The 55,029-nt window shown below is 63.9% G+C and carries 54 protein-coding genes (2 of these 54 running past the window's edge); 26 read left to right on the plus strand and 28 right to left on the minus strand.

Annotated elements, in window-relative coordinates:
• Nucleotides 1-242, minus strand: the 5' portion of a protein-coding gene (locus G8E10_RS11500) for a choline ABC transporter substrate-binding protein (RefSeq protein ID WP_132447673.1). 715 nt of this gene lie to the left of the window's left edge; the window shows 242 of its 957 coding nt (coding positions 1-242); it begins with the start codon at nt 240-242; its stop codon lies off the left edge, out of view.
• Nucleotides 243-640: 398 nt separating this feature from the next.
• Here G8E10_RS11500 and G8E10_RS11505 point away from each other — a divergent pair, with 398 nt between their 5' ends.
• From G8E10_RS11505 to G8E10_RS11515, 3 genes are all read left to right on the plus strand, one after another.
• The gene (locus G8E10_RS11505) at nt 641-1,222 is read left to right on the plus strand and encodes a thymidine kinase (protein ID WP_110799363.1); all 582 of its coding nucleotides are present in this window, start codon (nt 641-643) and stop codon (nt 1,220-1,222) included.
• Nucleotides 1,223-1,255: 33 nt separating this feature from the next.
• A complete protein-coding gene (locus tag G8E10_RS11510; protein ID WP_132447672.1) occupies nt 1,256-1,648 on the plus strand; it encodes a c-type cytochrome in 393 nt (130 codons plus the stop codon).
• 121 nt (nt 1,649-1,769) lie between these two features.
• On the plus strand, nt 1,770-2,903 hold the full coding sequence (locus tag G8E10_RS11515) for a DUF2333 family protein (protein WP_167128997.1): 1,134 nt from the start codon (nt 1,770-1,772) through the stop codon (nt 2,901-2,903).
• Between the two features lie 9 nt (nt 2,904-2,912).
• Here the strand turns inward: G8E10_RS11515 and G8E10_RS11520 are convergent, their stop codons facing one another.
• Entirely contained in the window at nt 2,913-3,908 is a 996-nt protein-coding gene (locus G8E10_RS11520; protein WP_167128999.1) for an extensin family protein, read from the minus strand.
• A 352-nt stretch (nt 3,909-4,260) separates the two neighbouring features.
• Here G8E10_RS11520 and G8E10_RS11525 point away from each other — a divergent pair, with 352 nt between their 5' ends.
• The 3 genes from G8E10_RS11525 to queF all read left to right on the plus strand — a co-directional run bounded on the left by G8E10_RS11525 (nt 4,261) and on the right by queF (nt 8,139).
• Nucleotides 4,261-6,450, plus strand: coding sequence for an anthranilate synthase (locus G8E10_RS11525; protein WP_167129001.1), 2,190 nt, complete (start codon nt 4,261-4,263; stop codon nt 6,448-6,450).
• A gap of 259 nt (nt 6,451-6,709) precedes the next feature.
• The gene (locus G8E10_RS11530; protein ID WP_167129003.1) at nt 6,710-7,678 is read left to right on the plus strand and encodes a cation diffusion facilitator family transporter; all 969 of its coding nucleotides are present in this window, start codon (nt 6,710-6,712) and stop codon (nt 7,676-7,678) included.
• Nucleotides 7,675-8,139, plus strand: coding sequence for a preQ(1) synthase (queF, locus tag G8E10_RS11535; protein ID WP_167129005.1), 465 nt, complete (start codon nt 7,675-7,677; stop codon nt 8,137-8,139). The genes G8E10_RS11530 and queF overlap by 4 nt, the downstream gene beginning before the upstream one ends.
• Before the next feature lie 21 nt (nt 8,140-8,160).
• On the opposite strand, the gene G8E10_RS11540 is transcribed toward queF, so the two are convergent.
• The gene (locus tag G8E10_RS11540) at nt 8,161-8,991 is read right to left on the minus strand and encodes a DUF2076 domain-containing protein (protein ID WP_167129007.1); all 831 of its coding nucleotides are present in this window, start codon (nt 8,989-8,991) and stop codon (nt 8,161-8,163) included.
• A 205-nt stretch (nt 8,992-9,196) separates the two neighbouring features.
• Nucleotides 9,197-9,781 (minus strand): HupE/UreJ family protein, encoded by a 585-nt coding sequence (locus tag G8E10_RS11545; protein ID WP_167129009.1) that lies wholly within the window; start codon nt 9,779-9,781, stop codon nt 9,197-9,199.
• A gap of 274 nt (nt 9,782-10,055) precedes the next feature.
• On the opposite strand from G8E10_RS11545, the gene G8E10_RS11550 reads away from it, so the two are divergent.
• Entirely contained in the window at nt 10,056-10,637 is a 582-nt protein-coding gene (locus tag G8E10_RS11550; RefSeq protein WP_110799354.1) for an ATP-dependent Clp protease proteolytic subunit, read from the plus strand.
• 56 nt (nt 10,638-10,693) lie between these two features.
• Here the strand turns inward: G8E10_RS11550 and G8E10_RS11555 are convergent, their stop codons facing one another.
• Nucleotides 10,694-11,080: a type II toxin-antitoxin system VapC family toxin gene (locus tag G8E10_RS11555; protein WP_110799353.1), complete on the minus strand. Its 387-nt coding sequence runs from the start codon at nt 11,078-11,080 to the stop codon at nt 10,694-10,696.
• On the minus strand, nt 11,077-11,355 hold the full coding sequence (locus tag G8E10_RS11560; RefSeq protein WP_110799352.1) for a type II toxin-antitoxin system Phd/YefM family antitoxin: 279 nt from the start codon (nt 11,353-11,355) through the stop codon (nt 11,077-11,079). Before G8E10_RS11560 ends, G8E10_RS11555 begins: the two co-directional genes overlap by 4 nt.
• Before the next feature lie 166 nt (nt 11,356-11,521).
• Between G8E10_RS11560 and G8E10_RS25935 the strand changes: the two genes are divergently transcribed.
• Together G8E10_RS25935 and leuA are read left to right on the plus strand one after the other, a co-directional pair.
• Nucleotides 11,522-11,647 (plus strand): hypothetical protein, encoded by a 126-nt coding sequence (locus G8E10_RS25935; RefSeq protein ID WP_274533663.1) that lies wholly within the window; start codon nt 11,522-11,524, stop codon nt 11,645-11,647.
• A gap of 215 nt (nt 11,648-11,862) precedes the next feature.
• Complete coding sequence (leuA, locus tag G8E10_RS11565) at nt 11,863-13,572, plus strand: 2-isopropylmalate synthase (protein WP_132447665.1); 1,710 nt, start codon at nt 11,863-11,865, stop codon at nt 13,570-13,572.
• A 70-nt stretch (nt 13,573-13,642) separates the two neighbouring features.
• On the opposite strand, the gene G8E10_RS11570 is transcribed toward leuA, so the two are convergent.
• The 4 genes from G8E10_RS11570 to G8E10_RS11585 all read right to left on the minus strand — a co-directional run bounded on the left by G8E10_RS11570 (nt 13,643) and on the right by G8E10_RS11585 (nt 17,135).
• Nucleotides 13,643-14,470 (minus strand): anti-sigma factor family protein, encoded by an 828-nt coding sequence (locus G8E10_RS11570; RefSeq protein ID WP_167129026.1) that lies wholly within the window; start codon nt 14,468-14,470, stop codon nt 13,643-13,645.
• 2 nt (nt 14,471-14,472) lie between these two features.
• Entirely contained in the window at nt 14,473-14,961 is a 489-nt protein-coding gene (locus G8E10_RS11575) for an RNA polymerase sigma factor (protein WP_167129028.1), read from the minus strand.
• A 199-nt stretch (nt 14,962-15,160) separates the two neighbouring features.
• Nucleotides 15,161-16,069: a metallophosphoesterase family protein gene (locus tag G8E10_RS11580; protein WP_167129030.1), complete on the minus strand. Its 909-nt coding sequence runs from the start codon at nt 16,067-16,069 to the stop codon at nt 15,161-15,163.
• Between the two features lie 79 nt (nt 16,070-16,148).
• The gene (locus tag G8E10_RS11585) at nt 16,149-17,135 is read right to left on the minus strand and encodes a glutathione S-transferase family protein (protein WP_167129032.1); all 987 of its coding nucleotides are present in this window, start codon (nt 17,133-17,135) and stop codon (nt 16,149-16,151) included.
• A 273-nt stretch (nt 17,136-17,408) separates the two neighbouring features.
• Here G8E10_RS11585 and G8E10_RS11590 point away from each other — a divergent pair, with 273 nt between their 5' ends.
• Together G8E10_RS11590 and G8E10_RS11595 are read left to right on the plus strand one after the other, a co-directional pair.
• Nucleotides 17,409-17,909 (plus strand): GNAT family N-acetyltransferase, encoded by a 501-nt coding sequence (locus tag G8E10_RS11590; protein WP_110728586.1) that lies wholly within the window; start codon nt 17,409-17,411, stop codon nt 17,907-17,909.
• 101 nt (nt 17,910-18,010) lie between these two features.
• Entirely contained in the window at nt 18,011-18,877 is an 867-nt protein-coding gene (locus tag G8E10_RS11595) for an alpha/beta fold hydrolase (RefSeq protein WP_167129034.1), read from the plus strand.
• Here G8E10_RS11595 and G8E10_RS11600 read toward each other — a convergent pair.
• Genes G8E10_RS11600 through G8E10_RS11615 form a run of 4 tightly spaced genes read right to left on the minus strand, consistent with a single transcriptional unit; the run spans nt 18,874 to nt 25,771 of the window.
• The gene (locus G8E10_RS11600; protein ID WP_167129036.1) at nt 18,874-20,955 is read right to left on the minus strand and encodes a hypothetical protein; all 2,082 of its coding nucleotides are present in this window, start codon (nt 20,953-20,955) and stop codon (nt 18,874-18,876) included. The two genes, G8E10_RS11595 and G8E10_RS11600, sit on opposite strands and share 4 nt — an antisense overlap.
• A 10-nt stretch (nt 20,956-20,965) precedes the next feature.
• The gene (locus tag G8E10_RS11605) at nt 20,966-23,833 is read right to left on the minus strand and encodes a DUF4159 domain-containing protein (RefSeq protein WP_167129038.1); all 2,868 of its coding nucleotides are present in this window, start codon (nt 23,831-23,833) and stop codon (nt 20,966-20,968) included.
• Nucleotides 23,830-24,753, minus strand: a complete 924-nt coding sequence (locus tag G8E10_RS11610; protein ID WP_165910537.1) for a DUF58 domain-containing protein — start codon at nt 24,751-24,753, stop codon at nt 23,830-23,832. The genes G8E10_RS11605 and G8E10_RS11610 overlap by 4 nt, the downstream gene beginning before the upstream one ends.
• A gap of 4 nt (nt 24,754-24,757) precedes the next feature.
• Entirely contained in the window at nt 24,758-25,771 is a 1,014-nt protein-coding gene (locus G8E10_RS11615; protein ID WP_167129040.1) for an AAA family ATPase, read from the minus strand.
• 209 nt (nt 25,772-25,980) lie between these two features.
• Between G8E10_RS11615 and G8E10_RS11620 the strand changes: the two genes are divergently transcribed.
• Genes G8E10_RS11620 through G8E10_RS11630 form a run of 3 tightly spaced genes read left to right on the plus strand, consistent with a single transcriptional unit; the run spans nt 25,981 to nt 28,551 of the window.
• On the plus strand, nt 25,981-26,616 hold the full coding sequence (locus G8E10_RS11620; RefSeq protein ID WP_167129042.1) for a DUF1285 domain-containing protein: 636 nt from the start codon (nt 25,981-25,983) through the stop codon (nt 26,614-26,616).
• Between the two features lie 25 nt (nt 26,617-26,641).
• On the plus strand, nt 26,642-27,283 hold the full coding sequence (locus G8E10_RS11625; RefSeq protein WP_167129044.1) for a CoA pyrophosphatase: 642 nt from the start codon (nt 26,642-26,644) through the stop codon (nt 27,281-27,283).
• Complete coding sequence (locus tag G8E10_RS11630; protein WP_167129047.1) at nt 27,280-28,551, plus strand: CCA tRNA nucleotidyltransferase; 1,272 nt, start codon at nt 27,280-27,282, stop codon at nt 28,549-28,551. Before G8E10_RS11625 ends, G8E10_RS11630 begins: the two co-directional genes overlap by 4 nt.
• A 56-nt stretch (nt 28,552-28,607) precedes the next feature.
• On the opposite strand, the gene G8E10_RS11635 is transcribed toward G8E10_RS11630, so the two are convergent.
• Nucleotides 28,608-28,793 carry a DUF1059 domain-containing protein gene (locus G8E10_RS11635; protein WP_092934694.1) on the minus strand — a complete coding sequence of 62 codons (186 nt, stop codon included), beginning with the start codon at nt 28,791-28,793 and terminating at the stop codon, nt 28,608-28,610.
• 190 nt (nt 28,794-28,983) lie between these two features.
• Between G8E10_RS11635 and G8E10_RS11640 the strand changes: the two genes are divergently transcribed.
• Both G8E10_RS11640 and G8E10_RS11645 read left to right on the plus strand, forming a co-directional pair.
• The gene (locus tag G8E10_RS11640) at nt 28,984-29,463 is read left to right on the plus strand and encodes a DUF4168 domain-containing protein (RefSeq protein ID WP_167129049.1); all 480 of its coding nucleotides are present in this window, start codon (nt 28,984-28,986) and stop codon (nt 29,461-29,463) included.
• 139 nt (nt 29,464-29,602) lie between these two features.
• Nucleotides 29,603-30,148 (plus strand): adenine phosphoribosyltransferase, encoded by a 546-nt coding sequence (locus G8E10_RS11645; protein ID WP_092934691.1) that lies wholly within the window; start codon nt 29,603-29,605, stop codon nt 30,146-30,148.
• A 73-nt stretch (nt 30,149-30,221) separates the two neighbouring features.
• Here G8E10_RS11645 and ychF read toward each other — a convergent pair whose 3' ends face one another.
• Nucleotides 30,222-31,325 carry a redox-regulated ATPase YchF gene (gene ychF / locus G8E10_RS11650; protein ID WP_167129051.1) on the minus strand — a complete coding sequence of 368 codons (1,104 nt, stop codon included), beginning with the start codon at nt 31,323-31,325 and terminating at the stop codon, nt 30,222-30,224.
• 160 nt (nt 31,326-31,485) lie between these two features.
• Between ychF and G8E10_RS11655 the strand changes: the two genes are divergently transcribed.
• The 3 genes from G8E10_RS11655 to clpS all read left to right on the plus strand — a co-directional run bounded on the left by G8E10_RS11655 (nt 31,486) and on the right by clpS (nt 32,519).
• Nucleotides 31,486-31,743, plus strand: a complete 258-nt coding sequence (locus tag G8E10_RS11655; RefSeq protein ID WP_167129053.1) for an AbrB/MazE/SpoVT family DNA-binding domain-containing protein — start codon at nt 31,486-31,488, stop codon at nt 31,741-31,743.
• Between the two features lie 31 nt (nt 31,744-31,774).
• Nucleotides 31,775-32,140, plus strand: a complete 366-nt coding sequence (locus tag G8E10_RS11660; protein ID WP_167129055.1) for a type II toxin-antitoxin system VapC family toxin — start codon at nt 31,775-31,777, stop codon at nt 32,138-32,140.
• Nucleotides 32,141-32,210: 70 nt separating this feature from the next.
• On the plus strand, nt 32,211-32,519 hold the full coding sequence (gene clpS, locus G8E10_RS11665) for an ATP-dependent Clp protease adapter ClpS (protein WP_167129057.1): 309 nt from the start codon (nt 32,211-32,213) through the stop codon (nt 32,517-32,519).
• Between the two features lie 37 nt (nt 32,520-32,556).
• On the opposite strand, the gene pth is transcribed toward clpS, so the two are convergent.
• The 4 genes from pth to G8E10_RS11685 all read right to left on the minus strand — a co-directional run bounded on the left by pth (nt 32,557) and on the right by G8E10_RS11685 (nt 37,480).
• The gene (pth, locus tag G8E10_RS11670) at nt 32,557-33,273 is read right to left on the minus strand and encodes an aminoacyl-tRNA hydrolase (protein ID WP_167129059.1); all 717 of its coding nucleotides are present in this window, start codon (nt 33,271-33,273) and stop codon (nt 32,557-32,559) included.
• Nucleotides 33,274-33,406: 133 nt separating this feature from the next.
• Entirely contained in the window at nt 33,407-34,177 is a 771-nt protein-coding gene (locus tag G8E10_RS11675) for a substrate-binding periplasmic protein (RefSeq protein WP_167129062.1), read from the minus strand.
• A 64-nt stretch (nt 34,178-34,241) separates the two neighbouring features.
• On the minus strand, nt 34,242-36,614 hold the full coding sequence (locus G8E10_RS11680) for a putative bifunctional diguanylate cyclase/phosphodiesterase (protein ID WP_167129065.1): 2,373 nt from the start codon (nt 36,612-36,614) through the stop codon (nt 34,242-34,244).
• A gap of 215 nt (nt 36,615-36,829) precedes the next feature.
• Nucleotides 36,830-37,480: a 50S ribosomal protein L25/general stress protein Ctc gene (locus G8E10_RS11685; RefSeq protein WP_167129067.1), complete on the minus strand. Its 651-nt coding sequence runs from the start codon at nt 37,478-37,480 to the stop codon at nt 36,830-36,832.
• Between the two features lie 256 nt (nt 37,481-37,736).
• Here G8E10_RS11685 and G8E10_RS11690 point away from each other — a divergent pair, with 256 nt between their 5' ends.
• Nucleotides 37,737-39,821 carry a putative bifunctional diguanylate cyclase/phosphodiesterase gene (locus G8E10_RS11690; protein WP_167129070.1) on the plus strand — a complete coding sequence of 695 codons (2,085 nt, stop codon included), beginning with the start codon at nt 37,737-37,739 and terminating at the stop codon, nt 39,819-39,821.
• Between the two features lie 24 nt (nt 39,822-39,845).
• On the opposite strand, the gene G8E10_RS11695 is transcribed toward G8E10_RS11690, so the two are convergent.
• A complete protein-coding gene (locus G8E10_RS11695) occupies nt 39,846-41,045 on the minus strand; it encodes a benzoate/H(+) symporter BenE family transporter (protein ID WP_110799333.1) in 1,200 nt (399 codons plus the stop codon).
• Nucleotides 41,046-41,258: 213 nt separating this feature from the next.
• Between G8E10_RS11695 and G8E10_RS11700 the strand changes: the two genes are divergently transcribed.
• From G8E10_RS11700 to G8E10_RS11710, 3 genes are all read left to right on the plus strand, one after another.
• Nucleotides 41,259-42,206, plus strand: a complete 948-nt coding sequence (locus tag G8E10_RS11700; RefSeq protein WP_110799332.1) for a helix-turn-helix domain-containing protein — start codon at nt 41,259-41,261, stop codon at nt 42,204-42,206.
• A 161-nt stretch (nt 42,207-42,367) separates the two neighbouring features.
• Nucleotides 42,368-43,876, plus strand: a complete 1,509-nt coding sequence (gene adh / locus G8E10_RS11705) for an aldehyde dehydrogenase (RefSeq protein WP_110728326.1) — start codon at nt 42,368-42,370, stop codon at nt 43,874-43,876.
• Between the two features lie 257 nt (nt 43,877-44,133).
• Nucleotides 44,134-44,529 carry a DUF779 domain-containing protein gene (locus G8E10_RS11710; RefSeq protein WP_425530833.1) on the plus strand — a complete coding sequence of 132 codons (396 nt, stop codon included), beginning with the start codon at nt 44,134-44,136 and terminating at the stop codon, nt 44,527-44,529.
• 12 nt (nt 44,530-44,541) lie between these two features.
• Here G8E10_RS11710 and G8E10_RS11715 read toward each other — a convergent pair whose 3' ends face one another.
• Nucleotides 44,542-46,374: a hypothetical protein gene (locus G8E10_RS11715; protein WP_167129073.1), complete on the minus strand. Its 1,833-nt coding sequence runs from the start codon at nt 46,372-46,374 to the stop codon at nt 44,542-44,544.
• Nucleotides 46,375-46,562: 188 nt separating this feature from the next.
• Between G8E10_RS11715 and G8E10_RS11720 the strand changes: the two genes are divergently transcribed.
• From G8E10_RS11720 to G8E10_RS11730, 3 genes are read left to right on the plus strand one after another with little or no spacing between them, the layout of a single operon-like run.
• Nucleotides 46,563-47,573, plus strand: coding sequence for a glycosyltransferase (locus G8E10_RS11720; RefSeq protein WP_167129075.1), 1,011 nt, complete (start codon nt 46,563-46,565; stop codon nt 47,571-47,573).
• 16 nt (nt 47,574-47,589) lie between these two features.
• On the plus strand, nt 47,590-48,327 hold the full coding sequence (locus tag G8E10_RS11725) for a class I SAM-dependent methyltransferase (protein WP_167129077.1): 738 nt from the start codon (nt 47,590-47,592) through the stop codon (nt 48,325-48,327).
• Entirely contained in the window at nt 48,324-48,689 is a 366-nt protein-coding gene (locus tag G8E10_RS11730; RefSeq protein ID WP_245507033.1) for an EamA family transporter, read from the plus strand. The genes G8E10_RS11725 and G8E10_RS11730 overlap by 4 nt, the downstream gene beginning before the upstream one ends.
• A 30-nt stretch (nt 48,690-48,719) precedes the next feature.
• Here the strand turns inward: G8E10_RS11730 and G8E10_RS11735 are convergent, their stop codons facing one another.
• From G8E10_RS11735 to lgt, 6 genes are all read right to left on the minus strand, one after another.
• Nucleotides 48,720-49,652: a ribose-phosphate pyrophosphokinase gene (locus tag G8E10_RS11735; protein WP_110799329.1), complete on the minus strand. Its 933-nt coding sequence runs from the start codon at nt 49,650-49,652 to the stop codon at nt 48,720-48,722.
• A 265-nt stretch (nt 49,653-49,917) separates the two neighbouring features.
• On the minus strand, nt 49,918-50,916 hold the full coding sequence (locus tag G8E10_RS11740) for a hypothetical protein (protein WP_343289731.1): 999 nt from the start codon (nt 50,914-50,916) through the stop codon (nt 49,918-49,920).
• 259 nt (nt 50,917-51,175) lie between these two features.
• On the minus strand, nt 51,176-52,327 hold the full coding sequence (locus G8E10_RS11745) for a M24 family metallopeptidase (RefSeq protein WP_167129079.1): 1,152 nt from the start codon (nt 52,325-52,327) through the stop codon (nt 51,176-51,178).
• A gap of 1 nt (nt 52,328) precedes the next feature.
• The gene (gene pgeF, locus G8E10_RS11750; RefSeq protein WP_167129081.1) at nt 52,329-53,114 is read right to left on the minus strand and encodes a peptidoglycan editing factor PgeF; all 786 of its coding nucleotides are present in this window, start codon (nt 53,112-53,114) and stop codon (nt 52,329-52,331) included.
• A gap of 191 nt (nt 53,115-53,305) precedes the next feature.
• Complete coding sequence (locus G8E10_RS11755; protein WP_132710030.1) at nt 53,306-54,397, minus strand: class I SAM-dependent methyltransferase; 1,092 nt, start codon at nt 54,395-54,397, stop codon at nt 53,306-53,308.
• Nucleotides 54,394-55,029: the 3' portion of a prolipoprotein diacylglyceryl transferase gene (gene lgt / locus G8E10_RS11760; RefSeq protein WP_425530834.1), read on the minus strand. It continues 255 nt past the right edge of the window; only the last 636 of its 891 coding nucleotides appear in the window; its start codon lies off the right edge, out of view; its stop codon occupies nt 54,394-54,396. Before lgt ends, G8E10_RS11755 begins: the two co-directional genes overlap by 4 nt.

A 55,029-nucleotide genomic window follows, 5' to 3' on the forward strand; every position in this document is an offset into this window, starting at 1 on the left:
TTGTTCTTCAGCGACTGGTAGGTGACGGGAACCGAGAGCACCTTGATGTCGGGCGTGTAGCCGAGGCCTTCGACAACAGCCGCAACCGTTGCGGTCGTGGCCGTGATGTCCGTCCAGCCGACATCGGAGAAGCGGACGGTGGCACAGCTTGCCGGGTCGGCGGCGAAGGCGGTTCCGGCGCTCAGCGCGCTCAAAGAAACGGCGGCGGACAGCGTGAGCAGGCGGGCGAAACTTCTGGTCATTGGTTTTTTGTTCCCCTGTTATGACGTCAGAAAGAGTATCGGATCCTCGGCATGTCCAGATCCGACGGTCAGGTCAGTGTATTGCGCTTGCGAACTCACACGGCCCGTAATGCGACAGCAGGTGTCGCAATGGCGCATTCCATGATCACGATCGAATTTAGTGGACCGTCGATCCGGAGTGCGATGTCGGACCGGCGCGAGGACGGTCGAGCGTTCACGATCGTGAACATAGGGCATCGATTTACCGAGGCATAGGTGCAAGCGCGAGAATGACCGAAGCCGACCGTCCGAACACGGCTCTGGCCAAATGGCGTTTGGTCAGGCATGAAGCCGCCGGCCGGGGCGCCATGCTCAGCTCCATCCCGCGGTGCGCTTGAAAACCCGAAAGGATCGTCGGCATGGCCAAGCTCTATTTTCACTACGCCACGATGAACGCCGGCAAATCGACCCTGCTGCTGCAATCCTCCTACAATTACGAAGAGCGCGGCATGCGCACGGTGGTGCTGATCGCTGCCTTCGACGACCGTGCGGGCGAGGGGCGCGTTTCCTCGCGCATCGGCCTGTCGTCGGACGCGATCGCGTTCCGCGTGACGGACGACCTCTATGCGCTGGTCAAGGATGCGATCTCGCAGACGGATGCCGCTTGCGTGTTCGTGGACGAGGCGCAGTTTCTGAGCGAGGTGCAGGTGTGGCAGCTTGCCCGGGTGGCCGACCGGCTCGGCGTTCCGGTCATGGCCTATGGTCTGCGCACCGATTTCCGTGGACAGCTGTTTCCCGGATCGGCGGCGCTTCTGGCGATCGCGGACGAACTGCGCGAGGTGCGGACCATCTGCCATTGCGGCCGCAAGGCGACCATGGTGGTGCGCCTCGACGGGCAGGGGCGTGTGATGCATGAGGGCGCGCAGGTCGAGATCGGCGGCAACGAGAAATATGTGTCCTACTGCCGCCGGCACTGGGACGACCGGATGCATGAGGCATAAGCTGTGTTTCCACCTTATCTAAGGGAGCGCGACATGCGCATCGGTCTCTGTCTTCTGATCTCCTTCATTGCAGCCACAGGTGCGGCGCGCGCCGGAGATGCCCCAACTGGAGATGCAGGAGCGGGCGAACGGGTGTTTCGCAAATGCGGCGCCTGCCACACGGCGACAGGGCCGGAGAACCGCGTCGGCCCGAGCCTGCAAGGCGTCGTCGGCCGGCCCGTCGCGCATGTCGCGAGCTATGGCTATTCGGATGCGATGACGGCGTTCGCCAGCGACGGCAAGGTGTGGGACGAGGCGAGGCTTTCGGCCTATCTGCTGGCGCCGCGCGCCATGGTTCCCGGTACGCGCATGAGCTTTGCCGGCCTGAAAACCGACAAGGATATCGCCGACGTGATCGCCTATCTGAAGAGCACGTCTGTGCAATAAAGCGCGAGGCGGGATGAAGCCGGTTGTGGCGGGTGGCGGCTATGCCTATGTCAGGCTGGGCAGCAAGCATCATGTCCCAAGTCCTGTGTCACCAGCCCCATCCCACAAGGAACACGCCTCCATGTTCGAACCGGTCGTCGCGTTCTTCCAGCGCCTTTTTTCAGCCATCGGCCGGGGGCTGGGCGTTGCCATCTCCTGGCTGCTGTTTCCCTTCGTCAAGTTTGCCGGCTGGTTTCGGGCAAGCGGCGGCTGGATCATCAAGGGGCCGGTGGCCGCCGTCGTCATCCTGTTCGTCGGTCTCTATGGCTATTTTCTCTATACCACGCAGGCCTGGACGAACTTCGATCCCGACTACGTCAACCGTTACAATTTCGCGGCACGCAAGACGGATGCCGGCCTGCCGGTGAAGTTTGCGCCGGGTGCCGCAGCGCCTGCGACGGCGACCTGCGAGCGCTCGGCGATCGTCGATGTCGCCTCCGATCTCATCGACTTCAATGTCGATGAGAATGCCTGGATCTCCTCCATGCTGCTCTACAAGGCCGGCTTCTTTGGTATCGACTGGGACCACACGCCGTTCCTCGACAACAAGGCGTCTTTCCAGCGTGGCGTGAACCAAGCGGTACGGCGCACGACGGTGGAACTGGTGGATTCGCTCGGCCGGGTGCGCGGCACGTCCGGCATCAACGAGAATTTGCAGAAGGCCCGCAGCAACATGCAGTTCGATGAGGGCGCGTGGTATTTCGGGCTCGACCCGTTCGGCCCGAAGACGCCGACGCCGAGCTTCTATCGTTCCGCCAAGCGCGATCTACAGGCCTTCAACGAGAGCCTCGTGAAATGCGAGGCGACGTTCGACGGGCGTTCGGACAATCTGATCGAGTTCATCGACCGCATCTCCAACGATATCGGCAACACGTCGGCGATGATCCGCGAGCGTTCCGAGGACCATAATGGCGGCTGGTTCGATACCCGGGCCGACGACCGGTTCTGGTTCGCGTACGGGCAGCTCTACGGCTATTACGGCGTGATGGCAGCAGCCGGCGCCGATTTCGACGGCGTCATCACCCAGCGTGGACTGGCGCCGATCTGGGCGGAAAGCCTGAAGCAGCTGCGCTCGGCGCTGCGCATCCAGCCGGCCATCATTTCCAACGGCCGCGAGGACGGCTGGATCATGCCGACGCACCTCGCGACCATGGGCTTCTATATCCTGCGAGTTCGTTCCAACCTCGTGGAGATGCGCGACATTCTGGCTCGTTAAGCTCGGAAATCAGCGGCAATACCGGTAGTTGCCGCGCCGTTGCAGCACGTCGAAATGCAGGTGATTTTCGTGGGCCTCGTCGCTGCCGGGGTCCAGCACCGTTTCGAAGTAAAGGCATCCGGTGGCGGTTACCGCACGCTGGAAGGCGCCGGAGAGCGTGCCGTCCTCGTCGCGCGGCTGGATCGCGATCGTCTCGCCGTTCCTGAAGGTGAAGGAGGCGATGTCGATGGCGTTGCCGCGGGCGTGCTCGGAGATCTTGCCCGTTGATGCGTTGTTGCGCAGACGGCAGATATAGCTTGAGGCCTGGTTGATGCTCTTCAGTGCGCCATCCTCCGACATGGCGACCCGGGCTGCTGGCAGTACGGCCTCCTTCGTCCAGCGCGCGAGTTCCAGCGCGGCTTCGCAGCGCAGCGTCGCGTCCGGCGCAAGCTTGATGCCCGGCAGGATCTCGGACACGGAAATCGGCTTGTCGATACCGCAACCCTGGCCGTCGTCGATGCGCGGCTTTTCCGAGAAGGTCGCGCCGAGCGCCTTCAGATCCGTCAGGCACTGCGCATAGGCCGCGGGTTCTTCCGGTGTGATGACGAGTTCGGCGGCGGGCGTCGTGGGCTTCGGCTCGGCCGGTTTGTCGGCGGGTGCGGCTTCGCCGGATGCCGGCGCGTCGGACTTCGTGTCCTGCTTGGCCGCATCGGGCTCGGCCGGTTTTTTCGTCCCACTCTCCGGCTTGCCGGCTTCGGGCTCTTCCGGGGTCGCGTCCGTCGCCGGAGGCACAGGCTTCGTCTCGGGCTTTGGAACATCTTCCGCAGCCGCCGGTTCGACGGGCTGTCCGTCGGTGCTGGTTGCCTCAAGCTCCTTTGCCTTCTCCGTCACAGGCCCCGTCTGCGTTTCGACGGTTGCGGGCTTGGCATCCGGAACCGGACCGGCCTCCGGCAGGCCTGCGCCTGCCAGGATGAAAACGGCCGGGAGGACCATCAGGGGGAAAAGCAGCGGAAGACGTCGGCGCATAGGGACCCATCCAATTTCTGGCGGCACTTTGGCCGGTCATGCTGAATTAGGTGCGTCATGGCCGATGGCGAGGGGCGGGGCGAGCGGTTTGCCGTGAGGTGTCGCGCTTTCGCCACGGTGTCATCATCGCGAAGCCTGCTTTTGCAGCGCTTGCCGCTTGCCAGACGGCGCTCTCCGCGCTAACAGTTTTTCATGATCAACGCACGCATCCTTTCTGTCTGGTGGTGGGCTCGCTAAAGCGGCCTCGATCAGTCCTGCGTGATGGATTTTTACGATAAGCCGCCCGGAGTTTCGAGGCGGCTTTTTTGCATTCTGGCCGTGCTCGTTTCCCGAGCCAGAACGGAGCGAACGAATGTCGACGACGAAGCTTGAAGACGGTGCCGAATCCTACGTGACGCAGGGCGGGATCACCGTCACGCGCCGCCGGCGCGAGGCGTCCTATGCCGATGCGATTTCCAGCTATGTCGACCAGCTCGACGAGCGGCGCGGCGCGGTGTTCTCGTCCAACTACGAATATCCCGGCCGCTATACCCGCTGGGACACGGCTATCGTCGATCCGCCGCTCGGCATCTCCTCCTTCGGCCGTTCGCTCTGGATCGAAGCCTATAACGCGCGCGGCGAGGTGTTGCTGGCTGTGATCGCCGGGCACCTGAAGGGCGTCAAGGACATCACCTTGGGAACCCTGACAGCCCGGCGGCTGGACCTGACGATCGACATGCCGGACCATGTCTTCACCGAGGAAGAGCGCTCGAAGACGCCGACTGTCTTCACGGTGCTGCGGGCCGTCACGGGGCTGTTCTTCTCGGCCGAAGATGCGAGCCTCGGCCTTTACGGTGCTTTCGGCTACGACCTTGCCTTCCAGTTCGATGCCATCGAGCTCAAGCTGAAGCGCCCGGACGATCAGCGCGATATGGTGCTGTTCCTGCCCGACGAGATCCTCGTGGTCGATCACTACGCCGCCAAGGCCTGGATCGACCGCTATGATTTCGCGCTCGGCGATCTCTCGACCTTCGGCAAGGCGGGTGACGTCGAGTCTGAAGCCTTCCGCGTCGTCGACAGCATTCCACCGAAAGGCGACCATCGCCCCGGCGAGTATGCCGAGCTGGTGACCAAGGCCAAGGAAAGCTTCCGTCGCGGCGATCTGTTCGAGGTCGTTCCCGGCCAGAAATTCTACGAGCGCTGCGACAGCAAGCCGTCGGAGATTTCCAACCGTCTGAAGGCGATCAACCCGTCGCCTTATTCCTTCTTCATCAATCTCGGGCATCAGGAATATCTGGTCGGAGCCTCGCCGGAGATGTTCGTGCGTGTGTCCGGCCGTCGGATCGAGACCTGCCCGATCTCCGGGACGATCAAGCGCGGCGATGATCCGATTGCCGACAGCGAACAGATCCTGAAGCTCCTGAACTCCAAGAAGGACGAATCCGAGCTGACCATGTGCTCGGACGTCGATCGCAACGACAAGAGCCGCGTCTGCGTGCCCGGTTCGGTCAAGGTCATCGGCCGGCGCCAGATCGAGATGTATTCGCGGCTGATCCATACGGTAGATCACATCGAAGGGCGCCTGCGAGACGATATGGACGCCTTTGACGGCTTCCTCAGCCACGCTTGGGCCGTGACGGTCACCGGTGCGCCGAAGCTGTGGGCCATGCGCTTCATCGAAAGCCATGAGAAGAGCCCGCGCGCCTGGTATGGCGGGGCGATCGGCATGGTCGGGTTCAACGGCGACATGAACACCGGGCTGACGCTGCGCACCATCCGCATCAAGGATGGCATTGCCGAGGTGCGGGCCGGTGCGACGCTGCTCAACGACAGCGATCCGCACGAGGAAGAAGCCGAAACCGAACTGAAGGCATCCGCGATGATTGCAGCCATTCGTGACGCGAAATCCGCCAACAGCCATGGCAAGGGCCGCGACGTCGCGCCTGTCGGCACAGGGGTCAAGATCCTGCTGGTCGATCACGAGGACAGTTTCGTTCACACGCTGGCCAACTATTTCCGCCAGACGGGCGCGACGGTCACCACGGTTCGCTCGCCGGTCGCCGACAGCATTTTCGACAGCGTGAAGCCAGATCTCGTCGTTCTTTCACCCGGTCCCGGTTCGCCTAGGGATTTCGATTGCAAGGCGACCATCAAGAAGGCGCGGGCCCACGACCTGCCGATCTTCGGCGTCTGCCTCGGGCTGCAGGCTTTGGCGGAGGCCTATGGTGGCGATCTGCGCCAGCTGGCCGTGCCGATGCACGGCAAGCCGTCGCGCATCCGCGTGCTGGAACCGGGCATCGTCTTTTCCGGTCTTGGCAAGGAAGTGACCGTCGGGCGCTATCACTCGATCTTTGCCGATCCCTCGACCTTGCCGCGTGATTTCATGATTACGGCCGAGAGCGATGACGGCACCATCATGGGGATCGAGCATACCAAGGAGCCCATCGCGGCGGTGCAGTTCCACCCTGAATCGATCATGACACTGGGCGGCGATGCCGGCATGCGCATGATCGAGAATGTGGTGGCGCATCTGGCCAAGCGCGCCAAGGTGAAAGCCGCCTGATAAGCTGGATATAACCCGGCTCGGCCTGTTTTGGGGTCTTGCGTGCCCGTGCCTTTTCCGCGAAAGGGTGCGGGCAAAAGCGTTTCGAGCAGAGACATCGAGGCCGCGACCGCTCCATTCGACGGGATGGCCGGCGACCGTGCAGATCAGGCATTCCAGATAATTCCGCATTAAAATACGTCGCGCCGTCGTCACCATCGCGGCGTCGGGCGTCAACGGCATGAGAGGCTGGCACAGTTGCCGGCCAGAGGTACGTTCCATGACGACGACAAGCACCATCAACCGCGCCCAGCGGCTCGCCTTCTGGACCATCCCCCTGTCGCTTCTCGTGCTGGCCATGAAAATGGCGGCGTGGTGGTTTACGGGGTCCGTGGCGCTGCTGTCCGATGGCCTGGAATCGATCGTCAATGTCGTCGCCGCCGTCGTCGCTTTCGTCGTGATCGGCTATGCCGCAAAGCCTGCCGACGACGACCACCCGTTCGGCCATCACAAGGCCGAATATTTCTCGGCCGTCATCGAGGGCGTGCTGATTGTCGTCGCGGCTCTCGTGATCGTCTACGAGGCGGTGCCGGCGGTTCTTTCGCCGCAGCCGATCGAGGCGCCGGCCATCGGTTTTGCGATCAACTTTGCGGCCGGTGTCGTCAACGCGATCTGGGCGACCATTCTGCTGCGCGCCGGAAAGGTATTCCGGTCGCCGGCGCTGTCGGCCGACGGGCACCACATCATGTCGGATGTGGTCACCTCCGGCGGCGTGCTGGTCGGCCTGCTGCTGGCGATCGTCACGGGCTACACCATCCTCGATCCGCTTCTCGCCGTCATCGTCGCAGGCAACATCCTGTTTCAGGGCTGGAAGGTCATCGCCGGCTCGATCAGCGGCTTGATGGACCGGGCGGTGGAGACCGCGGAAGATGCGGAGATCCGCGCGGCGATTGCGGGCAATGCAGCGGGCTCGCTCGGCGTGCACGACCTGAAGACCCGGCAGGCGGCCTCCGTCATCTTCGTCGATTTCCACATGGTGGTGCCAGCGGATATGACGGTGGGGGCCGCGCACGATATTTGCGACCGCATCGAAGACGCCATCCGCGCCGTCAACGGCGCCGCCAAGATCGCCATTCACATCGAGCCGGAGAGCGAAAAAGCCCACGGCATCCGCGTAAAGGTGACGCCGAGCCACTCCGAGCTGGGTTCAGCCGACGCACCACGAGACCAAGAAGGAGCAGACACATGAGCAAGACCGACGTTTCCGGGTTGTCCATGCTGGGGCAGGCCGTCGCCAGTCCAACCCATCCCGACGAAGCGGTGCTGGAACGCGTTCCGAGCAACCATGCAGGCACCGATTTCGTGGTGCGCTTCACGGCGCCCGAGTTCACGTCGCTCTGCCCGATGACGGGGCAGCCGGACTTTGCGCATATCGTCATCGACTACGTGCCGGATGGCTGGCTGGTCGAATCGAAGTCTTTGAAGCTCTTCCTGCATTCCTTCCGCAATCACGGTGCTTTTCACGAGGATTGCACCCTCGATATCGCCAAGCGTCTCGTCGATCTGCTGTCGCCGAAATGGCTGCGGATCGGTGCCTACTGGTATCCGCGCGGCGGCATTCCGATCGATGTGTTCTGGCAGACGGGCAACCCGCCCGAAGGCGTGTGGTTGCCCGACCAGGGTGTCCAGCCCTATCGCGGTCGGGGCTGATCGCCTAAAGCGCGGGGCGGCCTACACGTCCGTCGTGTCGTCGGAGCCGAAGTCCGTATCGAAATCATCGTTGGACGATGTGTCGAGATCGGCCTGCTGCCAGCCATCATTGCCGGCAGGCGTATCCGGCGTCGTATCCGCCGGTGCCGTATCCGACGCCTGGGTCGCGGCATCGTCGCCATAATAGTTGTTGATCGTGGTTTCCTCGATCGGCGCCGCGGTTTGCGTTGCGCTGCAGAGGCCGAGCGACGACATGTGACTGCCGAAGATGCCACTGAGCGAGTTGGCGAGCAGCATGCCGCCGGCAACGCCTGCCGCCGTGCCCATGGCGCCACGCAGGAAGCCGCCGCCTGACGACGTCTGCTGCGGCTGACGATCCCATGGTCCGCTCGCGGGCTGTTGCTGCGGCGGATAGGGCTGTTGGGGTGCCGGATAGGCCGGGCGCGGCGCGCTGCCCCAGGGGCCGCCGGCAGCGGAACGGTCGGCAGGGTAGGCCTGTCCGCCCTGAGGGGCATCGGGCCTCGGTTGCGGCTTTTCCGACGATCCGAAGAGCGAGCCGAGAAAGCCGCCCGAATGGCTTTCGCGCGGTTCGCTGTCGCGTTCGGTCTCCAGCGCGTGAATGCGTTCCTCGCTGCGGCGAAGCTGCGTCTCGAGGGCTTCGATTCGCTGTGCTGCGGCCTCCAGACCCTTTTCCTGAACGATGACGGCCTGGGCGAGGTAATACGGCGCGGATGGCTGGCTGTGGACGGCCTGATCGATCAGGGTTTCCGCCTCGCGATCGCGGGGTGTCGAGGATGCTGTACGGACCCGTTCGAAAAGGCCGCTGAGAAGGGATTGTTCTTCCGGTGACATGGACGTCTCCCAAGGGCGTGATCATTCCAGAATGACGCTGCCGCTTGTCGGTTCTTCATGGACCGGTCTCGCGGCGATGTACCGCCCGGTCCACGCTGGCAGGGTTGCCATGTCATCGACTACACAAAGAAAATCCGGCTTTTCAGGGCCGGATTTGGGCAGGGTGCAAAAGAATTTTCGGGTCGCCCGGAAGCGAATCGTCCGGTCAGCCGGCGACGAAGAGTGCCGCACCCGTCACGGCCGTTGCGGCACCGAGAAAGCGGGAGACGAGGCTCGCATTGCCCATGCGGCCGATCATGAGGCCGAGGCCGATACCCGCTGCATGCAGGGCCGCCGTGGAGATCGCGAAGCCGAGGCCGAAGGGCAGGGCGGTTGCCGCACCCAGTTCGCCGCCATGGGCATAGCCGTGGAACAGCGCGAAGATGCCGACAACACCCGCACCGGCGGCGACAGGCATGCGCACGGCCATGGCCACCAGCAGGCCCAGAGCGACGATGGAGGCGAGGATGGCGGGCTCGACAAAGGGCAGGTGCAGGCCGGAGAGCGCCAGCGCGAAGCCGAGCGCCATCGTCACCACGAAGGCCGTGGGCACGGCGAGAATGGCGCGGCCGCCCATCTGTGCCGCCCAGAGGCCGACGGCGACCATGACCAGCACGTGGTCGAGCCCCGACAGCGGATGGGTGATGCCTGCCATCATCGAGCCGTGTTCGGCCGGGTCGAGATGGGCGAAGGCCGGAGCGGCCGAAAGGGCGAAAGCCGCGGCAGCGGCGGCGAGAAAGCGACGTGTCATGATGGTCCCCTCAGTTCATGGCGGCGTATGGGATCTGCTTGGGAGGCTCGCCGCCGTTATCGTTGCCGTGCACATCCTAATCCGCCTTCGCGCGGTGTCCATACGGCAAATGCCGCAGACGGGGTTCAAAGGCGGCTCTTAACCATCGCGAACGGTCGGGCTTTCGCCGGGCTTGGGGCGTGTTGCCCCGGGTCTTGTGTTTGTTGCATTGTCATCGCGGTCGAGTCACCTTATCTGAGCGGGTAGACACATGAAATTTCGCGGGAGACAGCGGATGAACGAAGACGAGGACGACAAGAAGACGGAACTGCCCTTGGGCAAGGAAACTGAGGCGAACCTTTTCAAGTCGCGCTCTATTTTCATCTACGGCCCGATCAACCAGGAACTGGCGCAGAAGGTCTGCTCGCAGCTCGTGGCCCTGTCGTCTGCCAGCGATGAAGATATCCGCATCTTCGTCAACTCGCCGGGCGGCCATGTCGAATCCGGCGACAGCATTCACGACATGATCAAGTTCGTGAAGCCGAAGGTCTGGATCATCGGCACGGGCTGGGTCGCCTCCGCTGGTGCGCTGATCTATGTTTCGGTGCCGAAGGAGCAGCGTCTTTGCCTGCCCAACACGCGCTTCCTGCTGCACCAACCCTCGGGCGGCACGCGCGGCATGGCATCCGACATCGAGATCCAGGCACGCGAGATCATCAAGATGAACGAGCGCCTGAACCGGATCTTTTCGGCAGCCACCGGCCAGCCGATCGAAAAGATCGCCAAGGACACGGACCGCGACTACTGGCTCTCCGCCGAAGAGGCCAAGACCTACGGTCTGGTCTCGCGGATCGTCACGAACGTTTCCGACATCTGAGCCATTCTGCCTCGGACGAAATTCTGGACCCCGCCGCTTGCCGGCGGGGTTTTTCGTTATGGGGCGGCGGTTGCCGAGAGGGGGTGATCGGCCAGAGCCCGGTCGATGGTGACGAGCCGCATGTTCTCGATGGCACACTGGGCGAGGAGGAGCCTGTCGAACGGATCGCGAGTCGATGGCTCCGGCGAGATGGTGTGGAGGGCGTGATGTTCGTTGATGGGAAGGATGGTCATTCCGGCTCCGGCGATGCTCTTCGGCAGGTTCTCCAAGCTGTCTCCGAACTCCAGCTTCCCGAGCCGGAATTTGATCGCCATCTCCCACAAAGTCGCAGTGCTGATGTAATTCGCGTGGCCATCGAGACATTGCCTGATGTCGTCAGGCAGAGCAGACGTCTGTTGACGCAGAATGGAAATGAAGATCTGCGTGTCCAGCAGATGTCTCACCGATCGCTTACCAGCGGCGGCAACGGCGTAATGAGGAAGTCCTCTGGCAGCGGATCATCGAAATCCGCGGCCACGTAGGTGACGATATCGGTAATACCGTTTTCGCGCTTATAGGCGTCCAGCCCCTCCCAATCGATCCCGCCTTGTTTTTTCGCCGGAACCAGCTCCATCACCGGCTTGCCGTTGCGGGTCACGGTGAAGCGCTCGCCGTCTTCGACGCGGCGGGCGAGTTCTGTCAGACGATTCTTGGCGTCTCGGATCGGGATCGTGGTCATGTGGCTATTGTAGCCGCAAAATCGGAATTTGCAATTTCTCCGCCAGCGGCATCCGATCGGACAAGCACGTGTGGTTCTTGCGTCAAAAGATGCATTCCACACGCGCAACTGCCTTTTTCTTCAGCCGCCCTTGCCCTTTCTTTTGGCTCCGGCTATAGAGCACGGTATGTCGAAGAACAGCGCCAAGATCATCGAGCAGTTTTCCCGTGGACGCACCGTCGTTCGCGATCGCTCGCGCGCCTTCACCTCGCTTCTTCTTCTCGGCCTTACGCGCGGTTGCCGGGTTCTTTAAGGAGCGCCCGGTGGCCGACAAGCCTACCGGCACAGCTCCTTAGCCTCCGCTAAAATCCGACGTCTCCGCAGCCTTTTCCAGCACTTGGCCAAGCAATTGCCATCGTCAACCGGCCTCCGATCGGTTATGGCATCCCGCGCGACGTTTCACCGTGACAGCGATCCATGCCCCGTATCGACCCGATGCCGGACGCTGTGAAGTCGAAGAGAACCGAAATGATCCTGAAGTCCCATACCGTCAAACAGGGCATGCCCGCGGCCGCCGTCAAATATCAGCCCTATCCGCAGGTGCCGATCACCGATCGCACATGGCCGTCGAAGACGATTTCCAGCCCGCCTATCTGGTGTTCCGTCGATTTGCGCGATGGCAACCAGTCGCTCGTCGATCCCATGGGGCATGACCGCAAGGCGCGGATGTTCCAGCTGCTGGTCGATATGGGCTTCAAGGAAATCGAGATCGGTTTCCCCTCGGCTTCGCAGACGGACTTCGATTTCGCCCGCTGGTGCATCGAAGAGGGCAATATTCCCGCTGACCTGTCCTTGCAGGTGCTGGTGCAGTGCCGGCCGGAGCTGATCACGCGGACGTTCGAGGCGCTGCAGGGTGCCACCAAGCCGATCGTGCATTTCTACAATTCGACGAGCGAGTTGCAGCGCCGGGTGGTGTTTGCCAAGGACGTTCACGGCATCAAGCAGATCGCCACGGATGCCGCGAAGATGATCGCGGACATGGCGGCGAAGGCCGGTGGTGACTTCCGGTTTGAATATTCGCCGGAGAGCTTTACCGGAACGGAGCTGGAGGTCTCGCTGGAGATCTGCAATGCCGTGGCCGAGATCATCAAGCCGACAGCCGAGAACAAGCTGATCCTGAACCTGCCGTCGACGGTCGAGATGTCGACGCCGAACATCTATGCCGACCAGATCGAGTGGATGTGCCGCAATCTCGACAATCGCGAAAACATCATCATTTCGCTGCACCCGCATAACGACCGTGGCACCGGCATTGCCGCGGCGGAGCTCGGCCTGATGGCCGGTGCCGACCGTGTCGAGGGCACGCTGTTCGGCAATGGCGAGCGGACCGGCAATGTGGATATCGTGACGCTGGCGCTGAACATGTTCACGCAGGGCGTGGATCCGCAGATCGATTGCTCCGATATCGAGCGGATCAAGGACGTCTACGAATATTCCAACCAGATGGCGATCACCGAGCGGCACCCTTATGTCGGCGAACTGGTCTATACGGCCTTCTCCGGCTCGCATCAGGACGCGATCAACAAGGGCATGAAGGCGATCAAGACCGCCAACAAGCCGCAATGGGAGGTTCCCTACCTGCCGATTGATCCGCGCGACGTCGGGCGGTCCTACGAGGCGATCATCCGGATCAACTCGCAGTCGGGCAAGGGTGGCATCGCCTATATCCTGCAGGAGGATTACGGCATCAACCTGCCGCGTGCACTGCAGGTGGAGTTCCGCGAGGACATCCAGCGGATCACCGACGAGCAGGGCAAGGAACTGCCCTCCAAAGCGATCCATGCGCGGTTCCTGGAGCGCTATATCGAGCAGCCGGGCGCACGCATCCGTTATGTCGATCATACGACGCTGCCGCTCGGCGAGCATCGCGGTGCGCGCATCGTGCAGGCCGAGATCACCGATCGCGGCGAGACGAAGATGATCGAGGGGCGCGGCACGGGCCCGATCGATGGCTTCATCAATGCGCTGTCGCTCTATCTCGGCGTCGATATCTCGGTTGCCGACTATTCCGAGCATTCGCTGCAGCAGGGCTCGAACGCGGCGGCTATTGCCTATGTCGAGGTGCAGCACAATGGCGGCAAGCTCTTCGGGGCCGGCATTAACACCAACATCGTCACCGCGTCGCTCGAAGCCATCGTGTCGGCTGCCAACCGGGTGATCGAGGAGCAGGTGGCCTGATCGTCTGCCTTTTGAACCTGTGAGAATATGATCCCCGGATGGAAACGTCCGGGGATTTTTGGTTTTCAGGCTACATCACGTCCGCGATCGCGTCGGCGAGGTCCTTGAAGTTCGCGGTAGCGGAGGGACCTACGACGACATAGGTGGCGCCCGGCTCGTTCCAGGAGATGAGCGCGAGGTCGTCTCGCATGCTTTCTATCATCCGGCCACTATCGTCCGTGGTTGGTGAGCGCTGGAAACAGATGGCGTAGACCTCGCCGTCCTCATCCTTGAAAAGCAGTTGTGCCGTCGGCTTGCCGGCGGCCACCAGCAGGCGGGCGCCCTGGAAGGTGAGCTTGTTCGCCGAGAGATCCGGAATGGCGAAGGACACGCCGGTGCTGGCGGTCAGCCAGTTGCGGATCTCCTCGTCGTTTTCGGCGGTGACCTCGACCAGATGGCGCGGCTGGCGTGAATAGACGCGGTGCGCATCCGTGACGTCGTCGAGCCATGTGCGGGCCTTGACGACCGGCGTCGGCGGCGTGTTGTCGTCGATGGTGCGGCCGATGAGATAGCCGGTGGAGCCGCCGATGAGCAGCATGCCGCAAGAAGCCGCCAGCGCGCCGCGCCAGAGTTTGCGCCGTTGTTTCCGCGGTGCGCCGACCACGCGTTCGTGTTTGGGATTGATGTCGGTACCCTGACGGATGCGGCGGGCGAGCGACAAGGGCACGGGATCGTGCAGGAAAGCCTCGAAGCCAGAGGCGCCGAATGCGCTGCCCTGTTTCAGGTGCTCGAGCAGGCGACGGGCCTCGGCATCCCTGGCCAGAAGCTGGTCGATCTCCCGGCGCTCGTTCTCGTCCACTTCGCCATCGAGATAGGCCGATAGGCGCGCCTCGATGGAGGGACTCTTCGTGTTCTGCAAGGTCAGGCCCTTCTTTGCGTCATGTCGGACGCCATCGATGCCAGCCGCGCCCGGGCGGTCGCCAGCTTGGTCGCGATGACATCCGGCGCCAGGTCCAGGATCCGGCCGGCGTCGCGATAGGTTCTATGCTCGACGGCAACCAGAAGGAAGGCGCTGGCAAGCCCTTCGGGCATCGAAATGATCATCTGCTGCACGGCGCCGGCAGTGGCCGTATTTTCCGACGAGCTCTGGCCGTCCTGCAGATTAGCGGGGATGCGCTTGCGGCCCGTGGTCTCGTCGCGCAGGGTGCGCGCCAGCGTGTAGAGCGCATCTTCCAGCCGACCATGCCCGTTCCAGACCGGCTGGCGCCCTGTCGCGCGCTCGCACACCGTCTCCACAAGATCATCGGCCTGCAGTCCGTCGCGCGTCAGGGTCAGCGCAAAGCGCCTCAACCTTGGCAGCAGACTGACGAGATCGCGGCTGATGTCGATCGTTTCCTGAGCTGGGCGCATCGCTTTCACCTGCGGAGGTTTAGTCCGGGCTCTTGACTGTCGGCGCTTCATGGTCGGCACCGAGCCATCGGCTCCCGTCTGTCGAACCGAACAGATATGAAACCATCGGCTGCTGCTTCGCAAGCCGAGCCATGGTTCTATCACGGTTTTTTGCCGATCACGATGTGGTGGCGCGGTGGTCAGTTCCGTTTTTGCGCGCTCAGGCGAGAAAACGCGTGGTTTCCGCCAGATGCACGCCCTGGCCGATCTCGTTCAGCTCGAAGCGCTCCCGAAGGAGTTTCCAGTTGCCCGGACTTCCCGAAATCGAAAAGAGGTTGAAGCCTGCGGGCGGCTTGGATCCGCCCAGACCTTGCGATGCCGAGGCTATGCCGACGACCGGGACGGGCATTTTCTGGCCGCGCAGCGAGTACACTGTGTTGAGATGGGTGTGGCCGTGCAGCACGAGTTCCGCACCGCCCGCCGAGATGGTGGCACCGAAGCGGCGGATACCGATCATGCGCTTGTGGGTGGGCGTCGCGCCGCGGATCGGCGGATGGTGGATCATGACGACGCGGAAGAGGCCGGCCTCTCCGGCGGCGCGCAGCAGGTTGACCGTCTCACGCGCCTGTCGGCGACCGAAATAGCCGCTGGCGGCGAAGGGCGGTGTGGCGAGGGCCGTCGAGCAGCCGATGATCGCGACATTGCCGCGAACGCGCATGTAGGGATAGCAGTGGAAGTCCTCGTCCCACTCGGCCGGCGCGTCTTCCCCGCGCATGTAGGGATACCAGGCCTTCGTCGTCTTCTCGTAGGCGCCCGGCACGTAGGCGTCGTGATTGCCGGGAATGACCGAGATGTTGCTCGGCTCGCCAGCGTCCTGAAGCCAGGCCGTTACCGTTTCGATCTCTCGCGAAGAGGCGAGATTGACCATATCGCCGGTGATGGCGAGATGATCCGGGTCGATCCGGTCGATCGCATCCATCAGCGTGTTCAGCGTATCTCCCACCATATGGCTGCGCCGGTTGCGATGCCAGTTGATGAAACCGGTAATGCGTTTCGAGGCGAGTTCGCGAAGGGACAGGCTGGGGAGGGGACCGAGATGGATGTCGGAGATATGCGCTAGTTTGAACATAGGTTCTACCTAGCGCATATCCTCGCAAAAGCTAACCGCCGCGGCACGCTTTTGCCACAATCTTGAACGGCACAGGCGATCAGGCCGCTGCCAGGTGTCCCCTGCCGTGCGGGCTGTCGAGGTCGAGACGCGGACCTTCCGGCACGATGCCGGTCGGGTTGATGGTCTTATGGCTCTCGTAATAATGATGCTTGATGTGGTGCATATCCACCGTGCCGGCGACACCGGGGGTCTGGTAGAGATCCTTCAGGTAGCCCTGCAGGTTGGGATAGTCGGCGATGCGGCGGATGTTGCATTTGAAGTGGCCGACATAGACCGGATCGAATCGCACCAGTGTCGTGAACAGCCGCCAGTCGGCTTCGGTTACGCGATCGCCGAGGAGATAGCGCCGGGTCGACAGCCGCTCTTCGAGATCGTCGAGCGTTTCGAAGAGCGCCGTGACGCTCTCCGCATAGGCCTCCTGCGTGGTCGCAAAGCCGGCCTTGTAGACGCCGTTGTTGACGGTGTCGTAGATGCGGGCGTTGATCGCGTCGATCTCGCTGCGCATGTCAGTTGGATAAAGGTCGAGCGTCGATCCGGTCAGCCCGTCGAAGGCTGCGTTGAGCATGCGGATGATGTCGGCGGATTCGTTGGAGACAAGCTTGTTCTGCGTCTTGTCCCACAGGACGGGAACGGTGACGCGGCCGGAATATTTCGGATCGGCACGGACGTAGATTTCGGACAGCGCCTTTGCGCCGAAGAGATGGTCCTGCGTATCGCCGGGACCGTCCTTGAACTCCCAGCCCTTGGCCAGCATGAGGTAATCGACGACGGACACCGAGATCAGGTCCTGAAGACCCTTCAGTGTCCGGAAGATCAGCGTGCGATGGGCCCATGGACAGGCAAGCGAGACATAGAGGTGGTATCGTCCGGCTTCGGCCTTGAAGCCGGCTTCGCCCGTCGGACCCGCACGGCCATCTGCCGTCACCCAGTTGCGGAACTGCGATTCGGAGCGCTTGAAATGCCCCTTGGTCGCTGCGGTGTCGTACCAGACGTCGTGCCAGATGCCCTCGACCAGCATGCCCATGGATCGGTTTCCTCGTTGTCGTTTCCAGTGTCTTCGATGCCACACAAGATAGGAGACCGGCAATGTTGGGACAGGCCTGTCGCGGTGAACGATGCGTTTTCACTTGGTGATGCATTTTTTTTCTGCTATCGGCGCACCAGCTTTTTCTTGAAAGACGTGAACATGCATTTTGCAGGAAACCCTCGACGACGCTGATGACCATGCTTTCGGGCATGCGCGGTCGCGCGTTGCCGTTCCCCATGTTTCGTTCGCCAATCGGGTTTCCCTATGTTCATGCACAAGCACGACCTCGTCTATCTGACGGAAGATGCCTCCCACGCCGCCGCTATCGAACTGATCAATGAGGAAGCCTTCGGCCCCGGCCGGTTTGCGCGCGCCGCTGCCCGCATCCGCGAGCAGGGGCCGCATGATCGCTCCCTGTCCTTCATCTGCGCCGACGATGGCGAGACGATCGGTTCCGTGCGGATGACGCCCGTCTCGGCCGGTCCTGTCGCCGCGCATCTGCTGGGCCCCCTGGCTGTGCGGCCTTCCCACAAGAACAGGGGAATCGGACGGGAACTGGTGCGCATCGCCGTGGAGGCCGCCCGGCGGAAGGGCTCGGAGGCCGTGATCCTCGTCGGCGATGCTGCCTATTACCAGCCGCTCGGCTTCGAGCCCGTCTCCCGCGGCGCGCTCGCCTTCCCCGGCCCGGTCGATATGGCGCGGGTTCTGGTGGTTCCGATCGGCGCCGACATCCATGCGCGGCTTTCCGGTGAAATCCGCTGGCGCGGCTGATCGCGCCAATTGTCGGGCTCGGCGTAAGCGTTCCTCAATATCGTCTGCGTAGTGTGGGGCGTGTCCGGATCCCGTGCCGGACGAAGCCAGGGTGCGCGTTCATGTCCGGTCTCAAGGGTCTCGTGCTCGCGTTCATCGTCTTTGCGCTCGGCTACCTCGGGGTCGCGGGCGACGAGCGGTGGTACCGCTTCAACCCGCCGCCGCCGCTGCCGCGCGCCGATGAAAGCGGCTTTGCGGCCGTCAACGGGATTCGCATGTATTATGCGGTCTACGGCAAGGGGAAGGGGTCGCCGATCCTGCTCATCCATGGCGGTATGGGAAGCGCCGACGTCTGGGGTTTCCAAGTGCCGATCCTCGCGAAGACCCACGAGGTCATCATTGCCGACAGCCGGGGACATGGCCACTCCACCCGCACGGATGCGCCCTTCACCTATCATCTCATGGCCGAGGACTATATCGCGCTCTTGGACACGCTGAAGATCGAGCGGACGGCGCTCGTCGGCTGGAGCGATGGCGGCATCATCGGGCTCGACATCGCCCTGCATCATCCGGAACGGCTGACGAAACTCTTCGCGCAGGCGGCCAACGTCTCGCCGGACGGGCTTCTTCCCCAACCGCGCTTCTCGCTGCACCAGTCCGATGGCAATCGTGACGAGACGGACTATCGCCGCCTCTCCTCGACGCCCGACGACTATCCTGCGTTTCGGGAGGCCATCGCCAAGCTCTGGGAGACCGAGCCTCATTATTCCGAAGCCGACCTGAAGAGCATCCGCGTGCCGACCCTGATTGCTCTCGGGGATCATGACGAAGCGGTCAGCCGTGCGCATTCCGAATATATCGCCCGCACGATCCCCGGTGCCCGGTTCCTCCTGCTCAGGGATGTCGGCCATAAAGCCATCTATCAGGACCCGGCAGGCTATGCCGCCGCTGTACTCGCCTTCATCGACGGCACCAGTCCCAAGAGCTAGCGGCCTTCACGATACCAAGTGCTGGAGAGCACCAGCAACAGCGCGGCGAGGCCGAGGAAGCCGGCGAAGAGCGGGAGAGAGTTGACACCCTTCAGCACGGTTTCATCGGTCATGCGCAGCGACATCCGATTGGCATCGGCGACGCGAACCGGACCGCGAACGGGCAGGATGGCGGGTAGGTCGATGGTGCCGGAGGCATCGGCCACGCGGTGGACGAGCCCCTTCGTCTTCTCCGCCCAGGGCGCCAGCATATCCTCCGTTGAGACCGTCGCCTTGAACTCCGGCGCGTCCACGCTGCCGACATGGACGAGCGTCGTCAGGTCGCCATTGGCCACCTCGAACAGGCCGGTTTCGCCGGTGCGCACATCCGCGCGGTAGAGCCCGGGCTCGCGTTCGGTCAGGGTGACGTCCTGCGTTCCGCCCGATGGCAGGGTGAGGCGCGCGGGGCCGGGATCTCCGGCGATGGTCTGGCGGGTGACCTCGAGCGTCCGGCCGCTGGCGCGTGCGGTCAGGGCTTCCTCTTCCAAGGCGGGCTCCTGCATCAGCCAGTGCGCCATGCGGCGATAGAGCGATACACTGGGGCCGCCGCCCTCGAAGCCGCGCGCCCAGAGCCAGCCTTGATCGGATAGCAACATGGCGACGCGGCCCTTGCCGACGCGGTTCAGCACCAGCAGGGGCTTGTTGTCGGCGCCCTGCATGATCGTCTGTCCCTCCGGCGGATCGACATCGACGGTGCGGAACCAGCGGCCCCAATGCGGCGGCTCGCTATTGGCACCCTCGAGCCCGCGTGTCACCGGATGCTTCCGGCCCTCGTCGGTCAGTCGCGGGAAGAAGGCCTTGTCGTTCATCTGGCCGGTGGGGCTCGCAGGAAGGACCGCGGACAGAGGCGTGGTGGCGATCGAGTCGGCACCTGCGTGTTCCGGGCCCGCGGCAATCAGCAGCGCGCCGCCGTTTTCGACATATTGCGCGATGTTGTCGTAATAGATGATCGGCAGTACGCCGCGATGCTGGTAGCGGTCGAAGATGATCAGGTCGAACTCGTTGATCTTCTCGATGAACAGCTCGCGGGTGGGGAAGGCGATCAGCGACAACTCGTTGATCGGGGTGCCGTCCTGCTTTTCCGGAGGGCGCAGAATGGTGAAATGCACCAGATCGACGGACGCGTCGGACTTCAGCAGATTGCGCCAGGCGCGCTCGCCGGAATGCGGTTCGCCGGAGACGAGGAGCACGCGCAGGTTCTCGCGGATGCCGTCAAGAACGTGAACGGCGCGATTATTCGCCTCGGTCACCTCGCCGGCCAGCGGCGCTACGGCGAACTCCAGAATATTGTTGCCGCCGCGCGGCACGGTGAAGCGGAACGGGATGTCGGTGCCCGGTTCGGCCTGCTGCGTGGCGATCTGCTGGCCGTTGAGGCTGACGGCGACTTCGGCCGTGCCGGCAGGCGTGCGGCCGTCGTCGATGACGCGGAAGGTGACGGCCTGCTCCTCGCCGACGATGCCGAAGCGCGGGCCGCTGATGACCTCGATACGGCGGTCGAATTCATCGGGCTGGCCCGTGATGAGGCCATGGATCGGCGCATCGAAGCCGAGCGGCTGGTTGATGTCGGGCACGTCATGGATTTGCCCGTCGGTGATGAAGATGGCGCCGCCGACGCGGGCCGGGGGCACGTCGGAGAGCGCGTTCGACAGAGCCGAGAACAGGCGCGTCGATGGCGTTTCGGTGTCAGCATCGTCGGCGGCTTCCACGATACGCGGCTCGATCTGCGGGAAGCGCGCAAGGCGCTCCTTCAGCGTCGCGAGCGCCTGATCGGTCATGGCGCGCCGGTTGGCCGCGCCCTGACCCACATCCTGGCTCTGGCTGCGATCGACCACCACGGCGACGATGGTGGAAAGCGGTTCGCGTTCTTCCTGAAAGAAGACGGGGTTGGCGAGCGCAAGGCAGAGCGCGGCCAGTGCCAGCGCGCGGAGCACGGCGCCGCGAACGCCGCGCCACAGTGACAACGCGATCAGAATGGCAGCGAGGATCGACAGAGCGATCAGCACGGCCTGGGGAACGAGGGGCGAAAAGTCGATGGTCATTGATGGGCCTTCACTGGCCGAGCCGTTCGAGCAGCGCCGGGATATGCACCTGATCGGCCTTGTAGTTGCCGGTGAGCATATACATCATGATGTTGACGCCCGAGCGGAACGCATATTCGCGTTGCATCTCGTCCGGCGGCACCGTCGGCAGCAGCGGCGCGCCGTTGTCGTCGGTCGCCCAGGCGCCCGCCAGGTCATTGCCTGTGATCATGATCGGCGAGACGCCGTCGCCCGAGCGGGCAGGGCGTTCCGATTGCTCGCTTGTGCTCTGCGGCTGCGCCTCGATCCACAGGGGGCTGCCGGTATAGCGGCCGGGGAAGGAGGTGAGCAGGTAGAAGGACTTGGTCAGCACATTGTCGGTCGGCACGGGTTCCAGTGGGGGAATGTCGAGATCGGAGAGAATCGCCTGCAGGCGCTCGGTGTTCGGGCTCGTGCCCGAGGCGGCCGACAGGGAGGAGAGCTGGTCGCGCGTGTCGAACAGCACGGTACCGCCGGCGCGCATATAGGCGTCGATCCGGCTGATGGCGGCAGGGCTCGGCATTTCGGCATTGGCGGAAATCGGCCAGTAGATCAGCGAGTAGAACGACAGTTCGTCCTTTGAGATATCGAGGCCGACAGGCGCGCCGGGCTCCAGCGTCGTTCGGTAGGTCAGGAACTCGGTCAGGCCGGCAAGTCCGCGCTCGGAGATACGATCGACCTCGCTTTCGCCAGTGACGACATAGGCCAGATGCGTATTGTCGAGATGGCCGAGAATTTCTTCGTCGCCGGGACGCGTATCGTCAATGGGACCTTGCGCGGGCGCTGCCGGCGCCTGTGGGGCGGGTTGGGCCTGTGCATGCGCAGGCTGGGGCGAAAGGACGCTTGCGCCGAGGGCAGTCACACCGATGGCCAGCATGGCGGTTGCCGTGCGCAGGCGGTTGGTGCGCGCGAACGTGCCGGCCATGAAGAGAACGATCAGCGTATCCATTATCAGGAGAATCAGAGCGGCGGAGAAGAGGGCGGGTTTCATCGACCAGGCCTCGCTGCCGATCAGGGCTTCGCTGGTGTAGGGCATCGGCAGATCCGTGCTTTCGATCGGACGCAGGGTCGCATCCCGGGGCAGGAGATTGAGCGCAACGAAGCCTTCCTCGGAACCGTAGAGGCCGGGAGGATGCTCCACGTCGGCCACGGGCGTGACGCCGGCCGCGATCTCCAGCGGACGCGCGCCGCCGGTTTCGGTCACCAGCGTGCCGTCGGCATTCATCAGGCGGTAGGGCGGCAGGGCCTGCGCCGCAGCACCGCCTTCGCTGGTGACGCCGCCGCTGCGCGACAGCTGCACGACGCGGCGTAGCATCTCCACGAAGTCGCCGGAGATCGGCAGGTTCGACCATGTTGCCTCTGCGCTGACATGGAAGAGAACGATGCGGCCGGCGCCCAGCGTGCGCGTGGTGACGAGCGGCGTGCCGTCGGCAAGGCTTGCCCAGGTGCGCTGCGAGAGGTCGGCGGTGGGTTCGGCCAGCACCTGCCGGTTGACGGTGATGCCTTCCGGGCGCGGCATGCCGGCGAAGGGGCTGGTGGCCGGGTATGGCGCCAGCGGCTGGGGTTCCGACCAGGAGAGGGTGCCACCGAGCGCGCGTTCGCCCTGGCGCAGGCGCACGGGCACCAGCGGGTCATCGGCCGGTGCAGCGGCAAGGCGCGGCCCGGCGAAGCGCACCAGCGTGCCGCCGTTCTGGATCCAGCGCGTCATGGCCGGCGTCGTATCCTCCGGCAGGCGGCCTATGTCGGCCATGATGACCATCGACGGCTTCTGCTCGAGAAGCTGCGGCAGCGCGACGGCAAGGTCGGTCTCCGTTGGTTGGACGAGGTCGGCATAAGGCGCCAGCGCACGGTTGATGTAGTAGAGCGGCGACAGAAGCGGCTGGGACTGGTCGCGTGCCTCGCCGGAGAGAAGCGCCACGCGGCGGCGGCGGAAGCCGTCGTCCAGCAGGTAGGTGCTGCCCGCAGTGGCCAGGCCGTCGATGCCGATGCGCGCAAAATCGTTGCGCAGTTCGAACGGCGCCGTCAGCGTACCCGAGGCAGTGGCTTCACCCGCTGGGAAGATGATGCTGCCGTTCGAGATGGCCCGGCCGCGTGTATCGAAGGCGGTGAGCGCCACAGTGCGGGGGGCCGCACTCTCAAGCCGGGTCGCGGTGATCCGCATGGCATCGGCCTCGTTGACGGCGCCCGTCAGCGCGATCGCATCGCCGCCATCACTCTCGATCAGCCGCAGGCTTTGCGGAGACAGGGATGCCAGGTCGCGCATAACGGTGTCATCGCCCGACGCGATGCCGTCGCTGATGAAGGCGAGCGTGCCGGGGCGCGTACCGTCAAGCCCGGTGCGCAGAGCCGCAACGGCCTCCGTGCGGTTCGGGCGCAGCGGGCGTGGGGCGGCGGCGGCCAGCCGGGTGCGGGCGGCGGTGGCGGTGCCGGGCACACCGTCATTTTCGCGATCTGCGGAAAAGACGATGGAGACGGGGACGTCTGCGGATTCCGCTTCCGTGATCAGCGCGTCTGCTGTGCGCACGCGGCGCTCCCAGTCGTTTGCCGTCGCCCAGCCATTGTCGATGACCAACGCCAGCGGCCCCGCCGCCGACAGCGTGCCGACGCGGGGATTGACGACCGGATCGGCGATGGCGAGGATGATCAGCGCCGCCACGAGCATCCGCAAGGCGGTCAGCCACCACGGGCTTTTCGACGGCGTCTCCTCGCGCTTCAGCACGCCGGCAAGAATGCGCAGCGGCGGGAAGACCTCCGTCACGGGCTTCGGCGGCGTCAGCCGCAGCAGCCACCAGATCGCGGGCAGTGCGACCAGCGCTGCGAGCATCAACGGGCTGGAAAAGACGAAGGGCAGGACGCTCATAGCTGGCCCCCATGCGTGGCGCGTCCGGGCATGCCGGAGAGGTGCATGTGAACGGAAACGAGGGCTTCGGAAGCGAGATGGTCGGTGCGGTGGGGAATGAAGGTCCAACCCATGTGGCGGAGGCCTTGCCCCAGGCTGTCGCGGCGCGCGAAATAGGCGCGGCGATAGTCCTCGGCCAATATTTCGGCGCGGCCGGCCGTCAGCTTTTCACCCGTCTCGGGATCGGTGAATTCGGTCCGTCCGGCGTAGGGGAAGGTTTCCTCGGCAGGGTCGGCGACTTCGATGACGTGGCCGCGCATGCCGCGTCGGCCAAGCGGCCCGAGGCGGTCCATGATCGCGGGGGCGGGGTCGAGAAAGTCGCCGATCAGCACCAGATCGCTCCAGCCGCGGATCATGCCGGTGTCGGGCAGTCCAGAGGAGAGGTCGCTGTGCATCAGTGCGGTCGCTAAGCGCTCGGCCGCATTGCGCGCGGACACCGGTTCCATCACGCCGGGGCAGCCGATGCGCTCGCCCGAGCGGGCGAGGATTTCGGCAAGCGCCAGCATGAGCACGAGCGCGCGGCTTTCCTTCGACACCGCGCCGAAGCGGGACTTGTACATCATCGACGGCGACAGGTCGGCCCAGAGCCAGATCGTGTGAGCGGCCTCCCATTCACGGTCGCGGACATAGGTGTGGTCATCGCGGGCAGAGCGGCGCCAGTCGATGCGCGACAGGCTCTCACCATCAGAATAGGGGCGGAACTGCCAGAAATTCTCGCCGATGCCGCGCCGACGGCGGCCGTGCCAGCCGGAAATGACGGTATTGGCGATGCGGCGGGCTTCGACCATGCAGTCCGGCACCAGCGCGGCCCGGCTCTGGGCGCGGGACAGGACCTCGCCCGAGGGCGTGCGATCGACGATGTGCCCGACGGCGTTCACCATCCGGTCAGGCCTTGAGCGTCTTGACGAGGCCCGCGATGACGTCGCGCACCGACATGCCCTCCGCGCGGGCAGCAAATGTCAGCGCCATGCGGTGCTGCAAAACGGGTTCGGCGAGCGCTGCGATATCGTCGATCGAGGGTGCAAGGCGACCGTCGTAAAGCGCGCGGGCGCGGGCGGTCAGCATCAGCGATTGGCCGGCGCGCGGGCCGGGGCCCCAGGCCACATGACGGTCCGTATTGGCATTGCCATGACCCGGGCGGGCGGAGCGCACCAGGTCCAAGATCGCATCGACCACGGTTTCGCTCACCGGCATCTGACGAATGAGGTTCTGGATGCCCATCAGCTTCGGCGCGTCCAGCACCGCCTTGACGCTGCTCTCCTGCGTGCCTGTGGTCTCCAGCAGAATGCGGCGTTCGGCGGCAAGCTCGGGGTAATCGACATCCACCTGCATCAGGAAGCGGTCGAGCTGGGCTTCCGGCAGCGGATAGGTGCCTTCCTGCTCCAGCGGGTTCTGGGTGGCGAGCACGTGGAAGGGGCGCGGCAGGTCGTTGCGCTGCCCGGCGACGGTCACATGATATTCCTGCATGGCCTGCAGCAGAGCGGACTGGGTGCGCGGGCTCGCGCGGTTGATCTCATCGGCCATCAGCAATTGGGTGAAGATCGGGCCGGGCACGAAGCGGAACGAGCGGCGCCCCGTCTCGTCCTGGTCCATCACTTCGGAGCCGAGAATATCGGACGGCATAAGGTCGGGTGTGAACTGCACGCGATTGCTGTCAAGGCCGAGCACGGTGCCGAGCGTGGTCACGAGCTTGGTCTTCGCAAGGCCGGGCACGCCGACGAGCAGCGCATGACCACCGGAGAGCACGGCAAGCAATGTCTGCTCGACCACGCTTTCCTGGCCGAAGATCACCTTGCCGACTTCCGTGCGGATGACCGCGATGTCGGCCAGTGCCTTTTCGGCTGCGGCCACGATCGCCTTGTCGTCGAGCGCGGCGTTCGCCGTGTTCATCAGTCCCATCGCTTAACTCTCCGCTCGCCCGGCGCCCTGGATGACCCTGATCCGAACGGGAATTCGAATCGCATCCGCGCCTGTTCCGTGTTCCATTTCAAACTAGCTATCACCTTCAGGCTGACAAGCCACGCGAGGCGCACTATCTCGTGAAGCTCATTCTGATAGAACGCAAGATCACTTCATGCCGCACGATCACGGGCAAACGGGACGGAACGATGGCAGCTGCGAAAACGGATGACAAAAGCGATGCTGCCGGTCTCGCAGCGATGATCGCCCGCGCGGCGGGACAGACCGTTACCATCGAGGGTGGCGCCCCGCGCGGCGTGCCGCCTGTGGAACGCTGGAACCCGCCCTTCTGCGGGGATCTCGACATGGAAATCCGAGGAGACGGAACCTGGTTCTACATGGGCACGCCCATCGGCCGGCAGGCGCTCGTTCGCCTGTTTTCCACCGTTCTGCGCAAGGACGAGGATGGCAAGACCTATCTGGTGACGCCGGTGGAGAAGGTCGGTATTCGCGTGGTGGATGCGCCTTTCCTCGCGGTGGAAATGACGGTGACGCATCGCGATGGCGCGCCAGTCCTTTCGTTTCGAACCAATGTCGGCGATGTCGTGGAAGCGGGGCCGGAGCACCCTCTGCGCTTCGAGATCGCCGGCGAGCATGCCGAGATGAAGCCTTATCTGCATGTGCGGGGCCGGCTGGAGGCGCTGGTGTCGCGGGCGGTGATGTACGATCTCGCAGCGCTTGGCGAGGAGATCGATATCGATGGCGTGCCGACCTTCGCCGTGCGCTCCGGTGGCGCCGTGTTCCCGATGATGCCGGCGGAAACGCTGGCAGCTCTCGCCGAATGATCGCGGGCTGGACGATGACGCTGCCATGACGGATGCCTTCAACACAGATTTCTCCGCCACTGGCTTCCGCAGCCGCGCGGCATCGCAGACCGGCGGGCCGATCGATCTTGCCTGGCGCGATCACGCCGACATCCTGCTCAATCCCGATGTCGTGCCTTACATCGAGACCCTGTCGCTGAAGGACGCCGCCGTGCTGGTGCCCGTGGTGGATGACGGTGCCGATGCGCGGGTGATCTTCACCGAGCGGACGGCGACGCTGCGCAAGCATTCCGGGCAGATCGCCTTTCCCGGCGGTTCGGTCGATCCCGAGGATCGCTCGGTCGAGGATGCGGCGCTCAGGGAAACCGAGGAGGAGATCGGCCTCGATCGCGCTTTCATCGAGCCTGTCGCGCGGTTGCCGCATTATATGGCGCTTTCCGGCTTCCGGATCACGCCGGTGCTGGGCATCGTCCGTCCAGGCTACACGCTGTCCTTGAACCCGGCTGAGGTCGCAGCATCCTTCGAAGTGCCGCTGTCCTTCCTGATGAATCCCGACAACCACACCGTCGATAGCGGCATGTGGAAAGGCGCGACACGCCATTATTACGCCATGCCCTATGAGGGACATCGGATCTGGGGCATCACGGCGGGTATCGTCCGGATGTTGTATGAAAGGCTCTACGCATGACACCTGCCGCACTCTCCGTCACGGATCAACCCTGGTTTCAGGCGCCGGCGCTTCGCCGCGTCTTCGACCTCTTGAATGCGGATGGCGGCGAGGTTCGCGTCGTCGGCGGTGCGGTGCGCAACGCGCTCATGGGGGCCGTGGTCAACGAGGTTGATCTGGCGACGACGTTGACGCCGGATGTGGTGACCGCACGGGCACAGGCGGCGGGCATCAAGGTGGTTCCGACCGGCATCGCGCATGGCACTGTCACGCTGGTCGTTGATGGCGCGCCCTTCGAGGTCACGACGCTGCGCCACGACGTTTCCACCGATGGCCGCCACGCCGAGGTCGCGTTCGGGACGGACTGGGCCGTGGATGCGGCGCGACGGGACCTGACGATGAATGCGCTCTATGCGACGGCATCCGGCGAGGTCATCGACCTTGTGGGCGGTGTCGCCGATATCGAACGGGGCATGGTTCGCTTCATCGGTCCGGCGGCGGAACGGGTGGCGGAAGACTATCTGCGCATTCTCCGCTTCTTCCGGTTCTTCGCCTGGTACGGCGCCTTCCGGCCGGATGCGGATGGCTTGCGGGCCTCCGCACAGGCAAAATCGAAGCTTTCAACGCTCTCGGCGGAGCGGGTCTGGGCGGAGCTGAAGAAGCTCCTGTCCGCTAGGGACCCGAGCAGAGCGCTGTTGTGGATGCGGACCTCCGGCGTTCTCACCAAGATCCTGCCGGAGAGCGAGAAATGGGGCATCGACGCCATTCCCGGTCTCGTGGCAACCGAGCAGGCCTTGGGGTGGCCGGTCGATCCGTTGCTGCGGCTGGCGGCCATGGTTCCTCCCGACGCCGACAGGCTGGAGGCGATGGCTGTGCGCCTGCGTTTCTCCAAAGCGGAAGGCGCTGCCCTGCAGGCGTTCGCTCTGGCAGGTCCGATCAAGGATAGCATGGCTGAGGCTGCGCTCGACCGGATTTTGTATCGGCAAGGTGCGGGCGGCGTGGTGTTCCGTCTGAAGCTGGCACTTGCTTCCGCACGCCAGAAGGCGGAAGGCGACGGCGATGCGATGGCCGTGGTGGGACGTCTTGGGCGGTTGCTCGACCGGGCGCTGGCCTGGCGGAAGCCAGCGTTTCCGGTGAGCGGTAGTGATCTGATTGCGGCTGGCATCTCGCCGGGGCCTGCCATGGGGGCAACGCTTGCGGACCTCGAAGAGGCTTGGATCGCCTCCGGTTTTCGCGAAAGCCGGGAAAGCCTGCTTGCGCGGGTGACGGACGCGCCTCCCGCGCGCTGAGCCTGGACACGGACGAAAGCCGCAGGCCGGATGCCTGCGGCTTTCATCCCGTTCGCTCAGGCCGCTTTCGTTTCATCCGCTATACGCGACTTGATGTTGTCGATCATCGTCTCGCGGATCACGTCTTCACCATGGGCCTGCCGCAGGTGCTCGACCGTGCGCCTCACGATCTCCGCGTCGTTGTCGGCCCGGGTATGCCAGTCGCATCCCGGCACCAGCGCGCCACATTCAAACAGTCTCATCTCTTCCTCCTCCGTTTCCTCCTGCCGCTTAACCTTTCGGATGGCGGCTGAAGCAAACCCACGAGATGGACGGATGGTTCCGGAAATCGGCTTATCGTCACATTCTCGCCGGGTGAACCGGTCAGAAGGGGCGCGGGCTGAGAAACGCAACGGACGCACATTGCTTCCCGGAAACACGGAAGGACACTTCATGAACAACCGCCCCACGACGCTCCGTACCAAGGCTGCCTCCACCCCCGTCGCATCGCTGACGGCTGCACTCCTCGGTATCCTCGTCGTTCAGTCGCCGGCCTTCGCGCAGGGCGCGGCCGAGCCGCAGGCGACCCAACCGCGCACGCCACAGGCCGGAGCCTCTCAGGTTCCAGCACCTCAGGCTCAGATTCCCCAAGCGGCGTTCACCGACGAGAAGCTGAAGGCCTTTGCCGTCGCCTATCTTCAGGTTGATAAGGTGCGGCAGGATTATACCCAGAAGATCGGCACCACGACCGATGCCGCGGCCAAGCAGAAGCTGCAGAACGAGGCCAACCAGCAGATGATCAAGGCCGTGGAAACCTCACCCGGCATGTCGCTGAACGACTACAAGACGATCATCACCGCTGCGCAATCCGACCCGACCGTGGCGCGCAAGGTGCAGGAAAACCTGCAGAAGAACCCCGCTTCAGCCGACTGATCGACACCATTGAACGGTCCGGCTGACGGCCGGACCGTTTCCTTGCAGGATGCGATTTTCGCGAAAAATGCTGTAGGGCCGGGCCGGGTCCGGTGCTAAAGGTTGGCGGTAACAGACCTTTGCGAGGCCTTCCGTTTTCATGACGTCTTCCCTACAGAGCGAGCTTGCCGCTGCCATCCGCACCATCGAGAATTACCCGAAGCCCGGCATTCTCTTTCGCGACATCACCACACTTCTCGGCAATCCCCGGGCGTTTCGTCGCTCGATCGACGAACTCGTGCACCCCTATGCCGGCACCAAGATCGACAAGGTCGCCGGCATCGAGGCACGCGGCTTCATCCTCGGCGGCGCCGTGGCGCATCAGCTGTCTTCGGGGTTCGTGCCCATCCGCAAGAAGGGCAAGCTGCCGCATGATACGGTGCGCATCGCCTATAGCCTCGAATATGGCGTGGACGAGATGGAAATGCACCGCGATGCCATCACGCCGGGGGAGAAGGTCATCGTCATCGACGACCTGATCGCCACGGGCGGCACGGCGGAAGGGGCCTGCAAGCTCTTAAAACAGATGGGCGCCGATATCGTCGCCGCCTGCTTCGTCATCGACCTTCCCGATCTCGGCGGTCGCAAGAAGCTCGAGGCGCTTGGCGTCGAGGTTCGCACGCTGGTCGAATTTTCCGGTCACTGACGAGAACGGCCTCAGGCATGTCCGAAGAGGAGATGCCTGAGGCCGTTTTATTCTTGCCGCCGCTTGTCAGCGATTAGGTGTTGAAGCGGAAGTGGATGACGTCGCCGTCCTGCACGACATATTCCTTGCCTTCGTCGCGTGCCTTACCGGCTTCCTTTGCGCCGCTTTCGCCGCCAAACTGAATGTAGTCGTCGAAGGCGATGGTGTTGGCGCGGATGAAGCCGCGTTCGAAATCGGAATGGATGACGCCGGCTGCGGCCGGCGCCTTGATGCCGCGCTCGATGGTCCAGGCGCGCGTTTCCTTCGGGCCGACCGTGAAGTAGGTGATCAGGTCGAGCAGCTTGTAGCCGGCGCGAATGAGACGGTCGAGACCGGCTTCGCTCAGCCCCAGCGCTTCGAGAAATTCCCGCGACTCGTCTTCCGGCAGCTGTGCGACTTCCGATTCGATGGCGGCGGAGATGACCACGGTTTCCGCCCCTTGCGCCTTGGCCATCGCCTCGACGGCGCGCGTATGGGCATTGCCGTCGACCGCATCGGCCTCGGCGACGTTGCAGACGTAGAGGACGGGGTGCGAGGTCAGGAGGTTCAGACCCTTGAGGATCAGCAGTTCCTCGGCGTTCAACGTGGACAGCAGCGTGCGGACCGGCTTGCCTTCGTTCAGGAGCTTCAGCGACGCATCCATGATCGGCAGGGCGGCGACCGATTCCTTATCCTTTGAGCTTGCCCGCTTGCGGGTCTGCTCGGTGCGGCGCTCCAGGCTCTCGAGGTCGGCGAGCATCAGCTCGGTCTCGATCGTGTCGGCGTCCGCAACCGGGTCGATCTTGCCCTCGACATGGGTGATGTCGTCGTCTTCGAAGCAGCGCAGCACATGCACCACGGCATCGACTTCGCGGATGTTGGCGAGAAACTGATTTCCGAGGCCTTCACCTTTCGACGCGCCGCGCACGAGGCCGGCGATGTCGACGAAGGCGATGCGGGTCGGAATGAGCTCCTTGGACTTGGCGATATCGGCCAGCTTGCGCATCCGCGGATCCGGCACGGCGACTTCACCGGTGTTCGGCTCGATGGTGCAGAAGGGATAATTGGCCGCCTGCGCCTGCGCCGTCTTCGTCAGCGCGTTGAACAGCGTGGACTTGCCGACATTCGGCAGACCGACGATACCGCATTTGAAACCCATGGCGTAACGACCCGTCTCTTCTCGTTTTGCAATGCGGTGCCTATGGGCGAAAGCGGCTGAGGGGTCAAGGGGTGGGCTGCCGTCGGCAGGTCCGAGCGCTTGCGCGCCTTGTCGCTCCTGCTGTCTGTGTTACCATCGCAAAATGGAAAGGACAGGTGCGATGGTACGGCTCAAAGTCTCGGCAGAAGGGCAGATCACCCTCAAGAAGGAAGTGCTCGAACACCTCGGCATCGGCCCCGGCGACGAGGTGGATATCGACTTGATGCCGAGCCGCCGGGCATCGCTGCGCGTGATCGGCGAGACGCGGCCGATCGAGAGCCTGTTCGGGATGGTCAAAAACCCCACTGGACGGACCTATACGGTCGAAGAGATCAATGAGGCGATCGCGGCGGGTTATGCAGGGGAGGCAGACGACTGAGTATCGTTGTCGACACCATATTCTCCTTCGGGTGCTGATCGTTGATGATCCAGAGGAAAGTCGTCAGGCGCAGGCGGTGATGCGTTCGGATTTTGTCGTGCTCTCTATTCATGCCCTCTGTGAGCTGGATTGGGTTCTGCGTCGCCTCTACAAAAAGAGCCGTTCAGAGGTGATAGAGATCATACAAGCATTGATGGAAACGCAAGGGATCGTCACGGACAGCGAAACCGTTCATGCAGGTATGTCCTTTCTCTCAAGCGGCGGCGACTTTGCCGATGGCGTTATCGAGCGTGATGGGCGGAGGCTGGGCGGTCAGGTGTTTGCCACCTTCGACAAACGCGCCGCTGCCATCATTCGGCGGAGTGGCCGGGCGGTGAATCTGCTCGGCCGCGCTTGAAACCAGCTTTATCCGATGTGATATAGCGGCATGCCTGCATCCGGGCCTTTCCGTCAGAAGGCACTTGCCCATGAGCGATGATACCACTACCACGCCGAAGACCGTGACAAAGCCGAAGCTCGATCGGCCGAAGCTCTACAAGATCATTCTCCTGAACGACGACTATACGCCGCGTGACTTCGTCATCATGGTGCTGAAGATCGTCTTCCGGATGAGCGAGGAGACCGGCTACCGGATGATGCTGACCGCCCACAAGATGGGCTCCTGCGTTCTTCTCGTCTGCGCGCGCGATATCGCGGAGACGAAGGCTAAGGAAGCGACGGACCTTGCCAAGGAAGCCGGGTTTCCGATGATGCTGACCACCGAGCCGGAGAATTGATCGGGTCATCGCTGCGGCTTTGACCACTGCGGGCTGATTAATCGTCCTTGTTGCCGAACAGCTTCTTCAGCATGTCCGCCATCGGGCCGGTCGTTGGCAGAATCTTCGGCTGGGCATGGTTGCGCGCCGCACGGATATGAGACTGGCCGGCGGGCTTTGCCTTCTGCGCCGGCTCGGCCGGTGGTGGGCTGCCGGTGGCGAGCGCGAGCTTGTTCATCAGCTGCGAATCCTCGCCCCTGGCCAGCATGTCCGCATTGTCCGCCAGCGCTTCCAGCAGCGGGTCCAGCCAGATGCGGTCGGCCTTGGCGAAATCGCCGAGAACGTGGCGTTCCACCAGTTCCTTGGCGCCGGGATGGCCGATGCCGAGGCGGAGGCGACGGTATTCGCGGCCGCAGTGGGCGTCCATGGACTTGATGCCGTTATGTCCGCCATGGCCGCCGCCCGTCTTCAGCCGGGCTTTGCCGGGCACCAGATCAAGCTCGTCATAGATGGCGACGACGCTGCCGACGGGAACCTTGTAGAAGCGCATGGCCTCGCCGACGGATTCGCCCGAGAGATTCATGAAGGTTTGGGGCTTCATCAACAGTACGCGCTCGCCGCCGAGGTCGCCTTCTGCAATCTCGGCCTTGAACTTCTTCGACCACGGGGAGAAGGCATGACGGCGATGGATCGCGTCGAGGGCCATGAAGCCGATATTGTGGCGGTTTCCCGCATATTTCGGGCCCGGATTGCCCAGTCCTGCAAAGATCAGCATGTTTCGTCTCGGGTCGGTCGCCGGTTCGGGTGCATGGCCGCTATTGCCGACGCATGCTGTTAAGCCGATGTCTTGCACCGCGCAGGGCCGTCCGTGTCAAGCCGGTTCGCGATGCGGAGGTGTTGGGACAGCTCTATTTCGGCGAATTTTTGTAGCGACGCTCCATCTCGGCTTGGGTGCCATCGGCGATCAGGCGGTCCAGCACCGCCTGCATGTCGGCGATGGTCCGGTCCGGCACGGCCTTGTTGCAGGCGATGCCCGAGTGTGCCGTTTCCACGTCGAGGATGGCTTCGAGCGGCTGGCCCTGTCCCCGCAACTCGTCGAAGGTCTTGCGGGTCAGCAGCACGAGATCGACGCGGCCGGCCAGAAGTTTCTTCAGGGAGAGGTCGATGCTCGGCGCGGTGTCGAGGTGTGGAAATCCCTGGGCGAGAGCGAAGAGTTCACCGCTGTCGTCCTTATGAACGGCGACGGTGAAAGCCTTGGCGGCCTCGATCGAGCGGGGGCGGGCTTTGCCGCTGGTACGGCCGATCAGCATGAGGGTATCGATATTCAGCGGCGAAACCCATTTGAAGCGCTCTGCGCGTTCCGGCAACAGCGTCGTCGTGAAGACGCAGGTCGCGGGGTCGGTTTCCGCCGTCGCGATCGCGCGGGCCCAGGGAACGATGTCGAGCGTGTAGTCGGGATGGACTTCGGCCATGATGCGGCGAACCTGATCGACCGAGGAGCCCGTGATCTCGCCGTCCTGCGTGAAGGCGAAGGGCGGATATTCCTCCGTCAGCATCGTGAGCGTACGGACGCCCTCAGGCGCTTCGGACGTTTGCGCAAGCGTCGGGGTGTTCGGGAGAAGGAGGCCCAGAAGGACCACGCCCGATACCGTCAAACCCCGTGCCTGCCATAATCTCATTCGCTGCATGCCTGCCGTCATTCCTTGTTGCCCTCGCGAAGGCGGCTGTCCTGGTGTGGTGCGTTCAGGCCGTCGTCGCCTTGGCTTCCGAGTTGCTTTCCAGCATTTTCAGCATCTCGCCGATCGGCATCGGCTTGCTGAAGAAGTAGCCTTGGCCATAGTCGATGCCGAGCTTCTTTAGAAGCTCCCAGTCCTCGAGCGTCTCGATGCCCTCGGCAACCGTGTCGTATCCCATCTGGTTGGAGATGGTGCGGATGCCTTTGATGAGCATGCGGCTCTTGCGGCGGACGTCCACCTCATCGGCCGTCAGCGACCGCGTGAAGGACTGGTCCACCTTGACGATATCGACGGGGAAGCGGTTGAGGTAGCTGAGCGACGAATAGCCGGTGCCAAAATCGTCGAGTGCGATCCGGCAGCCGAATTCGCCGAGCTGCTTCAGCACGGCATGAACATCCGGGCTGTCGAGCATAAGGACGGCTTCCGTGATTTCGATCACGATGCGGCTCGGTGCGATGTGGTTCTTCAGAAGCAGCGCCGCGAGTTTGTGGGGCAGGGTGGTCTCGAACTGCATCGGCGAGAAGTTGACCGCGAGATAGGTCTCGCCGGTGCCTTCCAGACGCGAGATGACGGCGAGATGGCCGATGGCTTTCTCCAGAATGCGCTCGCCGATGCGGCCGATCGTGCCGGTTTCCTCCGCGATGCCGATGATGCGGGCGGGGGCGAGAATGCCCTTTTCCGGATGGTTCAGTCGCATCAGCGCTTCGAAGCCAACGATGCGGCCATCGCTCATGCCGACGATCGGCTGGAGATAGGCCTCGAACCAGTCTTCGCGCAGGCCGGCCTCGATGTATTGGGCGATCTCGTGGCGTTCGCGTGCGGCGTCGAGCATGGAGGTGTCGAACATCTGTTTGCCGTTCTTGCCGCCGTGCTTGCGCGCATACATGGCGATGTCGGATTTCAGCAGGAGATCCGAGGCGTTTTCGGCATGGATCGGGTAGAGCGCGATGCCGATGCTGCAGCTGACCGACAGTTCGGTGCCGCGCACAATGATCGGTTCGGCAAGACCCGCGCAGATGCTGTCGCCGATATCGCTGGCCAGCGTCTCCACATTCTCGCCGTTGATGAGGATGGCGAACTCGTCGCCACCGATGCGCGACATCGTGTCTTCCGGCCGCAGGTTGGCGCGAATACGGGAGACGACCTGCCGCAGGACTTCGTCTCCGACAGCGTGGCCGAAATTATCGTTGATCCATTTGAAGCGATCGAGATCGATGAAGACGCAGGCGAGTTCGCCCGACCGCTCGTCGGCCTTGCGAATGCCCGCATCCAGTGCCGCCTCGAAGCCCTGACGGTTCAGGAGGCCGGTCAGATGGTCCGTCGTGGCCTGCACGTGATTGCGGCTTTCGGCCTGCTTCAGCGCGGTGATATCGGTCATGACGGCGAGGGCGGCGTCCTCGGTCTGGCCGTGGCCGAGCGTCATGGTTTCCTGGATCAGCACGGTCATCGTCTCGCCGTTCGCCTTCACGAAGGGGACGGTGACCTCGCAGGTGCTCTGAAGGCCGGCGGCGATGCGGCGTTCGCGATAGGCCGCGTGGGCCGAAGGTTCGATGAGGTCCGAAAACAGGCGGTCGATGACGGCTTCCCGCCCATAGCCCGTCTTGCTCAGCCAGAAATTGCTGACGGCGACGATCCTGTCTTCCAGATCGATCGAGAACAGCATGGCCGGGGTCAGGTTGTAGATCTCGGTGGAGCGGGCATGGGCACGGCGAAGGGCGTTCTGCTCGTTTTCCAGACGGCTCTGCATCTCGTTGAACTTGAGCACGAGCGCGCCCATCTCGTCGTCCGATTCCCATTCCACCCTCTGGCGTGACCCGAACAGGCGGCTCATCTCGATGGCGGCGGTCAGGCGCAGGAGCGGGCGGATGACGGTGATGCGGTTGCCGACGATGGCGGCGATGAACACCACCGCGATGGCGACGATGAGAATGGAGAAGATGACGAGTTCGTCATTGCCGAAGCGGGTCAGGAGGCCGTCGGTCCGCACGTGCAGCTCGACCGTTCCCACGGACTTCCTGCCCGTCGGGGCGTAATAGACGATGTCGCGTGACAGGACCGAATGCGGCGCCGCGGTTTCGTTGTCCGTAGCAGGATAGGCTGCCGAGAGGCCGGCCGACGTGCCGGTGACCTTGACGAAGGCGATGTTCCCGTCGGCGGCGAGTGCACGCGCGATCTGGTTCATGGCTTCCGTGTCGAAGTCCCAGAGCGGTTTTGCCAGAGCTTTCGATCCGGCATCCAGCATGACCTCGGCATTGGCGAGATGCTCGCGCTCGATGCGTCCGGAGGAAAGGTAGAGGAAGAGGACGATCAGCGGCGCGACGAACACCAGCATGGCGCCGCAGACGATCGCGACGAAGCGATGTTCCACAGAATGCATCATTGTGCTGCCCCTAAAAACGCCTGTGCCATCGCCCGTTCCCTGCACAGTGCAGCATGATGAAGCACGCCGCACGACCTGCGGCAACATGATCATAAAAGCATTAAATGTTATTGAAGCGATGGAGTCCGGACGGAATACAAAAAGGCCCGCCTGCGGGGTGCAGACGGGCCTTTCGATGAGGCAGTGGTGCTCGTAAACTTAACCGGAGTTAAGGTTTACTCAGCGTTACCTTCGCTCGCAGCATCACCGGCAGCTTCGCCAGCCGGTGTACCTTCTTCTTCTTCGGCCGTCAGGACGTCCGGAGCGGCGATCGTAGCAACCGTGAAGTCACGGTCGGTGATCGTCAGCGTGGCGTTCTCGGGCAGCGTGATGTCCGAGATGTGGATGCCGTCGCCGATCTTGGAAAGGCCGCTGAGGTCGACGGTGATGGCTTCCGGGATCGCGTTCGCGGGAACGACCAGTTCGATCGTGTGACGGACGACGTTCAGAACGCCGCCATTCTTGATGGCAGCGGACTTGTCTTCGTTTTCGAAGTGAACCGGCACTTCGACGGTGACGACGCTGTTCTTCGACACGCGCAGGAAGTCGACATGCATGGTGAAATCGCGCACCGGATCGAGCTGGTAGTCCTTCGGGAGGACCTGGATCTTCTCGCCGTTGACGTCGATCGTGGCAACCGTGGTCATGAAACCGCCGGCATGGATGTGACGTGTGACTTCCTTCGTGGACAGGGCGATGGAAATCGGTGTCTGCTTGTCACCGTAGATGACAGCAGGAATAAGACCGTTGCGGCGAAGTTCACGGGAGGACCCCTTACCAACCCGTTCGCGCGTTTCGGCCTTGAGCTCGTAAGTTGCGTTGCTCATGGCAGTACCTTTCTTGTTGTGAAGCATTCGCAGGGCGCAATGGCCTTGCGAATTGAGGTTTTGAGGCCTCATCCGCGTTTGCCTCCAAGGGTGTCTGCGCGGACGCGCGTCCATAACGGAGAACGCTCGGAATTGCAATGCTTCGCGCTTCGCGGCCGTTCAGAGGTCGCTAACCGTTTCAAGAGAACGCGTCGGAGCATTAACGGCCTGAGGGGACCGGGCATGTCAGGTGTGGGACGTCTCTCATAGGTGTTTCATGCTGACATTTCTTACCTGCGTGACGAACGACCATGCATATCCTCTGCTGGTCGCAGCGCTCGTGGTCTGCGTTCTCGGCTCGGTCCTGACGATGCGGCTTTACGCCCGCGTGCGGCGGACGCAAGGCGTCCAGAAGCTGAACTGGCTGTTTCTTTCGGGATGCATCGGCGGCTCGACCATCTGGTCGACGCATTTCATCGCGATGCTCAGCTACCGGATGCCGCTCGATCACGCCTATGATCCTCTGACGACGCTGTGGTCGCTGGCCATCGCGGTCGGCTTCACGCTGTTCGGCTTTGCCGTCACCGCCGGGCGGCAGACCGGCGCCACCATCGAGGTCGGCGGCGGCATCGTCGGGCTGGGTATCGTCTCCATGCACTATGTCGGGATGGCTGCACTGCTCGTTGCGGGCGTCAAGACGTGGGACACGGTGCTGACGATTGCGGCCGTCGTGCTGTCCGTCGGCTTCGGTGCCGTTGCCACCAACCGCATCGCGCGGCCGGTCACCCGTTTCTGCAAATATGGCGGTGCCGCCGGCCTCATCCTTGCGATCCTCTCGCTGCATTTCACGGCGATGACGGGTATGACGGTTTCCCCGGACCCCACGATCTCGATCCCCGCAATGGCGGTGGAGGAGAGCGCGCTGGCCGCAATGGTCCTTCTGATCATGACCGTCATGATGGCGCTCGGCGCCTCGGCCTATGTGATCGACCTGAACTCCAGCCAGATCGCCGCGGAACGCTACCGTCATCTCTCGTCGCACGATGCCTTGACCGGTTTGCCGAACCGGCAGGCGCTTCACGAGCATGTCGGCGAAGCGATGCGGCAGCCGCGCGACGATACGGAGCGTCTGGCTCTGGTGGTCATTGGCATCAACCGGTTCAAGGACGTGAACGATGCCCATGGTCAGGCCGTCGGCGACCGCGTGTTGCGGGCAATTGCAGAAGGGGTGTCCGGCATCCTGCAACCGGGCGAATTTCTCGCGCGGGTCGGCGGCGATGAGTTCGTGGCCGTTCGAGACCGCTTCTTCATGAAGGCCGATGCAAAGGAATTCGCGGAGCGGATCCTCAGCGCCGTCAGCCTGCCGATGGACCTCGAAGGGCAGGCGTTCCGGGTGACGGCGAGTGCCGGTATCGCGCTCTTTCCCGGTTCGGCCCAGACCGCCATCGACCTTGTGGCACAGGCAGATCTCGCCATGCACCGGGCCAAGGTCAACGGCGCGAGCACGGTGCGGTTCTACAAGCCGAGCATGGATACGGCCACGCGCGACCGTAGTCTCCTGTCGATCGACCTTCATCAATCCATCGATCGTGGCGAACTCGAACTCTATTACCAGCCGCAGAACGATACGCTGAGCCGCGATATCATCGGCTACGAAGTTCTCCTACGCTGGCGTCACCCGACGCGGGGCATGGTGTCGCCCGCGGAGTTCATTCCGCTGGCGGAGCGGACGGGATTCATCCAGACGCTTGGCGACTGGGTGCTGGAGACCGCTTGCCGGGAAGCGTCATCCTGGGCACAACCGCTGCGCATTGCCGTCAACGTCGCCCCTGCCCAGCTGGCGGACGTGGCTCTGCCGCACCGGGTGCGCGACATCCTTATTCAGACGGGACTTCCGGCCGACCGTCTCGAACTCGAGATCACCGAAACCGGTATCATCGGCGACCAGCAGCACGCCCTGCACATCATCCGGCAGCTGAAGGCCATGGGCGTGAAGATCGCAATGGACGACTACGGCACCGGCTATTCCTCGCTTTCGACGCTGCAGAACTTCCCGTTCGACAAGATCAAGATCGATCGCAGTTTCGTTGACGGCATCGGCCGCAGCCGGCCCGCCGAGGCGATCGTGCGCTCGACCATCATCTTGGCACGCAGCCTCGATATTCCCGTTCTCGCCGAAGGGGTGGAGACCGAGGAGCACATGACATTCCTGCGTGGCGAGGGGTGTCTGCAGGTTCAGGGCTTTCTGTTCGGACGGCCTCAGCCGCTGTCCGACATCAAGACCGCCGTGATGACAGCCGTCGAGATCGCGCCACCTGCGGACGCCGAGATCGTCGACCTTCCCCAAGCGACGGCCGCCTGAAGATTTCAGGCGGATGGACGCAGCTCAGGAGGGGCGCGAAGACTTGCCGCGTCCGGACCTGATATGGCCGAGGAACAGCATGAGCCCGCCCGCGACGATGCCCCAGAAGGCGCCGGAGATGCCGGCAAAGCTGACGCCGGAGGCCGTGACGAGGAAGGTGATGGCCGCGCCGTCCCGGCTTTCCGCATCCTTGAACGCGGCGGACGCCGATGCAGCGAAGGCGCCGATCAGCGCGAGACCCGCCACGGCCTGGATGAGCACCGGCGGCGCCAAGCCGACGAGCAGGGTCACGGTGGCCGCGAGAAGCCCGAAGACGATGTAGAAAATGCCGGCGATGATTGCCGACCAGTAGCGCCGCGCGGGGTCTGCGTGCGAATCCGGGCCGGCGCACATGGCCGCCGTGATGGCCGCGAGGTTGACGGCGTGACCGCCGAAGGGGACGGCGAAGAGCGAGAAGACGCCGGTTGCCGCAAAGAGCGGGCCCGGCTCCGGTGCGTAGCCGTGGACTTTCAGCACCGCGATGCCCGGAATGTTCTGCGACGCCATGGTGACGACGAACAGGGGCAGGGCAATGGAGACGAGCCCGGCGAGGGTGAAGACCGGCATGACGAACACCGGTTGCGGGACAAGCGTTGCGACGACGCGGTCCATCGTGCCCGGGGGGATGTCGATGCCGAAGATGATGACGAGGGTGAAGGCGAGGAGGGCGGCCGGCACCGCGAGCAGCCGATTGAACGTTCCGGCGATCGCCCAGGCCAGCACGATCGGCAGGCCGAGCGCGGGATCGGCGCCGACCGCCTTCACCGGAGCGAAGCAGAGCGAGAGGAGCACGCCCGCGAGCATGGCGTTTGCGAGCGGTGCCGGGATCATGGCGACAAGTCGGCCGAGCGGGCGCCAGAGGCCGGCAATCACGATCATGATGCCGCAGAGCACGAAGCCGCCGGCGGCGGCCGGAAATCCGCCGGCGATCGCGCCGGAACTGGCGATCAGGGCTGCACCCGGCGTCGACCAGGCGATGCTGATGGGCAGGCGGGTCCAGACGCTCAAAAGGATCGCGAGGATGCCCATCGAGACCGACAGGGCCATCAGCCCGGATGCCGCCTCAGCCTCCGTCGCACCTACGGCCGACAGTCCGTGCAGGATGACGGCGAAGGAACTGGCAAAGCCGACAAAGGCGGTGAGGAGCCCCATGAACAGGCTCTGGAGAGAGAGGTCGCGCAGCATGATGGTCCGTCGGAAAGCAGAGGAGGAGGCTGGCCCTTGCGGGCATGGTGTCCGTTCGCTGTAGCAAGTTGGAAGCCGTGAGAACACATGCCGGCGCGAATTTTCCCGAGCGCGCTTTCCTGGTCAGCGCGAAAGTACCCGCGAGCCCGGCATGGACGTTTGCCGAAATCCCGTTATAGTACCGTTACCGTCAGCTTTCGGGGAGGAGAGCGGATGAACCATTCGGATCACGTTCAGGCCGTGGCGCATCATGCGTCGGCGGCAGCCAGTTCGCCCGTTGCCGCCTCGTGGCGGCGATGCATGACCGTGCACGGGCTTTCGCCGGAAGAAGCGCGGTCGCCGATGCGGCTCGACGAGCGGGCGTTTCGTTTCGCGCGCGAGGAAAGCGGAGCTCTGCTCGAAGAGGCGCGGGGCGAGATCGACCGGTTGTTTGCCACGGTCGGAAAGGCGGGGTGCTGCCTGCTCCTGACGGATGGAAACGGCGTCGCGCTGGAGCGGCGGGGTGCGGCCGGCGACGATGATGATTTTCGCGGCATCGGCCTCTGGTCCGGCACGCTCTGGAGCGAGGCCAGCGTCGGCACCAACGGCATCGGCACGGCGATTGCCGACGAGCGGCCCATCGTCATCTATCGCGACCAGCATTTCCTCAGCCGCAACACGGGCCTTTCCTGCGCCACCGCGCCGATCCGCGACCATCGCGGCCGCGTGACGGCGGCGATCGACATTTCCACCTGCCGCGAGGATGCCGGGGAAATGGCGATGAGCATTCTCTCGCAAGCGGTGCGGGACGCTGCCGCGCGGATCGAATCGAACCTCTTCCATCGCGCCTTTCGCGGCCATCGCGTACTGCTGGTGCCGGCGGAGGGCAAGGCGAGCCCGGCGCTGCTCGCCATCGATCGAGACGACCTCGTGCTCGGTGCGACGCGGGCGGCCCGACTGACGCTGGGGATCGACGATCTCAGGATCGCCGCCGGCATTCCTGCCTCCGACCTTCTGCACGACCGCCCCTCGGGCGAGCACGAGAACCTCGACGATGCGGAACGGGCGGCATTGCGCCGGGTGCTGTCGCGCGCCAGCGGCAATGTGTCGGCGGCTGCCGAATGCCTCGGCATCAGCCGCGCGACGCTCTACCGGAAGATGAAGAAGCTCTCGATCGATTGAGATACCAGACGTTTGCGCGCTGCAGCACGGGTTGCAGCGCACGCGTGTCGCAGATGTGAGACAGTCGCGCGGACGATCGGCCTATCCCCCCTTTTGCCGCGGAATGTTCCGGCGCAGGGTCTTCCCCAGACAGAGGTAGCTGTCCCTTGGAGGAGACCCACATGCTGCACCAGAAGATCGTCGAGAACCCGTTCAAGCAGAAGTACGGCAACTTTATCGGGGGCGCATGGCGCGATGCCGCGAGCGGCCGCACGTTCGACAACACGACGCCCATCACCGGCGGCGTTCTTTGCCAAATCGCCCGTTCGGAAGCCGCCGACGTGGAGCTGGCGCTGGATGCCGCCCACGCCGCAAAGGACAAATGGGGCCGGACCTCGACCACCGAGCGCGCCAATATCCTGATGAAGATCGCGCAGCGCATGGAAGACAATATGGAGCTTCTGGCGCGGGCGGAAACCTGGGACAACGGCAAGCCGCTGCGTGAAACCATGGCAGCCGACATGCCGCTCGCCATCGACCATTTCCGATACTTCGCTTCCTGCGTCCGGGCCCAGGAAGGCACGATCGGGGAAGTGGACCGCGACACCATCGCCTATCACTTCCACGAGCCGCTTGGCGTCGTCGCGCAGATCATCCCGTGGAATTTCCCAATTCTCATGGCCGCCTGGAAGCTTGCACCGGCGCTCGCTGCCGGGAACTGCGTCATTCTCAAGCCTGCCGAGCAGACGCCGGCCTCCATTCTCGTCTGGGCCGAGCTGATCGCCGACCTGCTGCCGCCGGGCGTGCTCAACATTGTCAACGGCTTCGGTCTCGAGGCCGGCAAGCCGCTGGCGACCAATCCGCGCATCAACAAAGTGGCCTTCACCGGGGAGACCTCCACGGGCCGGCTGATCATGCAATATGCCAGCCAGAACCTCATTCCCGTGACGCTGGAACTGGGCGGCAAGTCGCCGAACATCTTCTTCGAAGACGTGATGCGCGAGGATGACGACTATCTCGACAAGGCGCTCGAAGGGTTCGCCATGTTCGCGCTCAACCAGGGCGAGGTTTGCACCTGCCCGAGCCGTGCGCTGATCCACGAGAAGATCTACGATCGCTTCATGGAGAAGGCGCTGAAGCGCGTCGCCGCCATCAAGCAGGGCAACCCGCTCGATATGTCGACGATGATCGGCGCGCAGGCGTCCAGCGAGCAGCTGGAAAAGATCATGTCCTACATGGACATCGGCCGGCAGGAAGGCGCAGAGGTGCTGATCGGCGGCGAGCGCAACACGCTGGAAGGCGAACTGGCGGGCGGTTTCTACGTGAAGCCGACCGTGTTCAAGGGCCATAACAAGATGCGGGTGTTCCAGGAGGAAATCTTCGGCCCCGTGGTTTCCGTCACCACCTTCAAGGACGATGCGGAAGCGCTGGAAATCGCCAACGACACGCTCTACGGCCTCGGTTCGGGCGTATGGAGCCGGGATGCGAACCGTTGCTACAACTTCGGCCGCAATATCCAGGCCGGCCGCGTCTGGACGAATTGCTACCATGCCTATCCGGCGCACGCGGCCTTCGGCGGCTACAAGCAGTCCGGTATCGGGCGCGAGACGCACAAGATGATGCTCGACCACTACCAGCAGACCAAGAACATGCTGGTCAGCTACAGCCCGAAGGCGCTCGGCTTCTTCTGAGCAGCGGGATCACGGAATCAGGAAACGCCATCTCCCGGTTCGCCGGGGGATGGTCATGTTTGGCATAGCTCAGCCGTGATGGACGACCAGTGCCAGCGCGCTCCAGAGCAGAAGCGACAGGCTCATGCAGCTCAGATAGCACTCCGTGCGATATGACATGATGTGATCCTCCCAAATCCTGGTCGCAAGTATGACACAATGATGAACGGTCGGTCACTCGCTAAATTTAGGTATTCCTCATAAAGGACGGCATCCACATGCAGGGCGTTATCGTCGGTGATATGCCGGACGGGCAGAAGCGGGTTCTGGCGACGGAGGCGGCGCTTGCCTTCATCGAGGAGATCCGCCTCGACCATCCCGACATCCTGTTCCATCAGTCGGGCGGTTGCTGCGACGGCTCCTCACCCATGTGCTATCCGGCGGACGACTATATCGTCGGCGACCATGACGTGCGCCTTGGCGAGATCGGCGGCGTGCCGGTCTATATCAGCGGCAGCCAGTTCGAGGTCTGGAAGCACACGCAGCTGATCATCGACGTCGTTCCCGGACGCGGCGGCATGTTCTCGCTCGACAATGGTCGCGAGCGGCGGTTTCTCACGCGCTCGCGTCTGTTTTCCGGCGGGGAGGCTTGCGCCGTTCCCGCCCGCAACTGAGCGGACGAGTGCTCACGGGATGACGCGGAAGATCTTCAGCGCCGGATGGTCCGGCGTTGTGACAGGCTGGAGGTAGGCGGGAACGATACCCTTGCCGAGTGTCACATAGAGCCCGTCGGGCGCACGCTCCGCGATCAGGCTTGTCTGGCCGTCCTCGGCGCAAAAAGCGAGCAGGGTGACGCCGTCGCGGATCAGCAGATCTTTCGCCGCCTCCGTCGAGGCAAGGCCGATGTTGAGCTCCGCCAGCATGCCGGCCGGGTTGCGATGATAGGGTGCGGTGAGCACGCGGTGATGCGTAAAACGCAAAATGGACGCGCCGAGGTTGGAGGGTGCTGCGACGACGCCCGCCGGCTCATCGACCAGAGGCACGATCGCATCGCGCGCGACGCAGGCGCTCTGCTCCATCCCCGCCATGACCGTGTCGTCCGTACCCGCAACCTTCGCCACGGCTGCCGAAGCGACCGCCCAGACGCTCGGGATCGAGACCAGCATCAGCCCGGCAAAGGCGAGTTCCGCGCCGATCGTCTTCGGTTCGTGGTGCGCGCGGGTGCGAAGGTCTGAAACGGCAAGAGATAACGGGAAGATCGACAGGAAGTTGAGAAAGGTCGTGCCGCGGATCTGCAGCATGCTGATCGCGAGGGTGGGAAGGCAGAGCGCGAGAAAGACGAGATGCAGCTCCCTCCGGTCGTTTCGCCAGATGCGGATGAGGCAGACGATGATGGCAATGGTGCCTGCCGCAAAGCCGAAGCCGAGATAGGACGGCATCGCCTGCACCATCTGCACGATCGACTGCGCTTCCTGCACCCTCTCCAGCCACAGGGTCTTGAGAAGCGGATCGAGCGAGGCGAGCGGGTTCTGCAGACATTGCGGCGCGATCGACACTGTGACGGCGGCAACGACGGCGCCTGACGCCGCAAGGGCGAGAATTCGTGCGTTCCGCGAACGCCGGCTGGTGGAGCGTGCGGAGAGATAGAGCGCGAGGCCGCCCGCGGTCGCGATGGCGAAGAAGCCGAGCGAGAGGTTGTCGCAGGTGACCATCGCATAGAGGCGCGGTGGCGTGTTTGCGAGAAAGGCGGCCGCGACCGTGGCGGCGAGCGACAGGCCGAAGGCCCTGGCGGCCCCATCCATCGGCTCGCCATGCCACGCCCAGCGGAGCGCGACGACGATGCCGGCGATGGCCACCAGGGGCGTGGTTTCCACGCCGACCGCGACGGCAAGGCCGGCTGTGACGCCGGCGAGGGCGTGGCCGCTCCTCCGGCCGAGAGGGTCGGTGAGGCCCGCCACGAGCAGGGCGATCAGGGCGAGCTGGACGTTGTGATGGTCGATATTTCCCGGCTGGAAGCGTACATTGCTGATCAGCGACAGGACGATGAGAACGAGACCGATCATCATGGTCTGGCGTCCGCCGATGTTCCAGCAGGCTTTTGCCACGCCGATGACGACGGGGACGATCAACAGGATCGGCCAGAGGAAGAGCGCGGCGGCCTCGCTTGGCTCCGGCTGCAGAAACAGGCCGAAGACAGCGATCAGCCCGGCAATCGGAAGATCCACAAGGCGCGACCAGTGCATCAAGGTGCCGCCGTCGAGGCCGAGGCGGTACTGCATCATGTCGAACCAGCCTTGCGCGGCGAGAAAATCCCGGACTTCGACGAGGCGCATGGCGTCGTCATTGTCCGCGCCGACATAATCCGTGGCCCTGAGGCCGGCGATGACGGAGGCGAAGGCGACGACAAGAATGGCGAGGAGGATTGCGACCCAGGGCTCATGTGTCCATGCCCGTTTCGTCTTGGGCGATGTATCTGCTGCGGGTTCGGCGTTGCGGATGTCGGGTTCGGAAAGGGTCACGGCAGGAGGCCTCGCAATCGTCGTCCGGGGCGTCCGGCTGGCGGGAACCATAGAAGGGGAAGGTGAAAAAAGCCTTTGTCGAACAGGGTGACTGCGGCGCGCGACCGTCGATCGGTGCGTGCGCAACATCTTCAACGAGACCTTAAGATTTCCCGGTCATTGTCGTGCGACCGCCACGGATGAACCCGATGCAGACGCTTCCGACAGATCTCAGGATCGCCGTACTTCTCCCCTGCTACAACGAAGCGGCGACGATCGTGTCGGTCGTCCATGCGTTCCGCACGGCACTGCCTCTCGCGCGCATCCATGTCTACGACAACAACTCGACCGACGAGACGGCGCTGCGGGCGACGCTTGCCGGCGCGGTCGTCACGCGGGAGACGCGGCAGGGCAAGGGCCATGTCGTCCGGCGCATGTTCTCCGACGTCGATGCCGATATCTATGTGATGGCGGACGGGGATGGCACCTATTCGGCGGCCGACGCGCCCGCGCTGATCGCCACGCTGATCGCCGAGCGTGCGGACATGGTGGTGGGAACGCGACGTGGTGTGAAGGCGGATGCGGGCCGGCAGGGACACGCCTTCGGCAACCGGCTGTTCAACCGGCTCTACCGGACGCTATTCGGCAACGATTTCACCGACATCTTTTCGGGATACCGCGTGTTCTCACGACGCTTCGCCAGGAGCTTTCCGGCCGTGTCCGGCGGGTTTGAGATCGAGACGGAGATGTCCGTGCATGCCTCGCGGTTGAAGCTGCCGGTCTGCGAGATGCCGCTCGACTATGGCCGCCGGCCGGAAGGGTCGCATTCCAAGCTGTCCACCTTCCGGGATGGTGGGCGCATCCTCTGGATGTTTGCGATGCTGATGAAGGAGACGCGGCCCTTCACCTTCTTTGGTGCCATCAGCACCGCCTTCATGGCGTCGAGCCTGATTTTCATGGCGCCGGTTCTGGTCGAATATTTCGAGACCGGTCTCGTCCGGCGCATGCCGACCTGGGTTCTGTCGGTGGCGCTGATGATGATCTCCTTCATGATGTTCACCGCCGGGCTGATCCTCGACTCGCTGGCCCGTGCCCGGGCCGAGCAGCTGCGGCTGCACTACATGGCTCTGCCGTCGAGCCCCTTCCTTTCTGTGTCCATGCCTGCCTCGGCCGAGCCCGGGCAGGGCGAGACAGGCGATGTGCAGAGTGCGGCTGCGTGATTCCGGAGACCGAGCGATGAACCGCGAGACCACCAACCGTATCCGCTTCGTGCTGGAGGACCTGCTGCCGCCGGTGCTGCGGGATTCGCGTCTGTTCCGGGCGGCCGCCAAGCTGGTTTGGGGCGAGCACATCGTCCACCTCGCCCGGTTCCGCGCCCGCGCGCCGTTTCTGTCGGAGGCGGAGTATGAGGACCTCTACCGCAAGCATCCCCGCGTGCATGAGGGGACCGACAACTCGGTCGCCTGCATTTGCCGCATTGCCGGCTCGATCGAAGGCGAGAGCGTCTGCGATGTCGGTTGCGGTACGGGGGCGCTGCTGAAGCATATCCAGTCGGCACAGCCCGGCCTTAGCCGCGTGACTGGTGTCGATTTCGTGGTGGAAGATGCCGCAAGTCTCCCGGGCGTCGAATATGTCGCCGCGCGGATCGAGGATCTGCCCTTTGCGGATGGCGAATTCGATACGGTCGTCTGCACGCATGTGATCGAGCATGTGCTCGACTACCGCAAAGCCATTGCCGAGCTGCGCCGGATCGCGCGCCGCCGGTTGATCATCGTCGTGCCGCGTGAGCGGGAGTACCGCTACAGCTTCAATCCGCATTTCAACTTCTTCCCCTACACGCACTCCTTCCTGCGCGCCGTCCACCCGGTTCCCGCGATCCATGTCTGCGAGGATATCGGCCGCGATATCTTCTATTGCGAGACGGTGGAAAGGGCAGGGGATGGCGCTGGCGGCATCGAGGCTGCAGCGGCATGATCGGGGGAAACTACAGCCCGGCTCTGTGGCTGGGCCTCACCGGCACGCCACTGATGATCGCGATGGGGCAGGTGCTGTTCAAGCTGTCGAGCCGCACCACGGGCGAGTTCGGCGTGGCGGGCATCGTCGCGCTTCTGCTCAATCCGCTGATGATCGGAGCTCTTGCCGTGTACGGCATCGGGACGCTCGTCTGGATATTCGTGCTGAAGAGCGTGCCGCTGACGATGGCCTATTCGTTCATGGCCCTGACGTTCTGCTTCGTGCCGCTGCTCGCCAGCATCTTCCTTGGGGAAACGCTGACGCTGCGCACGGCGATCGGTGCCGCTCTCCTCATCGGCGGCATGATCGTCATCAACAGTTGAGACACACGCCCGTCGCCGGGTTGCTCCCGATCAGTCGAACAGGCTGGAAACGGATTCTTCCTGGCTGGTGCGGTTGATCGCTTCGCCGATCAGGTTTGCCGTCGAGATCACGCGGATATTGTGCGCGGACTGCACGGCCGTCGTCGGCTGGATGCTGTCGGTGATGACGAGCTCCTTCAGCTTGGACGAGGTGACGCGGGCAACGGCGCCGCCGGAGAGAACGCCGTGGGTGATGTAGGCGGTGACGCTGGTCGCGCCGTTCTTCAGCAGGGCTTCTGCCGCGTTGCACAGCGTGCCGCCGCTATCGACGATGTCGTCGATCAGCAGGCAATCCTTGCCGGTGACGTCGCCGATGACGTTCATGACTTCGGACTCGCCTGCGCGCTCGCGGCGCTTGTCGACGATGGCCAGCTGACAGTCCAGTCGCTTGGCGAGCGCGCGGGCGCGCACCACGCCGCCGACGTCGGGCGAGACGACCATGACGTTTTCGAGTTCGTAGTGTTCCTTGATATCGCGCGTCAGGATCGGCACCGAATAGAGGTTGTCCGTCGGGATATCGAAGAAGCCCTGAATCTGGCCGGCATGCAGGTCGAGCGTCAGAACGCGGTCGGCGCCGGCCTCGGTGATCAGGTTGGCGACGAGCTTGGCGGAGATCGGTGTGCGCGGACCCGGTTTGCGGTCCTGCCGGGCATAGCCGAAATAGGGGAGGACCGCAGTGATGCGCCGTGCCGACGAGCGGCGCATGGCATCGATCATGATCAGCAGTTCCATCAGGTGGTCGTTCGTCGGGAAGGACGTGGACTGGACGAGGAAGACATCCTCGCCGCGCACGTTCTCCTGAATCTCGACGAAGATTTCCTGATCGGCGAAACGCCGGACCGTCGCCCGCCCGAGCGGAAGATTGAGATAGTTGCAGATCGCTTCGGCGAGGAGCCGGTTCGAATTGCCCGCGAAAACCTTCATCGATGGTCCGCCTGTCGTGCTGTCCGGGATAGGCCCGAACCGGACGGTCCGTTTGCCGTAATCCGCAAGATTCCGTAAACCCGCATCCCAATGCGCGTCGGTCTCAGGGAGCGTGCCCCCGTCAATGCCGATGGGCGCTTCATAGCGGCCTTGTCCCCGAATGCAAGAGGAACGCCGGCATGGAGAGGGTTTATCCGAAAAAGATTTCGAAGGCGCTGCCGGGAAGAGCGTTTTAGAGGTCGTGAAAACACGGTCATGCTCATTCTCAGCCGGCCGTGGCATCCCGCCAGGTCAGGTACTGCCCGACGCTCTTGGTGGCGATGTCGCGCATGGTCTGCGGCGGAACGCCCGACCAGAGATCGGCGCCCTTGGTATCGACGCTGTCCTGCCCCTGGATGCGGTGCAGACGGTTGCCGGCCTGATCGAGCACGTCCCAGACATAAACGATGGTGGTCTTTCGGCCGTCCTTGAACGCCGAGAAATAACCCTTCAAAATATGCTGGCTTCCGCCATCCGCTGCCGTCTTGATGGTAAGGCCGTGCGAGCGGGCGTCCGCGCCGAGCTGCTCGGAGAGGGGGCGGATGGCCTCGACGGGTGCGCCCATGATGGGGAGGAAGCGGATGCTGCCGGCAGGGCCGGCCTTGGCGGCGGGCGCGATAGCAGCTTGCTCTTCCGGTGCGCTGTTGGCTTCTGCGGGCACATCGTTCTGCGCTGCCTCCGCCGGCTCCGTGGCCGGTTCGGATTGCGGTGCCTCTGCCGTGCGGGTGCGTGCGGCGGCTTCGGTCTCGCTGACTTGATTGCCGGTTGCAGGAAAGCCGACCGCGCTTTCGGACGGGGATATCTGCGGCGACGGGTTGCTGGCGAGCGCCTGGGCCTGTGCTTCGAAGGAGCCGGCCGGGTTGCGGTAGCTTTCGTCGCCACGGGCATAGGCCGTGCCGGTGATATCGGGCTGGTCGGCCCGCGGTGCGGGCTGATCGGTATAGTTCGGGTCGGAGAGGCTGGCCGATCGCTGCACCCGCATCTCATGGACGGCCATGGCGCCGGCGGGGGCGCTGTTCACCACCGGCTGCTGCGATTGCATGGTGTCGAGATCGGCCTGATTGACCGGGGAGGACTGATAGCTCCCGTCGCCGACATTCTCTGGCGGCGTCAACGCGTCGATGCTGTTGCAGGACGACAGGGCGAAAAGAAGGGACATGGCCAAGAGCGGCGTCGCGACCCGAAGGCGCGCGATGTTCGTCGTCGTTGCGAAAAGGGTGCGCACGGTCGACCTCCGTCCTGGACAGATGCAGCGCATGTCGCCCGTCTCCAGCACCGCTCACGCCTCGTGAGGCAGATCGAAACCGCTGGAGTATTACACGCCGATACGCTGGCACACTGCGACGCCATCCGACGGGCCTATCCCGCCGGTCCTGACATCAGACAACCAGTTTACGACGATAATCCTAAGAAGCCGTATTGATCCGGCTTCCCCTTTTTGGGGCTGGCGAGGGTTCGATCCCGCTCTATCGCCCGGCGAGACCTCAGAGGTCGATGACATCGAGACCGTAGCGCGACAGGGCCCGTGGCGCGCCGTCCGTCGTCAGGTAGGTCTGCCCGAGCGTCATGGCCGTGCCGCTGTCGCTGTCCATGATGATCATGTGCACGAAGAGCGACATGTTGGGCAGGATCTCCTGCGGATTGCCGGCATGGAACATCTGCTGCTCCATCCAGGAGGGCGAGAAGCGGGCGCCGAGCGAATAGCCACAGGCGTTCAGGCGGTGTTTGGCAAGGCCGCGCTCGTCCATGATCTTTGCGTGAACATCGAAGACGGTGCCGAAGGTGTTGCCCGATCGCAGGACCATCTCGATCGCCTGGATGGTTTCACGGCAGGCGCTGTAGAGTTCGCGATGACGGTTGGTCACCTCGCCGACCACGATCGTGCGCATCATGGCCGCATGGTAATGGGCGCTGACGCCGGCCCATTCGAGCGTGAGCTGGTCCTGCGCGTCGAGCTTGCGGCGGCCGGCCTTGTAGCGGCAGAGGAGGGCGTCAGCGCCGGAGCCGATGATGAATTCGTTGGCCGGATAATCGCCGCCGCCTGCAAAGACCGCGCCCTGCATGGCCGCGAGAATCGCCGCCTCGTCGCCGCCGGGGCCGATCAGCGGCAGGGCCGCATCCAGCGCGTCGTCGGCAAGGCTCGCGGCCTTCTCGACATGGGCGATCTCGGCCGGGCTCTTGATGAGCCGCAGCCGGCCGACCAGCATGGATGCGTCGATGATCTGGCCGAAGCTCGCCATTTGGTTGTCGAGCAGCCGGGCAATGCTGCCGGTCATGCCGTGCGTGTCGTATTCGATGCCGATGCGGGCGCCGAGGAGGTCGAGTTCGCTCAGCAGGTTCTTCAGGTCCATCGTCGGGTCGGCATTGACCCTGTCGACCCAAACCTGAATGCGTTCGATGTTGGAGGTGTGGCGTGCCTGGCGCAGGTCGGCCGACCGCGTCAGCAGAACCATCGAGCCGTCGGATTTCACGACCAGCGTCTGGAAGAAGCAGTAGCCGAAGGTGTCGTAGCCGGTCAGCCAGTACATGCTCTCCTGCGCAAAGAGCAGCAGCGCGTCGAGCTTGTCCTCGCGCATCTTCGCCGTGAGGCTGGCGAGGCGTGCGGCGTACTCGTCCTGGGTGAAGTGAAGGGCCATGTCATGCCTCCCTGATGCTGATGGCGGAAATCTGCCGGCCGTAATCCGGCTCGCCGCGATGGGTCGTCCGGCGGTAGGAAAAGAAGCGTGCTTCGTCCTCATAGGTGCAGAGGCCGAGCTTCTCGGCCTTCACGCCGGCTGCGAGAAGGCGGGCGACGGTGAGGCCGGGAAGGTCGAACATCGCGTGATCGGCGCGCGTCGAAGGCGTGAAGAAACGGGCGTATCCGGCGTCGTGCGCGAGAAAACGTTCGACGAATTCCGGGCCGACCTCGTAATTGTCTGGGCCGATGGAGGGGCCGAGGCAGGCGAGGATGGTTTCGCGTGTGGCGCCGAGGGCGACCATGGCCGAGATCGTGCTTTCGAGGACACCCGTCAACGCACCCTTCCAGCCGGCATGCGCCGCGCCGACGACGCCGGCTTGTGGATCCGCAAAGAGGATCGGTCCGCAATCGGCCGAGAGGACACCGAGCACGATACCGGGCGTCGCCGTAACCAGCGCATCGGCCTCCGACCGCGTGCCATCGTAATCGATGCCGATGGTGACGACATCCGGAGAGTGGATCTGATGGACAGTGGCGAGCCTTGCCACGGGCTGGCCGAACCATGCGGCGACGCGGGTGCGATTTTCCTCGACATGGGCACGGTCGTCCCGAGAGCCGAGGCCGACGTTCAGGCCTTCGTAGATACCGTCCGACACGCCGCCCTTGCGGGTGAAGAAGCCGTGGGCAACGGATGCGGAGGCGAGCAGCGGGCTCTGGAGCGGGGAGGGCAAGGCGTCGTCCTGCATTGGTCTTTCGCCCCTTGGATGTCAGCGGTTGTCGGAGAGGGTGGTGCCGGGAATGGCTCGCGGTGATTTGCGCGGGATGTTGACCCTTTGCCGCCCGCCCTGTCAATCGCGCAGGCGGCAGACAGTGTCATCGGCGGCGGACCGATGTCCGCTCTCGATGGGGTCGAGACCGGGTGCCGGTTGCGATCCGCTCAGGCCTGAAACGGCACAAGGGCAATGGCCGGGTGGCTGACGGCGAGGACCTTGAAGAGTTCGCCCATCTTGCCTTCGCCCGAGCCGGAAAGCCGCTCCGCATCCTGACGCACGCCTTCCTGCACGATGATGTCCTTGCCGCGCGCGAGCGCCTCGGCACGTTCGCGGATGCCCAGAGCCAGCAGGAAATCGCCCTGATAGGTCAGGCCGTTGATCCGAAGACCTTCCGCAACAGCGCGGCGGGCGAGCTGTTCGAAATCGACATGGCTGGTGATGTCGGCCTCGCCGGGATGGGCGAGCGGCGGGTCGAACTGGTGGGCGCGCACGGCCTGGAGCGTATCGCCGTAATTGGTCGCCATATGGCCGTAGTCGATGATCAGGGCGGACCCGTCGGTGCGCTTCAGCCGTGCGGAAATGGCGGCCATGACGGCATCGCGGGCCGGGGCGACTTCGAAGATGGTGCCGAGCGGCAGCTTGTCTCCCGGCGGCAGAAGGTCGGGATCGATGGTGGCCACGCCGGCGGTGAAGCAAAGATTGTCCTGCGCATCCAGACCAACCATGCGCTCGCGAAAGCCCTGTTCCGTCTTCACGAACTGGCGGATGGGAATGGCATCGAAGAGTTCGTTTGCGACCAGCAGCAGGAAGCCGTCGGGAATCTCCTCGAAGCTCTCGTGCCAGTCGATCTTGAACTTGTGGGCGACGAGGGTCTGGCTCTGGACCTTCTGTAGGCGCTCGCTGGTTTCGACCAGATGCACGGTCGCCTTTTCATAGAGCTCCGGCGAAAGGCGCGAGAGGACGCGTAGGATGTCCGCCATCATCGTGCCACGACCGGGACCGATCTCGGCGATGGCCACCGCTTCAGGCTGTCCGTGACGACGCCAGGCCTCGAACAGGAACATGCCGATGAGCTCGCCGAACAACTGGCTGATCTCCGGCGCGGTGATGAAATCGCCGCTCTGTCCGAAGGGTTCGCGCGTTCGGTAGTAACCGTGCTCTGGATCTGCGAGGCAGAGGGCGAAGTAGTCGGTGACGCTGATCGGTCCTGTTGCGAGGATGATCGCCTTGATCTTGTCCGTGAGAGGCGTGGTCATGGTCGGCTCCCCACGAGCGATGCCGCCCGGCGGGCGCGCAGGATCGCCCAGAGGCCGAGACCGACCATCGGCAGCGACAGCAGCATGCCCATCGTCAGCCAGCCCCCGGCGAGATAGCCGATCTGCGCGTCGGGCTCGCGGAAGAACTCCACGAAGATGCGGGCAAGGCCATAGCCCGTGATGAAGACGCCAGCGATGAGGCCGGGTTTGCGCAGGGCGTGGCGCTTGTAGATGAGGAAGGCGAGCACGAGGAGCAGGAGAATGCCCTCGAGGCCTGCCTCGTAGATCTGGCTTGGATGGCGGGCGAACGGGCCGCCGGTCGGGAACACGATCGCCCAGGGCATGGCGGAGAGGCGGCCCCAGAGTTCGCCATTGATGAAGTTGGCGAGGCGGCCGAACAACAGGCCGATGGGGACGACGGCTGCGACGACGTCGAACAGGCTCCAGATCGGAATGGACCGCTTGCGGGCGAAGAGTAACATGGCGAGGATCGTGCCGATGAGGCCGCCATGGAAGGACATGCCGCCGTTCCAGATCTCGAAGGCCCGCAGCGGATTAGCGATGACCGAGGGCAGGTCGTAGAACAGGATGTAGCCGATGCGTCCGCCACCCACGATGCCGACGGCCACCCA

The organism is Ferranicluibacter rubi, assembly GCF_011603255.1.
Taxonomy (GTDB): Bacteria; Pseudomonadota; Alphaproteobacteria; order Rhizobiales; family Rhizobiaceae; genus Ferranicluibacter; species Ferranicluibacter rubi.

Bases quoted from the DNA above. Each gene is read 5' to 3' on its own strand.
- adh (WP_110728326.1), top strand. From the start codon at position 42,368: ATGCTGCACCAGAAGATCGTCGAGAACCCGTTCAAGCAGAAGTACGGC.
- G8E10_RS11585 (WP_167129032.1), bottom strand. From the start codon at position 17,135: ATGGGCATGCTGGTCGAGGGCATCTGGCACGACGTCTGGTACGACACC.
- G8E10_RS11645 (WP_092934691.1), top strand. From the start codon at position 29,603: ATGACGTCTTCCCTACAGAGCGAGCTTGCCGCTGCCATCCGCACCATC.
- G8E10_RS11745 (WP_167129079.1), bottom strand. From the start codon at position 52,327: ATGGCCCTTCACTTCACCCAGGACGAGTACGCCGCACGCCTCGCCAGC.
- G8E10_RS11595 (WP_167129034.1), top strand. From the start codon at position 18,011: ATGTCCGGTCTCAAGGGTCTCGTGCTCGCGTTCATCGTCTTTGCGCTC.
- G8E10_RS11635 (WP_092934694.1), bottom strand. From the start codon at position 28,793: ATGAGACTGTTTGAATGTGGCGCGCTGGTGCCGGGATGCGACTGGCAT.
- leuA (WP_132447665.1), top strand. From the start codon at position 11,863: ATGATCCTGAAGTCCCATACCGTCAAACAGGGCATGCCCGCGGCCGCC.
- G8E10_RS11700 (WP_110799332.1), top strand. From the start codon at position 41,259: ATGAACCATTCGGATCACGTTCAGGCCGTGGCGCATCATGCGTCGGCG.
- pth (WP_167129059.1), bottom strand. From the start codon at position 33,273: ATGCTGATCTTTGCAGGACTGGGCAATCCGGGCCCGAAATATGCGGGA.
- G8E10_RS11655 (WP_167129053.1), top strand. From the start codon at position 31,486: ATGGTACGGCTCAAAGTCTCGGCAGAAGGGCAGATCACCCTCAAGAAG.
- clpS (WP_167129057.1), top strand. From the start codon at position 32,211: ATGAGCGATGATACCACTACCACGCCGAAGACCGTGACAAAGCCGAAG.
- G8E10_RS11610 (WP_165910537.1), bottom strand. From the start codon at position 24,753: ATGGTGAACGCCGTCGGGCACATCGTCGATCGCACGCCCTCGGGCGAG.
- G8E10_RS11630 (WP_167129047.1), top strand. From the start codon at position 27,280: ATGACACCTGCCGCACTCTCCGTCACGGATCAACCCTGGTTTCAGGCG.
- G8E10_RS11580 (WP_167129030.1), bottom strand. From the start codon at position 16,069: ATGTTCAAACTAGCGCATATCTCCGACATCCATCTCGGTCCCCTCCCC.
- G8E10_RS11695 (WP_110799333.1), bottom strand. From the start codon at position 41,045: ATGCTGCGCGACCTCTCTCTCCAGAGCCTGTTCATGGGGCTCCTCACC.
- G8E10_RS11540 (WP_167129007.1), bottom strand. From the start codon at position 8,991: ATGTCACCGGAAGAACAATCCCTTCTCAGCGGCCTTTTCGAACGGGTC.
- G8E10_RS11525 (WP_167129001.1), top strand. From the start codon at position 4,261: ATGTCGACGACGAAGCTTGAAGACGGTGCCGAATCCTACGTGACGCAG.
- G8E10_RS11605 (WP_167129038.1), bottom strand. From the start codon at position 23,833: ATGAGCGTCCTGCCCTTCGTCTTTTCCAGCCCGTTGATGCTCGCAGCG.
- G8E10_RS11600 (WP_167129036.1), bottom strand. From the start codon at position 20,955: ATGACCATCGACTTTTCGCCCCTCGTTCCCCAGGCCGTGCTGATCGCT.
- ychF (WP_167129051.1), bottom strand. From the start codon at position 31,325: ATGGGTTTCAAATGCGGTATCGTCGGTCTGCCGAATGTCGGCAAGTCC.
- G8E10_RS11530 (WP_167129003.1), top strand. From the start codon at position 6,710: ATGACGACGACAAGCACCATCAACCGCGCCCAGCGGCTCGCCTTCTGG.
- queF (WP_167129005.1), top strand. From the start codon at position 7,675: ATGAGCAAGACCGACGTTTCCGGGTTGTCCATGCTGGGGCAGGCCGTC.
- G8E10_RS11735 (WP_110799329.1), bottom strand. From the start codon at position 49,652: ATGAAGGTTTTCGCGGGCAATTCGAACCGGCTCCTCGCCGAAGCGATC.
- G8E10_RS11680 (WP_167129065.1), bottom strand. From the start codon at position 36,614: ATGATGCATTCTGTGGAACATCGCTTCGTCGCGATCGTCTGCGGCGCC.
- G8E10_RS11690 (WP_167129070.1), top strand. From the start codon at position 37,737: ATGCTGACATTTCTTACCTGCGTGACGAACGACCATGCATATCCTCTG.
- G8E10_RS11755 (WP_132710030.1), bottom strand. From the start codon at position 54,397: ATGACCACGCCTCTCACGGACAAGATCAAGGCGATCATCCTCGCAACA.
- G8E10_RS11615 (WP_167129040.1), bottom strand. From the start codon at position 25,771: ATGGGACTGATGAACACGGCGAACGCCGCGCTCGACGACAAGGCGATC.
- G8E10_RS11685 (WP_167129067.1), bottom strand. From the start codon at position 37,480: ATGAGCAACGCAACTTACGAGCTCAAGGCCGAAACGCGCGAACGGGTT.
- G8E10_RS11640 (WP_167129049.1), top strand. From the start codon at position 28,984: ATGAACAACCGCCCCACGACGCTCCGTACCAAGGCTGCCTCCACCCCC.
- G8E10_RS11590 (WP_110728586.1), top strand. From the start codon at position 17,409: ATGCACAAGCACGACCTCGTCTATCTGACGGAAGATGCCTCCCACGCC.
- G8E10_RS11675 (WP_167129062.1), bottom strand. From the start codon at position 34,177: ATGAGATTATGGCAGGCACGGGGTTTGACGGTATCGGGCGTGGTCCTT.
- G8E10_RS11560 (WP_110799352.1), bottom strand. From the start codon at position 11,355: ATGACCACGATCCCGATCCGAGACGCCAAGAATCGTCTGACAGAACTC.
- G8E10_RS11730 (WP_245507033.1), top strand. From the start codon at position 48,324: ATGATCGGGGGAAACTACAGCCCGGCTCTGTGGCTGGGCCTCACCGGC.
- G8E10_RS11725 (WP_167129077.1), top strand. From the start codon at position 47,590: ATGAACCGCGAGACCACCAACCGTATCCGCTTCGTGCTGGAGGACCTG.
- G8E10_RS11505 (WP_110799363.1), top strand. From the start codon at position 641: ATGGCCAAGCTCTATTTTCACTACGCCACGATGAACGCCGGCAAATCG.
- G8E10_RS11620 (WP_167129042.1), top strand. From the start codon at position 25,981: ATGGCAGCTGCGAAAACGGATGACAAAAGCGATGCTGCCGGTCTCGCA.
- G8E10_RS11625 (WP_167129044.1), top strand. From the start codon at position 26,642: ATGACGGATGCCTTCAACACAGATTTCTCCGCCACTGGCTTCCGCAGC.
- G8E10_RS11510 (WP_132447672.1), top strand. From the start codon at position 1,256: ATGCGCATCGGTCTCTGTCTTCTGATCTCCTTCATTGCAGCCACAGGT.
- G8E10_RS11520 (WP_167128999.1), bottom strand. From the start codon at position 3,908: ATGCGCCGACGTCTTCCGCTGCTTTTCCCCCTGATGGTCCTCCCGGCC.
- G8E10_RS11515 (WP_167128997.1), top strand. From the start codon at position 1,770: ATGTTCGAACCGGTCGTCGCGTTCTTCCAGCGCCTTTTTTCAGCCATC.
- G8E10_RS11545 (WP_167129009.1), bottom strand. From the start codon at position 9,781: ATGACACGTCGCTTTCTCGCCGCCGCTGCCGCGGCTTTCGCCCTTTCG.
- G8E10_RS25935 (WP_274533663.1), top strand. From the start codon at position 11,522: ATGTCGAAGAACAGCGCCAAGATCATCGAGCAGTTTTCCCGTGGACGC.
- pgeF (WP_167129081.1), bottom strand. From the start codon at position 53,114: ATGCAGGACGACGCCTTGCCCTCCCCGCTCCAGAGCCCGCTGCTCGCC.
- G8E10_RS11720 (WP_167129075.1), top strand. From the start codon at position 46,563: ATGCAGACGCTTCCGACAGATCTCAGGATCGCCGTACTTCTCCCCTGC.
- G8E10_RS11575 (WP_167129028.1), bottom strand. From the start codon at position 14,961: ATGCGCCCAGCTCAGGAAACGATCGACATCAGCCGCGATCTCGTCAGT.
- G8E10_RS11710 (WP_425530833.1), top strand. From the start codon at position 44,134: ATGCAGGGCGTTATCGTCGGTGATATGCCGGACGGGCAGAAGCGGGTT.
- G8E10_RS11550 (WP_110799354.1), top strand. From the start codon at position 10,056: ATGAACGAAGACGAGGACGACAAGAAGACGGAACTGCCCTTGGGCAAG.